The 57,671-nt window shown below is 38.7% G+C and carries 43 protein-coding genes (1 of these 43 running past the window's edge); 21 read left to right on the forward strand and 22 right to left on the reverse strand.

Translation table 11 applies throughout. From position 1 onward, the window contains the following. Window positions 1–42: 42 nt before the first annotated feature. From CWC11_RS05965 to CWC11_RS05975, 3 genes are all read right to left on the reverse strand, one after another. Window positions 43–1,641: an ABC-F family ATPase gene (locus CWC11_RS05965; protein WP_138681945.1), complete on the reverse strand. Its 1,599-nt coding sequence runs from the start codon at window positions 1,639–1,641 to the stop codon at window positions 43–45. A 248-nt stretch (window positions 1,642–1,889) separates the two neighbouring features. Then, on the reverse strand, window positions 1,890–2,624 hold the full coding sequence (locus CWC11_RS05970; RefSeq protein WP_138681946.1) for a substrate-binding periplasmic protein: 735 nt from the start codon (window positions 2,622–2,624) through the stop codon (window positions 1,890–1,892). Between the two features lie 20 nt (window positions 2,625–2,644). Continuing rightward, window positions 2,645–3,382, reverse strand: coding sequence for a substrate-binding periplasmic protein (locus tag CWC11_RS05975; RefSeq protein ID WP_138681947.1), 738 nt, complete (start codon window positions 3,380–3,382; stop codon window positions 2,645–2,647). 344 nt (window positions 3,383–3,726) lie between these two features. Between CWC11_RS05975 and dptF the strand changes: the two genes are divergently transcribed. From dptF to CWC11_RS06005, 6 genes are all read left to right on the forward strand, one after another. Then, window positions 3,727–5,319 carry a DNA phosphorothioation-dependent restriction protein DptF gene (gene dptF, locus CWC11_RS05980; protein WP_138681948.1) on the forward strand — a complete coding sequence of 531 codons (1,593 nt, stop codon included), beginning with the start codon at window positions 3,727–3,729 and terminating at the stop codon, window positions 5,317–5,319. 3 nt (window positions 5,320–5,322) lie between these two features. Continuing rightward, window positions 5,323–6,621: a DNA phosphorothioation-dependent restriction protein DptG gene (gene dptG / locus CWC11_RS05985; RefSeq protein ID WP_138681949.1), complete on the forward strand. Its 1,299-nt coding sequence runs from the start codon at window positions 5,323–5,325 to the stop codon at window positions 6,619–6,621. Next, entirely contained in the window at window positions 6,602–11,638 is a 5,037-nt protein-coding gene (gene dptH, locus CWC11_RS05990) for a DNA phosphorothioation-dependent restriction protein DptH (protein ID WP_138681950.1), read from the forward strand. Before dptG ends, dptH begins: the two co-directional genes overlap by 20 nt. A 9-nt stretch (window positions 11,639–11,647) precedes the next feature. Continuing rightward, the gene (locus CWC11_RS05995) at window positions 11,648–13,468 is read left to right on the forward strand and encodes a DUF262 domain-containing protein (protein ID WP_138681951.1); all 1,821 of its coding nucleotides are present in this window, start codon (window positions 11,648–11,650) and stop codon (window positions 13,466–13,468) included. A gap of 183 nt (window positions 13,469–13,651) precedes the next feature. Beyond that, complete coding sequence (locus CWC11_RS06000) at window positions 13,652–14,380, forward strand: hypothetical protein (RefSeq protein WP_138681952.1); 729 nt, start codon at window positions 13,652–13,654, stop codon at window positions 14,378–14,380. Further along, on the forward strand, window positions 14,373–15,650 hold the full coding sequence (locus CWC11_RS06005; protein WP_138681953.1) for a DGQHR domain-containing protein: 1,278 nt from the start codon (window positions 14,373–14,375) through the stop codon (window positions 15,648–15,650). Before CWC11_RS06000 ends, CWC11_RS06005 begins: the two co-directional genes overlap by 8 nt. Window positions 15,651–15,825: 175 nt before the next feature. Here the strand turns inward: CWC11_RS06005 and dndE are convergent, their stop codons facing one another. From dndE to CWC11_RS06030, 5 genes are all read right to left on the reverse strand, one after another. Next, complete coding sequence (gene dndE, locus CWC11_RS06010) at window positions 15,826–16,176, reverse strand: DNA sulfur modification protein DndE (RefSeq protein WP_138681954.1); 351 nt, start codon at window positions 16,174–16,176, stop codon at window positions 15,826–15,828. 1 nt (window position 16,177) lies between these two features. Further along, the gene (gene dndD, locus CWC11_RS06015; protein WP_138681955.1) at window positions 16,178–18,169 is read right to left on the reverse strand and encodes a DNA sulfur modification protein DndD; all 1,992 of its coding nucleotides are present in this window, start codon (window positions 18,167–18,169) and stop codon (window positions 16,178–16,180) included. Then, window positions 18,166–19,791 (reverse strand): DNA phosphorothioation system sulfurtransferase DndC, encoded by a 1,626-nt coding sequence (locus CWC11_RS06020; RefSeq protein WP_138681956.1) that lies wholly within the window; start codon window positions 19,789–19,791, stop codon window positions 18,166–18,168. The genes dndD and CWC11_RS06020 overlap by 4 nt, the downstream gene beginning before the upstream one ends. Further along, window positions 19,788–20,873 (reverse strand): DNA sulfur modification protein DndB, encoded by a 1,086-nt coding sequence (gene dndB / locus CWC11_RS06025; RefSeq protein WP_138681957.1) that lies wholly within the window; start codon window positions 20,871–20,873, stop codon window positions 19,788–19,790. Before dndB ends, CWC11_RS06020 begins: the two co-directional genes overlap by 4 nt. A gap of 126 nt (window positions 20,874–20,999) precedes the next feature. Then, window positions 21,000–23,057, reverse strand: coding sequence for a DNA phosphorothioation-associated putative methyltransferase (locus CWC11_RS06030; protein WP_138681958.1), 2,058 nt, complete (start codon window positions 23,055–23,057; stop codon window positions 21,000–21,002). A gap of 872 nt (window positions 23,058–23,929) precedes the next feature. Between CWC11_RS06030 and CWC11_RS06035 the strand changes: the two genes are divergently transcribed. The 3 genes from CWC11_RS06035 to CWC11_RS22795 all read left to right on the forward strand — a co-directional run bounded on the left by CWC11_RS06035 (window position 23,930) and on the right by CWC11_RS22795 (window position 26,382). Beyond that, window positions 23,930–24,805 (forward strand): nuclease-related domain-containing protein, encoded by an 876-nt coding sequence (locus tag CWC11_RS06035; RefSeq protein WP_138681959.1) that lies wholly within the window; start codon window positions 23,930–23,932, stop codon window positions 24,803–24,805. A gap of 187 nt (window positions 24,806–24,992) precedes the next feature. Further along, a complete protein-coding gene (locus tag CWC11_RS06040; protein ID WP_138681960.1) occupies window positions 24,993–25,910 on the forward strand; it encodes a histone deacetylase family protein in 918 nt (305 codons plus the stop codon). Window positions 25,911–26,211: 301 nt separating this feature from the next. Beyond that, window positions 26,212–26,382 carry a hypothetical protein gene (locus CWC11_RS22795; protein ID WP_171038399.1) on the forward strand — a complete coding sequence of 57 codons (171 nt, stop codon included), beginning with the start codon at window positions 26,212–26,214 and terminating at the stop codon, window positions 26,380–26,382. An 84-nt stretch (window positions 26,383–26,466) separates the two neighbouring features. On the opposite strand, the gene CWC11_RS06045 is transcribed toward CWC11_RS22795, so the two are convergent. Both CWC11_RS06045 and CWC11_RS06050 read right to left on the reverse strand, forming a co-directional pair. Beyond that, on the reverse strand, window positions 26,467–26,817 hold the full coding sequence (locus CWC11_RS06045) for a hypothetical protein (RefSeq protein ID WP_138681961.1): 351 nt from the start codon (window positions 26,815–26,817) through the stop codon (window positions 26,467–26,469). Beyond that, on the reverse strand, window positions 26,817–27,836 hold the full coding sequence (locus CWC11_RS06050; protein WP_138681962.1) for a hypothetical protein: 1,020 nt from the start codon (window positions 27,834–27,836) through the stop codon (window positions 26,817–26,819). The genes CWC11_RS06045 and CWC11_RS06050 overlap by 1 nt, the downstream gene beginning before the upstream one ends. A 442-nt stretch (window positions 27,837–28,278) precedes the next feature. Between CWC11_RS06050 and CWC11_RS06055 the strand changes: the two genes are divergently transcribed. The 4 genes from CWC11_RS06055 (at window position 28,279) to CWC11_RS06070 (ending at window position 33,341) form a co-directional block, all read left to right on the forward strand. Beyond that, complete coding sequence (locus tag CWC11_RS06055; RefSeq protein WP_138681963.1) at window positions 28,279–29,376, forward strand: Fic family protein; 1,098 nt, start codon at window positions 28,279–28,281, stop codon at window positions 29,374–29,376. 1,069 nt (window positions 29,377–30,445) lie between these two features. Further along, window positions 30,446–31,444 (forward strand): glycosyltransferase family 2 protein, encoded by a 999-nt coding sequence (locus CWC11_RS06060; RefSeq protein WP_138681964.1) that lies wholly within the window; start codon window positions 30,446–30,448, stop codon window positions 31,442–31,444. A gap of 284 nt (window positions 31,445–31,728) precedes the next feature. Beyond that, the gene (locus tag CWC11_RS06065) at window positions 31,729–32,205 is read left to right on the forward strand and encodes a hypothetical protein (RefSeq protein WP_138681965.1); all 477 of its coding nucleotides are present in this window, start codon (window positions 31,729–31,731) and stop codon (window positions 32,203–32,205) included. A 2-nt stretch (window positions 32,206–32,207) separates the two neighbouring features. Further along, entirely contained in the window at window positions 32,208–33,341 is a 1,134-nt protein-coding gene (locus tag CWC11_RS06070; protein ID WP_138681966.1) for a DUF1570 domain-containing protein, read from the forward strand. Window positions 33,342–33,495: 154 nt separating this feature from the next. On the opposite strand, the gene CWC11_RS06075 is transcribed toward CWC11_RS06070, so the two are convergent. After that, the gene (locus CWC11_RS06075) at window positions 33,496–35,238 is read right to left on the reverse strand and encodes a cell surface protein (RefSeq protein ID WP_138681967.1); all 1,743 of its coding nucleotides are present in this window, start codon (window positions 35,236–35,238) and stop codon (window positions 33,496–33,498) included. Between the two features lie 73 nt (window positions 35,239–35,311). Then, complete coding sequence (gene dgt, locus CWC11_RS06080; protein WP_138681968.1) at window positions 35,312–36,778, reverse strand: dGTPase; 1,467 nt, start codon at window positions 36,776–36,778, stop codon at window positions 35,312–35,314. A gap of 191 nt (window positions 36,779–36,969) precedes the next feature. Between dgt and CWC11_RS06085 the strand changes: the two genes are divergently transcribed. Further along, window positions 36,970–38,193, forward strand: a complete 1,224-nt coding sequence (locus CWC11_RS06085) for an alkaline phosphatase family protein (RefSeq protein ID WP_138681969.1) — start codon at window positions 36,970–36,972, stop codon at window positions 38,191–38,193. A 39-nt stretch (window positions 38,194–38,232) separates the two neighbouring features. Here CWC11_RS06085 and CWC11_RS06090 read toward each other — a convergent pair whose 3' ends face one another. From CWC11_RS06090 to CWC11_RS06115, 6 genes are all read right to left on the reverse strand, one after another. Then, entirely contained in the window at window positions 38,233–39,561 is a 1,329-nt protein-coding gene (locus CWC11_RS06090; protein WP_138681970.1) for a sensor histidine kinase, read from the reverse strand. Further along, the gene (locus tag CWC11_RS06095; RefSeq protein ID WP_138681971.1) at window positions 39,554–40,243 is read right to left on the reverse strand and encodes a response regulator transcription factor; all 690 of its coding nucleotides are present in this window, start codon (window positions 40,241–40,243) and stop codon (window positions 39,554–39,556) included. The genes CWC11_RS06090 and CWC11_RS06095 overlap by 8 nt, the downstream gene beginning before the upstream one ends. After that, window positions 40,243–40,776, reverse strand: a complete 534-nt coding sequence (locus CWC11_RS06100; protein ID WP_138681972.1) for a PepSY domain-containing protein — start codon at window positions 40,774–40,776, stop codon at window positions 40,243–40,245. Before CWC11_RS06100 ends, CWC11_RS06095 begins: the two co-directional genes overlap by 1 nt. A 148-nt stretch (window positions 40,777–40,924) precedes the next feature. Then, window positions 40,925–42,241 (reverse strand): DUF5666 domain-containing protein, encoded by a 1,317-nt coding sequence (locus CWC11_RS06105; RefSeq protein ID WP_138681973.1) that lies wholly within the window; start codon window positions 42,239–42,241, stop codon window positions 40,925–40,927. A 166-nt stretch (window positions 42,242–42,407) separates the two neighbouring features. Further along, complete coding sequence (locus CWC11_RS06110) at window positions 42,408–43,151, reverse strand: zinc-dependent metalloprotease family protein (protein ID WP_138681974.1); 744 nt, start codon at window positions 43,149–43,151, stop codon at window positions 42,408–42,410. A 29-nt stretch (window positions 43,152–43,180) separates the two neighbouring features. Next, window positions 43,181–43,894, reverse strand: a complete 714-nt coding sequence (locus CWC11_RS06115; protein ID WP_138681975.1) for a protease inhibitor BamI-like protein — start codon at window positions 43,892–43,894, stop codon at window positions 43,181–43,183. Window positions 43,895–44,271: 377 nt separating this feature from the next. Here CWC11_RS06115 and CWC11_RS06120 point away from each other — a divergent pair, with 377 nt between their 5' ends. Further along, window positions 44,272–45,429 (forward strand): benzoate/H(+) symporter BenE family transporter, encoded by a 1,158-nt coding sequence (locus CWC11_RS06120; RefSeq protein WP_138681998.1) that lies wholly within the window; start codon window positions 44,272–44,274, stop codon window positions 45,427–45,429. Window positions 45,430–45,876: 447 nt separating this feature from the next. Here CWC11_RS06120 and hemH read toward each other — a convergent pair whose 3' ends face one another. Together hemH and nosR are read right to left on the reverse strand one after the other, a co-directional pair. Further along, entirely contained in the window at window positions 45,877–46,896 is a 1,020-nt protein-coding gene (hemH, locus tag CWC11_RS06125) for a ferrochelatase (RefSeq protein WP_138681976.1), read from the reverse strand. A gap of 101 nt (window positions 46,897–46,997) precedes the next feature. Beyond that, the gene (gene nosR, locus CWC11_RS06130) at window positions 46,998–48,326 is read right to left on the reverse strand and encodes a response regulator c-di-GMP phosphodiesterase, NosR family (protein ID WP_138681977.1); all 1,329 of its coding nucleotides are present in this window, start codon (window positions 48,324–48,326) and stop codon (window positions 46,998–47,000) included. A 209-nt stretch (window positions 48,327–48,535) separates the two neighbouring features. Between nosR and CWC11_RS06135 the strand changes: the two genes are divergently transcribed. The 3 genes from CWC11_RS06135 to arfA all read left to right on the forward strand — a co-directional run bounded on the left by CWC11_RS06135 (window position 48,536) and on the right by arfA (window position 52,714). Then, complete coding sequence (locus tag CWC11_RS06135) at window positions 48,536–49,498, forward strand: sensor histidine kinase (protein WP_138681978.1); 963 nt, start codon at window positions 48,536–48,538, stop codon at window positions 49,496–49,498. A gap of 244 nt (window positions 49,499–49,742) precedes the next feature. Beyond that, window positions 49,743–52,283: a TonB-dependent receptor plug domain-containing protein gene (locus CWC11_RS06140; RefSeq protein WP_138681979.1), complete on the forward strand. Its 2,541-nt coding sequence runs from the start codon at window positions 49,743–49,745 to the stop codon at window positions 52,281–52,283. A gap of 230 nt (window positions 52,284–52,513) precedes the next feature. Further along, on the forward strand, window positions 52,514–52,714 hold the full coding sequence (gene arfA / locus CWC11_RS06145) for an alternative ribosome rescue factor ArfA (RefSeq protein ID WP_138681980.1): 201 nt from the start codon (window positions 52,514–52,516) through the stop codon (window positions 52,712–52,714). 29 nt (window positions 52,715–52,743) lie between these two features. Here arfA and CWC11_RS06150 read toward each other — a convergent pair whose 3' ends face one another. Together CWC11_RS06150 and CWC11_RS06155 are read right to left on the reverse strand one after the other, a co-directional pair. Then, window positions 52,744–53,307 (reverse strand): cytochrome b, encoded by a 564-nt coding sequence (locus tag CWC11_RS06150; RefSeq protein WP_138681981.1) that lies wholly within the window; start codon window positions 53,305–53,307, stop codon window positions 52,744–52,746. Between the two features lie 750 nt (window positions 53,308–54,057). Continuing rightward, window positions 54,058–55,026 (reverse strand): helix-turn-helix domain-containing protein, encoded by a 969-nt coding sequence (locus CWC11_RS06155; RefSeq protein WP_138681982.1) that lies wholly within the window; start codon window positions 55,024–55,026, stop codon window positions 54,058–54,060. A 219-nt stretch (window positions 55,027–55,245) separates the two neighbouring features. Here CWC11_RS06155 and CWC11_RS06160 point away from each other — a divergent pair, with 219 nt between their 5' ends. The 3 genes in view from CWC11_RS06160 to eat are tightly spaced (at most 20 nt apart) and all read left to right on the forward strand, a layout consistent with a single transcriptional unit that may run on beyond the window. Further along, window positions 55,246–56,649, forward strand: coding sequence for an ethanolamine ammonia-lyase subunit EutB (locus CWC11_RS06160; protein WP_138681983.1), 1,404 nt, complete (start codon window positions 55,246–55,248; stop codon window positions 56,647–56,649). After that, window positions 56,649–57,521, forward strand: a complete 873-nt coding sequence (eutC, locus tag CWC11_RS06165; protein ID WP_138681984.1) for an ethanolamine ammonia-lyase subunit EutC — start codon at window positions 56,649–56,651, stop codon at window positions 57,519–57,521. The genes CWC11_RS06160 and eutC overlap by 1 nt, the downstream gene beginning before the upstream one ends. 20 nt (window positions 57,522–57,541) lie before the next feature. Then, window positions 57,542–57,671: the 5' portion of an ethanolamine permease gene (eat, locus tag CWC11_RS06170; protein WP_138681985.1), read on the forward strand. The gene runs 1,274 nt beyond the window's last position; only the first 130 of its 1,404 coding nucleotides appear in the window; it begins with the start codon at window positions 57,542–57,544; its stop codon lies off the right edge, out of view.

Below are 57,671 nucleotides of genomic sequence, written 5' to 3' on the forward strand. Positions count from 1 at the left end.
TAAATTTAGCGCCGTTTTTTTTAAGCTATTAAAGGTGAAAGCTTACGCTTTTTTCTCTTCAACGCTTGCTAGGTATTCGTCAAACGTACCTTGAAAGTCAATTACTTGCTTATCTTTAATATCAATAATGCGTGTAGCAAGTGACGATACAAACTCTCGGTCGTGGCTTACAAAAATAAGCGTACCTTCAAAGTCTTTAAGTGCATTGTTTAATGCTTCAATGGCTTCCATATCCATGTGGTTTGTTGGCTCGTCCATTACAAGTACGTTTACGTCTTGCATCATTAACTTACCAAATAACAAACGGTTTTTTTCACCACCTGAACAGTTACGCGCTTTTTTGTTTGAATCGTCGGCAGTAAACAACAAACGGCCTAACATGCCACGAACCATTAAATCGTTATGCTTAGCTGTACGCCATTGCGACATCCAATCAAACAAAGTTAAATCGTTATCAAAATCTTTTGTGCTGTCTTGCGGGCAGTAACCAAAACTCGCATTTTCAGACCATTTAATTTCGCCTTCATTACTTTTAAGCTCGTTAACTAAACAGCGTAAAAAGGTTGTTTTACCCACACCGTTTTCGCCAATTACCGCAAGCTTAGCGCCTGCTTCTAGTAAAAAGTCGCCGCCGCTAAATAATGTTTCGCCATCAAAACCGTGGCCAAGCTTGTTAACTTCAAGCGCTTGACGGTACATTTTTTTGCCTTCGTCAAAACTAAGTGATGGGCTCATACGGCTCGATGCTTTAACTTCATCAAGCTTAATTTTATCCATTTTTTTAGCGCGCGAACTTGCTTGTTTAGCTTTTGACGCGTTAGCACCAAAACGGTTAACAAAGTCTTGAAGCTCGTCAATTTCGGCGCTCTTTTTAGCGTTTTCAGCTAAAAGCTGCTCACGTTGCAGGCCTGCCGCTTCTAAAAACTTCTCGTAGTTACCTGGGTAAATACGCAGCTCGCCGTAATCAATGTCGGCCATGTGTGTACATACTGAGTTTAAAAAGTGACGGTCATGGGAAATAATAATCATGGTACATTTACGTTTGTTTAGCTCATTAGCTAGCCACGTAATAGTATGAATATCCAAGTTATTGGTAGGCTCATCGAGTAGCAGTATGTCTGGATTTGCAAACAGCGCCTGTGCTAAAAGCACACGTAGTTTCCAACCTGGGGCAACATTTGCCATTAACCCGTAATGAAATTCTTTTTCTATGCCGGCTTCTAGCAAAATTTCTTCTGCGCGGCTTTCGGCCGTGTATCCATCCATTTCAGCAAATACACTTTCAAGGTCGGCTACTTTCATGCCGTCTTCTTCGCTCATTTCTGGCAATGAGTAAATGCGGTCACGTTCTTGTTTTACTTTCCAAAGCTCAACGTCGCCCATAATTACCGCGTCTACAACGCTGTATTGTTCAAACGCAAACTGGTCTTGGCTTAGGTTACCTACTTTTAGCCCCGGCGTAATCGACACATTACCCGCACTTGGAACAAGCGCACCGCTTAAAATTTTCATGAAAGTCGACTTGCCGCAGCCGTTAGCGCCAATTAAACCGTAACGGTTACCGTTACCAAATTTAGCTGAAATGTTTTCAAACAACGGCTCTGCGCCAAACTGCATCGTAATATTTGCGGTGGAGATCAAAAAGTTAGTCCTAGAATGAGTACTGACAGGGGCCAACTGTAGCAAAAACGCCACAAACAAGACCAAGCAATAGGGTAAATTAGCTGGCGAATTATACAGATCAGCCCGCTCGAATGAAAGGTAAAAGGCGGCTAATTTTTATAACTTAAATTTAAAAGGGGAAGGTATAAAACGCAGCTTAACGTGAGTAGCGGTTTAATAGTTACTAATGTACTCAATGTAGGTAGTTAGTGCAGCTTTTTATAAAATTAATAAATACTGTAAATTTGCTCGATAGCGGCTTTGTTTTTTTTAATAAACGAATTAATTACAGCAACCTCGGCAAGTGTGGTCGATTGTTTACTCATCATAAAATGTACTCCATTTATATTAATAGGGGGTGTACTTTTTACGGGCATAACCGTGTTGTAGTGCTTAGCAAAATATTGCGCAACAACAGAGTCGTCTATTACATAATCAACTCGCTTTTTATTAAGCATACCAAAGCGTTTATTTGCATCGCTAGTTAGCACTACTTGGGTAGCGTATTGTTTTTTTACTTTTTCAAACTCAGCGCCAAAAAAACTTCCTCTATTTACTGCAAGGCTATAATCACTATCAAAAAGAGATTCTAAGCTGGTTACATCCTTTGCGCCTCCATGCTTATAAAGCAGCATAATTTCTTTGCGGTACGCAGTAGTAAAGTGAGCATATTCAGCGCGTTTTTTAGTAAAGCTTGCTGCATAAGTAATATCTATATGGCCTGTTTTAAGCTCTTGCTGCACCCGCGAAAAGCTCGGAAAATAAACCCATTCAATACAAAAAGGCGAATCCTTAAAAATAGCATTAACTGTATCAACCTCTGTGCCTACAAACTCATCACCTTGCTTAATTAAATAAGGCGCCCAATTGGTTTCGTTGGTGCCCATTATTAATGTTTTAGTACACGCGAGTGCACTACATTGAGTAAATAAAAAAATAAACGCCATTAGTAAAGTTTTCATACAAGGTCCTTACAAACGTGTTACTCAAATAGCGCTTTAAGTGCGGCTTTATTTTGCAAAATAAGCTGGTTAATTACTTTAACGTCGTCAACCGAGAGAGTTTTTTTGCTAAGCATTAAGTGAATGTCGTCTGTGTTTATTGCATTAAAGTTTGGCACAACCGCCACATTATTAGCGCGCTTACTAAAATAAGCGCCTACAAGCTCATCTTCAATGGCAAAATCTATTAGTTGTTTGTTAAGCATTTCAAAGCGCTTGCTAGTTGCGCTGGTGTACTCTATTTGGCTTTTGTGTGTTGTTTTATATTGCTCAAACTCAGCGCCATAATAACTCCCAAAATTAGCACCAATAGTTAAACCTTGGTCAAAAATATCAGCCAAGTTTTTAACTGTATGCGTATTGTTTTTGTTTTGGTATACGCGCATTACCTCAGTGCGATAGCTATCGGTAAAGTGTACAAACTGTGCACGCTTATCGGTATAACTTGCCGCCCATCCCAAATCTATACGGCCATGCCTAAGTTCTGTAAAAGCACGTTTAGAATTTGGCAGCATTTTAACTTCAAAACAAAAAGGGGAGTCTTTAAAAATAATGTTTAACGCATCTACTTCACTACCTTGTAACTGGCCGTTCATACCCATTACATAAGGTGGCCAAAAGGCATCGTGTGAGGCAACGGTAAGCGTTCTTTCGCAGGCAAAAACACTCAAAGAGGTACTAAATAGCAAACACAGTAATACGGTTTTTATTTTATTCATTGCGCCTCAAAAAGAGTAATTTTTTGTTTGTTATTAAAACAGTATAAACCAGCTTTAATACTTTAGCGGCGTGGGTTTGTGTAAATGTGTAAATAGTTCGTTAGAAAATATTACTTTGAGGATAGTGCTGGGCAGCTAATTTAAAGTTACATATTTTATTAAAGTAGGTACGTATTAATGCTAATGGCGTAGTTTTTATTGGTTATATAACTAATAAGCCTATATTTTTTTTATTTGATCATGTAAATTGTTTCTAAATGAATACTAACTTAACAAAAAGTTAGTTTTAAACAGATAAACCAAGGAGCGGTTTTATAAAGCCGTTCTGTATTGGAAGTATTATTATGCGGTTGAAAGAAGCCCTCAGCGTCTTATCAAAGTCATCTCCTTATGCTGTATCTACAGAGCGCAGCACTATAAACCAAAATATTTTGGATGATGTAAAGTCATATTTGTATATTCAAATGCCTATCGAAACTGCAGTAAGCAAGGCTATTTCATCGTTTGGTGCGAACGATAAAAAAATCTTGTTTTTATGTGGCAGTAGTGGTGATGGAAAATCAGAGCTTTTAACAAAAGCTAAAGTTAATTTTGGCTCACGGATGAAATTCCATTTAGATGCTACTCACAGCTTTGACCCGCATGGCACAGCAATTCAAACATTAGATAAGGTATTTGATGAGTTTGAAGCTTCAGGCAGCCCGTTAGTTGTTGGCATAAACGCTGGTATGTTAGGTAATTATGCTGAAGAAGGTCAAAATCAATTAATACGTAGCAAAATTAGTGAATATCTTAAAAATAAAAATACTCAAGATGACACTGCTATTTTTATTAACTTTGAAGATTACCCAAAATTTGAAATAGGTGAAGATGGTTATGAATGTGATTTTGCAAAAAAACTATTACAAAGAATCACACAGCAAGAAAACAACATCATTCGCCAGCTTATTGAAAAAGAAAAGCTACAACAAAACGACACTTCAACTTTACGTTTAATCGCTAATTTTGAGTTGCTTAGTTTACCTTCTGTGCAAAAAGTGATTATTGATCTGCTATTCAAAGCGCGTTTAATGCGGGATCAATTTTTAACTGCGCGCGCATTACTCGATTTTGTTCATGAGCTTTTACTAGGTGATGGGTATCTATTTGATAACTTATTTGCCGGTGGAGATAACGAACTTGCAAATAAAATTGAGAATTTTGACCCCGCGCATCATCGTACCAAAGAAATCGACCGGTTTATTCTTGCTTTCGATCTAGGTTTGCCTGATGAAGAGTTTAATGTATTTATAAGCGCATTAAACCAATTAGGTATTACTAATATTGAAACTGGCGCTCAGTATCTGCGTTTATTTTACCTACTTAAATACGACGACTTTGCTAACAATTACCATAAAAGCTTTGCTGATGACTTTAATGAGTCACTAATCAAAAGTTATCTTACAGTCTATCAATTACATAAGTCTTACAATGGCGATAGCAATCAAAAAAATAACTTAAAAGAGTTTTATAGAGATACGCTAATTGCTGCTATTCGCACTTATATAAACCGTAACGCACCAAAACTGGGTAAAAAGTTCTTTTTACTGTCTGATTTTGGCAATTACCAAATTGCGGCGCCAGCAGATCTCACTATGGATTCTAAATCTATTTCGAACGCTACGACCAACAGTAGTGCATTTTTTAATGCGCATTTAAAGCTGCAAGATAAAAAGTTTAAGTTGCCAATTAATATTAACCTCTTGTCCCTACTGATTAATATAAACAATGGTTATCGACCTAATAAGCATGACAAAAACTCAGTAATACTGCTAGATGAGTTAGCCGCAGAGATCGTACAGCAAGCAAAGGCCGCCAAAGAAATAGTCATTACAGGTGTAGATGGTAAATATCATTTAGAACTTGATGATGAAGACATTATGGTTAGTGAGGGTTAATAAATGCCATTATTAGAACAATTAAACCCAAAAAATAATAGTGCTGCTAGTTATTTCCCTGTTTCAGCTAATAGCGCTAACAATAAGTATGACTGGGAAACGGTAGTTGGCTTTTTCATTAAGTCTCTACACAGTCTTAAACTTGAAAAAAACATTGAGTCGCTCGAAGACTTTAAAAAGCTTTGTAAAACGCATTTTACCAATAAGTTAGATGGCGAACCGTTTTGGCATGTTATCGAAAAAATGTATTTTGATAATGAGCAAGTATTAAATATAGCCCCAGAGATGCAAGCCTTAAAAGTGCTAAACCCAGATAAAAGTAACTCGGGTGATGAGCGGCTTACGTCATTATTTAATAGCTTAATGGGTGATGTTGAAGTCACTGATGCACCAAAAGCACAGCTTAATTTTTTAGAGCAAGAAGTGAAAAAGGTTTTTGACTCGCCACTTGTTACTAATAAAAATCAAAAAATACGCAAGCAACATAGTGCTTACCTGCCTTTTTTGTCAGCACAATTTCAGCAAGATCTTAAATTCTTAGTTAGCTATCCAGATCATTTTTTACAAAATATTAAGGCCTTTTTAAAGTTGTACGGCTTTTTGTATACGGCGCAATTGTCACTAAATATAAAAGGCTGGGCGCAAAAGCCTGAAGTAAAGCCTTGCTACTTTATTTTAGACAGTGAAAAAGCCAGTAAAGAGCGTACTAAATTGCAATTACACGGGCACAAGCAAGTTATTGAATCTAGTTACTCGTTGTTTCCATATTTAGCTCTAAATGAAAGCCTGCAAGATGTAAAAACAACGATAAATCCTCTATGGCAATTATTTGATGAGCTCACTGATAGTGATATCGACGCTTTAAATAATTATGCTGCCGAATTTCATACTGATAGAAGCCTAACTAGCCAACAATGCCTAGCGGCGACTCCAAGTGAAGCGATTAGTAATTTAGCCAAACTTTTTACTGAACAGTTTAAAAAAGGTGCTACGCGTGAAACTGCTTTTAACAACTTTGTAAAAGCCACTCGTGAAACCTTAATTAAGCCGTTTGAACAAAACCGCCGCCGAGCAGGATCTTTTTTAGTATTAAACCAAGACTACCTTCTGTTGCTCACAAATTTATGTATAGGTGAAAGTGAAAAGTTAAGGCTCCATGAACTATTAATTGAGTTTCAAAAGCGCGGTGTGTTTTTTGATAAAAGCAGTGAAGAGTGCTTAATCGATTTGTTTGAAAGAATGGGTAATGTAGAAAGAATGAGTGATAGCGGAGATGCAGTTTATGTCAAAAAAACTATATGAAGACTTTTTAGTTGAACACTTTTGCCAGTGGGCAACTAAAGGTTTTGAAGGTGAAAGCCGCTTTCAGTTTCGCTCGCCAGATAGTGATAATAGTTTAAAGCTTTATCAGGCAATGCTTAATAAAGCAGATACAAGCATTGAATTAAAAACTAATGACATAAACCAAACGCTGCCAGCTATTACTTTTGGTAATACTACTTTAATACCTGTTGTGCATAGCGAAAGCGCACAAGGGCTGAGTGAAAACTTTATCTCACATTTACGCGATTTAGTATCAGCGCAAGACGGCCTTTTAAAAGACTGCGCATTACTCGTTATCCACAACTCTTATTTAGATACACTCATTAATTCAGCACGTGACTTAGGTAAATCTGGTGAAGTATGGCATCCCTCAACAATAAAAAAATCACTCAGTGAGCTTATTTCGTCAATAAGCGGTACTGACAAAGTATCGCAGTGCCTGCTCGATCATCGCTTTAAGCTCATTATCGAAGACGGTGCAACCATGTTTGGTTTTACCGAACTTTATGATGCGTTAGAAGATGGCGTTATTCAATTTAGTGAATTAGGGCTTTTTAACGACAACACCATTGTAAGCTGGGACGATACAGACCAAATAGATAAACGTTTATCACAAAACCACCAGTTATACGGCAATATTAGCGAGATAGTTGAAAAGTACCCCCAAGAGCTTGTAGAAAAGCTGGGCGATTTAGAACTTAGCGAAAAGTTTGTAAATACTCATTTTGCAGATGGTCAAAATTGGGAAGAGCTCGATTTTGGCGCAATTATAAAAGAGCGCCGAGACAACAAAGAAAACCTACTGTCGTTTGAAAGTGAAATAGTCACAGATATAGACTTTATAGCACGCGAGAATAAAAAAGAGCGCCATTTAATCATTCAAATGCCCGCAGATAAAACTTACTTTAAAATTGAAGCGAGCTTTGTGGGCGCTAAAATTCAAAAAAATGAATTAAAACTACAGCACACTAAAGAACAAATTACTCTTGATGTAAATAACCGTTCTCACAAACGTAGCATTGCTGAAATTTCGGGAACGTTTAATAATCAACCGCTTTATTTTAGTGTTGATTTTAAACGCGAAAAACCGCAAGAGCGTTTTAAATACAGAGTTTTAGTTATTCCAAAGGGCGCTTTTTATCTTGATGATTTAGCCGATAGCTTTTTGCTCGTACCACGTAAGCAGCTTATAACTTTGCAAACAAATGCCGGGATTTTACAGATTGCTGAACAAGGAACTCCTGCAAAAGTTACGCAATCAAACCAAACTTTCCTGGTTGACCAAACACAGGTTGTCGATTTTGCACAGTTTGCCAATGAAACAGACAGCTTAACTTTTGCAGTTCAAAGTGGATCGCATGTACTTAATTTTGAAGTAGATGGCGCTGTTTCGTCAGATACATTAAGCCTACCACTAGTGCTTGATACCAACCTGTTCAACCGTCTATACAATGATAGTTTCAATGGTTTATACAATCGCGCGAAAGAAAAGGTCGTTATTGACGGGAAAGACTTAAACCCAACTGGTATGCGTAAAAACCTATTAAATTGGGAAGCAAAACTACAAGATGAGCGCATACTTGCAACACAAACTGCTGGTAGGCCAGAAGTTACATTAGAAAATCTTGAAAGCGTATTTCCAGATTTATATGCAGCTTACGAATCACTATTTGATTATCTAGATGAACGAAAAGCGCTTATAAGCACTTGCTCTTGGGGCGCTGACTTCTTGAACTTGGCAAATCAAGTGGTTGAAAGCTATTTAGCCCACATTGCTAAGTTAGAAACCAAATCATTATTATCACCGCAAGCAAACATGCTAGTGAATTTAGGGATTGCTGAGTTTGATGAGCAAGAATACATAACGCCGCTGCACCCGTTAACTCTCGCATACTTTTCCCAACTAGTTACTAGTGCGAGTGATGAAAACGACAATAGCTTTAATACGTTACCTAAAGCCACAATTAAGCGTTTAAATGCAGAAGGCTTATTACCTTTTGTATGGCATGCAACAGATGGCTTTGCATACAACCAAGCTGTGCCCGAGAACCGTATGTGGTGCAAACTAGTTTCTAATAAAAAAGCGGCGCTAGAATATGTACGACCGCTAGTTAGGCAAAAAACGAGTGAGTTTACTAAAGCGTTTGATGTCCTTTTTGATAAAGGCAGTAAAGAAACTGTTTATATTAATTCTATCAATAATGGTAACAACACCGCGCTATTTTTAGGCTTAGTTGATTACCTAAAAAAGAAATCTCCTGACGAAGCAAACCGCATTCACGTAAATATTTACGACAAAGCGCTGCAACGTACTTACTTTGATGATTTTGCAGATGCGCCAAGTTACGACGAACTAAAAGAGTTAGCAGAGCTTGGTAGTGAAAAAGACAAAGCCGATGCTATTGCCGACATGCTCAAAAACCGTATTACGTATAGTAAGTTTAAGCTCAATGCACAAGAGCCAACATTTAATTATGCACACATTAGTTTTGTACGGAACGATACAACAGTAGAGCCAGTACCAGTTGATGTGCTGACCGAAAAAACAGGCGTTGCCTGTCATGGTTTATTAGCAGGCGAAACTGCGTATCAAGAGCAAAACACCTACTTTACAACCTTTGGCCTAAATAAACTTGATGTTGATAGTACCGCAACTTTAAAATTGAGTAGTCAGTTTAACAGTTTAGCTAAAGCTGCGTGGTGCGGCCAAAAGTACGAAACTAGTAATGGATTAGGTTTAAAAGTGGCGGGGCAATTATCAGATCTACTTGATGGGGTATACGAAAACTCTGTATGGACGGTGATTATTGACCCTAAAGTAACACTAGAGTTTTTTAAAGGCCAAAAAGATGCGGTACTTATTCACTACTCAGACAACTTTTCTAACTCAGCAAATTACGATGCGATAACAGTTACAAAGCGCCGAGACTTATACGACCAAGTACTTTCTCAAGGTATTAAAGGCCTAATAGACGAATTTAATGCGTTTAATGGTGAATGGTTACTTAAAATGATCACCAGCAACGACAACGACCGCAAAGAGAAAAAAAGCATAATAGGTGCGTATAAATACGTAAACTGTTTACTGCATCAAAGTGATATTACATGGGTACCAATGAGTGTGGCCGAAATGCTACGTGTTGCGGGTAATATTGGCTTAAAGATGAGTGATAGCGACTTCTCGCGCTACTCACAAAATATAAAAAGTGGTGCTATATCTGACGACGTTTTATTTGTTGGCTTTAAAGGCAGCAACATGTACTTGCTACCGCTTGAGGTAAAAATTGGTAAAAAACGCACACATGGTAAAGGCATACAACAAGCTAAAGAGCTTAAGCGTTACTTAGTCGAAAACTTATTTGGCCGTGACGACTTAGCAGGGCATTTATATCGAGGCTTGTTTATTCGCCAAGTATTAATGCAAGTGGATAAGTTTGAATTATATAAAGTGTATGATAATGATTACTTTAACGAGCTACAGAATAATCGCGAGTGGTGGTTACAAGGTGATTACCAAGTTGCCGATTTAGCCGATTACCCGCAAGGCTTTATGATGGCGTTTTTTGAAAATTCAGATTTTGCCAAAGAAGAATACACACTTGAAGACGATATTCTGCAAATAATATTGCCAAGTGCTAACTTAAACCGTTTCATAAGTACGCCATTGCAAACACTACTTAGCAATATTCAAAGTAGTGAACTTTGTTACATACCAGAGCAATATATTCTTGAAGGCGAAGCGGTAAATAAAAGCAACGTATCACCAATAAAGCCCATTGAAAAAATAGACCCAGATAAACCAAAACCTGTTGATGAGGTACTACCTAAAGTTGCCGAAGACGCTGCGACAAGTATTGTGGCAAAGCCAACTTCAACAGATTCATTAAAAGTGCTTGTTGGCCATGTTATGCAAAATAACGAGCCTGTTTACTGGGAGCCAACCAACACAGCTAAATTTATGAATACTAACTCAGGTATTATCGGCACTATGGGCACGGGTAAAACTCAGTGTACTAAGTCAGTGGTAACGCAGCTTTACCGTAATCAGCATAATAATGTTGATGGCAAACCAATTGGCATACTTATTTTTGATTACAAGTCAGATTATGTAGACGATAAGTTTATAAATGCGACTAATGGCAAAAAGTTTAACTTACATAAATTGCCATATAACCCACTTAGTTTGTTTGGTGATACGCCCATGCTGCCAGTGCACACAGCACGTGGATTTTCAGAGACTATGGGCAAAGCGTTTAATTTAGGCACTAAGCAGCAGCTTAAGTTACGTAAATTAATTGGCGATGCTTACGACTTGGCAGGCATTCATAAAGCGAATAAGTCTACATGGAGTAAAGCTGCACCGACAATGGCAGATTTGTGGTCATTGTTTTTAGACAGCGAACCAGCGGAGGATTCACTATATGCAGCGCTTGAGAGTATCTGTGAGCTTGAGATATTTGAAGACGACACCAGCAAGTGCATATCGCTTTACGATCTCATTGATGGCATTACTGTAGTTGAATTGGCGGGTTACCCAGGAGAAATACAAAACCTAGTTGTGGCGCTTACACTCGATTTGTTTTACTCGCAAATGCAAAAACAAGGTAAGCCACAAGTGCAAGGCGACTTTAGACAGGTTACTAAACTGGTACTAGTTGATGAAGCCGATAACTTTATGTCGCAAAACTTCCCAAGCCTTCGCAAAATATTAAAAGAAGGTCGTGAATACGGTGTGGGTGTTATTTTATCAACCCAAGATATTACCCATTTCAAAACCAGTGAAAACGACTATTCAGCGTATATTTTAAGCTGGATTGTGCATCGCGTAGCGCAAATAAAAACCCAAGATATTAAAGGCATATTCAACAAAGATGATAAGTCAGAACAAGAACTCTTGATGAAAAATATCCGTGAGCTTGAAAAACATACCAGCCTTTATATTGATGGTGAAAAACAAATTAAACGCATTAAAGATAAAGCATTTTGGGAATTATAAGAGATTACTATGACAAAAGAAAAAAAGACGATAGACCCTAATTATATAGAAGTATCAAATTTATTTAACGGTTCTTGTGTATATCAAGTACCAAAGTATCAACGTGGATATGCTTGGGAAGCTACAGAAGTTGAAGAATTTTGCAGTGATCTTTTTGAGTGTTTAGATGCTTATGAGAATGATGATGAGTTAGAGCACTTCTTTGGTGGTGTCGTTTGTATTGAAGAAAAACCAAAAAACGCAAAACAAACTCATAAGTGTTTTTCTGTAGTGGATGGGCAGCAGCGAATATCTACGTTTATATTATTTATTTCTGTCATTAGAGACAACTTATTAGATATTCATAACGATATAGAAGAAAAGTATAAAAAAGGGGTCGGATCTTTAATTGAAACTTTTGAAAAAAAATATCTTTATTATTCTGAAAGTCGAAATTTAGAAGAAATAAGATATGAGAAGCTAAGAATGTCGATCAAAGATGAAGAGTTTTATCACAGCCTAGTTTACAGCAGGGAAATATTACCTCAAAAAACGGATTCTCATAAAAGGATACTAAAAGCTCAAAAGTTAATAAAATCTAAAGTCGATAGCAGAGTTGATAAGTTAGACTTTATTGAAACAGTAAAAGTTTTTGAAACAATTGATGCACTTCTTTCATCTAAATGTCATTTGTTAAAGATCACTACAAATAAAAACGAAGATGCATATAGGTTATTCCAAGTGTTAAATGACCGAGGTAGAGCTTTAAGCGCATGTGATTTACTTAGAGCTAGCTCTCTTAGCAAATTCGAGGCAAACGAAGACGTTAAGTTGCAGGATAAATCAGCTGTTATATGGGATGAAATAACAGAAGATAGGGAACGAGATGTTGAGAAATATTTTAGCTTTTATTATGTATCAAAGGCTGCTGATAAAATAAAGAAGTTAGATTTATTTTCTAAATTTAACAAACTATTCTTTGAAAGTTGTAATCCAGATGACATATATACAAGGCTTAAAAGTATTTCAGCGGACTTGGATACGATTAAACTCTTAGAAGATGGAGAGTGGCCATATGAGAGATCAAATTTATCTCAATGGCACCATCAAAGAGTAAAGTTTTTAGTTGTTAGATTGAAGCATACTGAGTGTATACCATTGTTGCTAGCTGCCACTCAGTTAAGTGAGACTAAGTTTTATGAGTTAGTAAGAGTACTTGAGAAATTCTTTTTTAGATTTAAAACTGTTCTCGGGAAAAGGTTTGATCCTGTTGTAAAGGTTTACCTAGAGGAGATAAAGAAGATTAATAAAAACCCTGAAACATATGGCGTTCAAAGTATAACCAAAGAGCTAAGAAGTATTTTAGAAATAAAAACTACTGATGAAGAATTTAAACATGCGGTATTACAGCTAGAGTTTTCAAAAAAAGAAAGTAAAGATGCTACCAATGGAAATAGAGTTATAAAATATTTATTGCTACAACTTGAAGAAAATTTTGACTGGTTACGTTCTGAAAATTCTTCAATTAAAAGTAGAGAAAATATGGTAGATAAAAGCCATGTTTATGATTTTCCTTTTGTATCTATTGAGCATATTTACTCGTCCACCTCTAAAGTAATTGATAAAGAAGTTGAGCTCAGAAAGCATAAATTAGAAAACTTAACTGTACTTGCAAGAGATACTAACTCTTTGGTGGGCAACAAAGCTTTTCACGACAAAAAGATACACTTTTCAGCAAGTCAATATAAATTAAATAAAGAGATTGCAAATTACCATACTTGGGATAACCACACATTAACTGAACGGAAAACCCAAATAGAGAACTCATTAGTTGAATTATTTAGGATCTAATGGGTAGTACTTGATGGGCTTGATTTAACAATATTGAGAGTTGTAAGCGATTATATTTCCGTAAAGCTTATTAAAAGTACTAAGCGTGAAATTCTAGCCGATTTGGTTTAAGTTAAGCCTAAAGAAAGGTAGTAAGCTAGTCAAATTTTTAAACTAAATGACTTATTTTCATAGGGGAAATAGTTGATATATTTTTATATTATTTTGCTATTTTTTAGTTTATTTGAAGCCATATATTTGTTTGGCGTTAATGAATGGATCAGGGTGTATGTGTTGATTGGGAGTGAATGGGGAATTGCATTTAAAGCTATCAAAAGTAGGACTGTTAAGATTCTTAAGAATATACGAATCTTATCTTATTTTTTAGTATCTATTGTCTTTTTAGGTGCTGCAGGTATTTGGTTCCCATGGTTGCAGGAGCAAACTAGCCTTAACAGTTACTTTCGCGGAGATAATTTATTTACATTTGCAATCGCTTTATTAGGTGGGCTACTTTGTAATAAAATTTATCATGCAGACTCAGTAATCAGAGATATTTTTTCTGAATTTACTCTAGAGTTAAGCCAGAATGATTCTGTTAAAAGTGCTGATATGAAAAATATTATTCTTAAGCGTAGGGAAAAGTACAAAGAGCAGATTGTACTATCAGCAGTAGGGCTTTTCTTAGGTTGTATTGCACTTATTTGTATCATTTATGCTTACTCATCAAGTCCAAATAAATCTAGCCTGGTTGGTTTTCTAGGGTTGCTGTTAGCTTTGGGGCTATACCTTTTTTCCACAGCAGATGAAATCGATGAAAACACTCAAGTTAGAGAAATAAATGGTGATGCAGACGAAGTGCTTGATAGGACCCTTTTTGGTAAAAAAGATAATATGGATGTCAAAAAAATATTAAGAGATAAGCATGAGTAATAAAGTTCAAGTTGAAAAGTTTTTTAATGCAATGTTAGTGCAACAACCACTAGCAGATTTTTTAGTTTTCAAAGCTAAAGCTAGAGAAATCCTAGATATTTGTCGTCCCGTGCGTTTACAAGATGGTAAAGAGTTAGCAAGTTATGGGGATATGGAAATTCTTGTATCTAAAGTTACAAGCGGTACTCAGAGAGAGAAAAATAAACAACAAATTAACCAAATTAAGGATTACATCACCAGTGGTGATGCTGCATTTCCTAATACAATTATTTTAGGAGCTAACCTTGATGCTAATGGCTATAGAATAGTTAATGAAGATAAAAATAAATGGACATTATCTGATGATAAACTCTATGTTCCTTTTGGAAGTTTTAAAGCTTCAATTATTGATGGACAACACAGAATCTTGGGATTTCAGAAGCTATTGGAAGAAGACTCTGACCATGAAGTATTGGACATGGAGCTTGTTTGCTCGCTGTATTTAGACTTACCTCTTACATATCATGCTCAGATTTTTACACACATAAACTCAACACCTAGAAGAGTAAATCGAAATTTAATATATCAGTTATATCAAATCGATATGGATGAAAAATCCCCAGAATGTTGGAGTGCAGAAGTACTTGCAGTCTACATGGCAAAGGCTTTGGATAGTGATGAATCTTCACCAATTCGAGATAGAGTTAAGCTTTCTGTAAAAGAAAAAGAGATTTTGAATGATTGGAATTTTACATTTGCCGCTCTCGTTGAGGGGATTTTACCGTTACTTTCAACTAATCCCATGAGAGATAAAAATACACTTTCTACGATTACTAGGGGAAAATCTAAAAATGACAAGATTGTATATGCAGAGCGTAACTCACTTGATGGTATTGAAGATATAGCTCCTTTTAGGAATTTGTATTTAAAACAGAAAGATAGCACTATATATAATGAAATATTGAAATTTATTAAAGTTATCAACAAGCATTTAATTCAACCCAAAGATACCGTTTTCAGAAAAAGTGTTGGATTATCTGCTTGTTTTATGGCTTATAAAGAATTATTGCTATTCAGTAAATGCAATAGCAGTGAAGTAATAGCTCAGTTAGACCGAAATCTATGTGACTTGAATCTTGACGAGATACCTGACATCGCAAGCACTAAGTTGCAAGGGATTTTAAAAAACACGATACTTTTTATTGTTGGGCCAAGCTTGGGGTATCCTACTAAATCAGTTAAATTTAATATAAAAGATAAAGGCTTATATCAAAAATTAACTAGAAATTAAATTTACACTGCGGTTGTTTTTGTTTTTGTTTTTATTCCAAACAAATTTGATTGTGCTGATTTGCTGCCTAAGCTATTTCATATACTTGGCAGCATTGGTTCATGAGTTATTAAACAAAACATTTAGTTACTGGCTACTTCTATATATTTGGACTTTCCAAGAGTACAACTTTAACTCATAAATCATTTACTAAGGATAATAGGCTTTTATGATTTCTAATCGCGGATACTCCGTCCTCAACATGCGCAGCCCATGCTGTTTGTAATTCTTTATCAGAATACTCAGGGTAGCGCTGCTTAAGTAATAGTTCAGTCACCATTTGGGTTTTACCCAACCACGTAAATTTATCGAGCTTAAGGTTACCAGAAAGCTTGTAGTCTTTTTCTTTATTGAACACAAACCCGCTTTCGATAGAACGAAAAAACGCGATACGGGCTGCTACGTTTGGTGTAACGCCTGTTTTGCCTTTTAAGGTTTGAAGTTGTTCTTCAACGGCTTTTTTAAGCCACATTGTTTGTGGGAGCATGTTATTTCGCCTCCTGTGCAAGCTCTGCCCAAAAGTAACCTTCTCGCAGGGTTGAACAATTAGTGTGTTGGTTAAATTCAATCTCGAACGCGTGAGATACTTTATGCTCAATGGCTTGGTAAAAGTCTTCGTCTACTTCGGTATCGGTTGAAAGTAGTATTACTTGTTCGCTGGCCTCTGGGAAGTAGTGTTTAATAAGCTTATCGCGATGTTTTGAATCTAAACGGCCAAGTGGTGTATCTACCACTACAGGGAGTACTTTACCCGATAGTTTGCCAAGTGCTTCTAAAATAGCGAAGGCAAATATTTGTTTTTCACCAGCCGACATAGATTTACGGTTAATAATAACGCCTTCGGCATCGACTAGGTTTACGTCAAAGCTGGTTGGGTCTATTTTAGCAGAGAGCTTTAAGTCTTCTTTACGGGCAAGCTTACGGTACGCTTTTACAAACAGATCTTCTAGCTGGGTTACACGCAGCTCTGTAAGGGCGTGTTTAAAGTCTTGCAATACATATTGGCTAAGCTCAACACGCTCAACTGCTTTATCGGCTGAGTGGTTGTTTTTAAGCTTGGCGTAGTCTTTTTCAAGACGTTTTGCGAGCTCTAGCTCTTTAGCTTTATGATCTTTAGCCTTAAGTAGTTCGCTTATATATTCTTTACTTGTTGTATCGCGTTGTTTTTCAAGTTCGCGCAGCGATGTATAAAGTTCGTGTAAGTCGGCAGCATCGGGCGCTCGTTCAATATTTATTGAAAGCGAACTGAGTTTATTTTGTGTTTCGCTAAGCGCTGTTGAAAGCTCTTTTATTAACGCTTGCGATTGCGAAGCCTCAGTTACTTGTGCGTTTATAAGCGCAAATTCAGAATCTGAAATATCAAGCTTTGGCTCGGCAAGGGCCGTTTGATTTACTAACTGGCCAAAGTAACTATTTACCGTTGCCATTATGTCGTTGCTTTGGGAATCAAATTTTTGGTTAAGTGCGCTTTCTAGGTTTGGTAACGCTTGCACGAGCTCGTTACCAAAGGCTTTGGCTTGCTTAATTTGTTGATCGCTGGTTAGCTGCTCAATTAAGTTTTGCATTGCCGTTGGCGCAAGCGCCATTGGTAAGCTGCCGCTTAGCTCTTGGCGTATTTTAGCCGTTAACTCTTTTTCAAGTTCTAATAACTCTGAGGCTTGTGCTTGCTCTTGATCTTTTGTTTTAGCCCATGCGCCACCTTGCGCTTGTATATCATGCTCTTTAGCGGCTATTTTCTTTTTAAGCTCAGTTAAGTATGCACCAATACTATCGGCTTTATCTCTTGTTGCATTTACTTGCTGAGTTATTTTATTTTTTTGCTCTTCTGCCACTTTTATTTTTTTAAGTGTATCTTTATCTGCGGTTTCTGCGCCTAGGCCTTTTAAGTAAATATCAAGGTCGTTGCTTAGGCGGTTTATAATGTCGATACCAAGCAGTTTTTGTACGGCCTCTTTTAAGTAAGAGCCGGTATCGTCTTCTGCAAGCTCTGCTATTTTTTCGCCATCAAAAAAGAATAAATCGCCGATACCAGGTGGGACTATTTCATGTAAAAACGCTTGTACTTGCTCTGAGTTTAATGAGGTATCTTGCTCGCCATTAATAGTGAGCGTTAACTTTTCATCGCCCTCAAGCCTCCACTTACGGGTTACTTCGTAAAGGTTATGTTTGCCCTGATGAGTATGTGAAAAACTAAGTGTTATGCTACCCTCGGCGTCTTGCTGGGCTTTGGTTGCGGTTTTGTTAGTTTGCTCGTTTAGGTAGCTTAAGTAATCTTTTTTTGTGATTACAGCACCCAACGCACGCTTTCCTAATAAGGCCAAGCGAATGGCGGTAAGAATAGAGGTTTTACCTGCACCGTTTAAGCCACCAAATAAAATAATAGGGCGTTCAAACATGCCTTCTTTACGAGGGTCTAAGTCTATAGTGGTTTGGCCGTTAAAAACTCGAAAATTATTTAGGGTCAGTTTTTTAAAAATCATTCTATGCCCTCAGCTTTGAGCAATGCAGTAATTTGTTTTAGGTCGTCTTCTAGCGCTTTTACTTCGTTACTTTGGCGCATTTGGCTCTGACGAATATCTAAATTTGAGGCAATAATAACTTCGGCGCTTTCCCAGTCCTGCTGAATTAAACGGCCAATACGATTAAAAATACCCGTACGACGGGCGAGGCCACTCATTTGGGTTTCAACGTCGATTAGCTTTTTAACCATCTGTGGCGATACGCCATGTTTAGGTGCTATATCGTTAAGCAGCTGCCCTTCGCTCAAGCTAAATTGGTTAGAGTCGTCTATTGTCCAGTCGAGTTTTACGCCAAGTGCATCAAATACAATGCCTGGTAATGTGTCGTCCCAATCTGGCTCGTTAGGATCGTTTAACCATTCGTGCCTTACTGCGTGTAATTCTTCAACGGTAATTAGCTCTACATCACGGCCTTGGTCGTTAAATTGCTTTTGTATATTAAGCAGTAAACGCATGGCATGCTGGCGATACTTTAATTTGTAAGGGCCTGTTGTGTAATCGTCTGTTAATACGCGCTCTTTGTCCTCTTTTAGGGTTTTAAACGCTAAACGGCCATCGCGACGAATGTGGTTACGGTATTTCTTTTTAAGTTTAGGCGATGTACTACGCGATAAAATATTGCGGTATTTAAGTAGTGGTGTCATCCACTGCTCGCCATTTTGAATGAGGCTTTCCATCGCGCGGTCACGTGTAACTACGGTGCATGTCCAACAACCAAAGCGAGAATTACCACACGATGGTGTGGTTTCATCTATAACCATAGGGCATTCGCCCTGACCAGATGAATCTTTGTATAAATTCCACAATATGAGGTTTTTGCCACCCCATGGGTTTTCCCATTCTAGGTCGTATTTATCAAACCATTTATTTTTAATGCCGTATGGTGTTTCTTCGGTTTTTAAGTGGCACAGGCGTAATATTTTCCACACATCGTCAACACTCCATGTATCAATTGGCGTGTAAATAAAGGCGTTGCTTAAGGTGGTATGTACGGCTAAGTCTGAACCATCAATTTTGTGCTTTTTAATTACTTGTGCACGCGATGCGCTTTCTTGTGAGCGAGAGCCAAGTACAACAATTACCTCATCGTATTCACTTACACGCTCTTTAATAAAAGTGCTTACAGGGTCGATTTTCATTCGCTCGGTACACCAGCGAAAGTTACGCGTTGGTGCAGGGTAGCCTTTACCAAGTAAATTAGCCCAAAACGTATTATTCGACTTTGGTACTACTTTATGTGAAGTAATTGGTAAGCCTTCGCGCTTTGCACCTTCTTCAATAAGCTTTAGTGATTTTTCAACGTGATCAACCACCATTGGTGTTTCTACTAAGGTGTCGGACGCAACTACAAAAACCGGCTTATGGCGGTCTTCTGGTTTTAAACCAAGTAATGCAAAGTAAATTAAGGTCATTACAGCTGAAGAGTCTTTACCGCCACTGTAGCCTAATACCCATGGGCGTTTATCAGCCATGTAGACTCGTTGGGTGTCGGCTACAAAGTTATGTAGTTGGCTACCTGCAAACGATTCGTTTTCGATAAATTCGATGTAGTCTTGTAGATCGTACTGGTTTAATAATTTCATGCGTTTAAGTATTCATTCTCTTTTTGTACATCTTCTTTCGAAAGAGGGAGGCCAATTTCACGTTTTATTTGCATGCTGGTAAGGAAAATATTGCTCATAGCTTTTGAAAGTCTGCCATGTTGCATTGCTCTATGAGTCCAAGCAGGGTTACTTTTAAGCCAGTTGATATTGGCAATTAACTTAAGCTTTTTTTGTTTTTCTGATTCGCTCAGAGTTAGTAAGCTTTTACCAACTAGCGCAAGTGCCTGAAGGCCAATACCATGTGCCGAAATATACTCTTGTCGAAATTCTGCAGCCGAAAGCTGTTTGTTTTGTACTTGTATCCATTCTGGCATATAAATATTTAGTGCTTCCCAGTACTTTGCAGCAATTTGCCTTTCGTCTTCATTAAAGCCTTCCTTAGTCCCTTTGCCAAGTAAAACGCGGTTTGCTTGTTTAATGCCACTAAGGGTAAACAGTTTACTACTTTTAACAGCAATTGTAGAGCGTTCAAATTCAGTAAATCCTGCAAAAGGTTTTGTATTTAAAGCTAAATAACGAGCAAGTTCAGATGCTTGATCGCGGTGATCGTACATGGTGCCCAGCGATGGGCTAGGGCGTACTGCGTATTTATTTAAATCGGCAAACATTTGTTGGCTGCGTTGCAGGCCTTCGTCTACAAAAAAGAGTACAGCGATGTTGTCTTGGCTTAGCTCGGGGCGCTCTTTTAAGGCTTCTTCAATTGCTGCACGACGGTGTTGCCCGTCATTAATTAATATTTGCGCATCCATAGGTACTTTTAAACTGCCAATGTTGCTATTTTTATCTACTTCGATAAAGTCGATTTCGGCCCCTATTGAGGCGGTTATAGCTGAAAATACATAATCGTGAGGTGACTCAACTAGGTAACGAGCCATTTCTGGTATGCGACCTTTATTGAGAGTACGTTGTGCTCTGAGCTCTACGGGGACTTCTTCTTCGTCATACATGAATATTTTAGGTATGAGCCTTAAAGGGCAGGTTGCTATATAAAAGGGTTTACCAGCCTGCTGGCCACGAACTGCGGGGAAGCTGTAGCAATAATTGCTTTCAAGGTTGCTCATAATTCAATCTCATCACGTAAGGTACGTAATATTATTACGTACCTTACGTGATAAATACAGTTTTTATTGTTTTATTTATCACAATGTAGCTGCATGAAAACCTAGTTCCTTGTTATGAATAGGATTTTATCTTTTATAAAATTTATTATTTTTTAATTCCACTCCCCAATAGTCAAACACCTTTTGTAATATGGGCCAGTTGGGCCACTCGGCTTTGGCTACGCCTTTGAGCATGTCAGCTAATTTTTTATCAAACCGTTGTTGGCTTTTGTATTCACTACTGCCTTTTTGTAAATAATCTATTTTGTTATAAAAGGGCTGATAGGGATAAATATCGCCGTAGTAAAAGTAGTCGATATCTTGCTCTAGCATTTTTACTTTTATGCGCTCAGTGAGCAGTGGCAACTTTTTATTAAAGTTATCGTATTTTAAAAAGGTAACCTTGCCTGAATGCATGTGTATTTTTACTAAATCTACGTCGTCTATATCGCCATACAATTGCACCGCACAGCCAATGTAAACACGCAGTATTGCGGGGAGTTGATTTAAATAGCGAGTGGGTAAAATGTATGAGTGGTTGTCGTGTAATTCACCGAGCTGAATCTCCTCGAAAGCTTGATAACAGGCATTACCAATATTTGCGGGCTCTGCAATTGAGAATAGCAACTGCTTTGCTTGCTCTAATGCTTGGTTGTAGTCACTAAAATGTACTTTTAAATCTCGCGTTAGCCTTGCTGGCATATGGCTTTTAGCTTGGCGTTTACCAAATAGGCTAAGTGCAAAATACACTAGTAAATCTTGCTTTCGCTTTAGTTGCGCTTGTTCAAACTCACTTGGTTCATAGTAATTTTGTAGTAAGCTAAATGCTTTATTGTGGCTGGCGAAATATTTGCGCAGTGTTGTGCTTTGCTCAAACTCATCGTTTGCGGGTAAGCGGCCAAAGTGTAGGCAGTGTTGCCAAAAATCATCAAGCAGTGTTTGGTGTTTTTCAAACAAGGTTTTTTGTTGGGCTTTGGGTAATGCTTTTGGTTGTGGCCTTTGGGTTATGTGTTGCCAATTATAGTTTTGGAATTGTAGCTCTAAGTGATGAGCTTCTTCTAATTCTGGGCATTTAAAAATAGCGATAATGCCTTGTCCAAATGCCATGGTTTTAACGTTTAGGGTTTGCTCAATGTAAGCTCTTATTTGAGCTTGGCTATAGTATTTTTGGAAGGTATTCCATTTAGTAATTACGCCATCTTTATATTGTTTAAAGTGTTCTTGTTTGGCCTCATTGGCGAGCATTACTGATACTAAAAGCAATTTTTTAGTGTGTTGGTAAGCAGCGGTTAAAGTGTCTTTTCGCTCTTGTTGCTCTTCAATTACATTAAGTACAAAGCCCAAATTAACAATATCACTCGTTTGTTTATTTCCGTTTGGCCTATGTACTGGATCCCATGCGTTAATGTTAAGACCATGGGCTTCTAGCTCTGTTGCGTCATCAGCTAGGCCGCATCCGTAATCTAGTATTGAGTAATCACCATTTAAGTAGCCATACTTTGCGAGCTTTTGAAAAGGTGCAGAAAGTCTATCGCGGTTTATTGCGGTTAAATGGCGCTGTATAGCTTGTGGTGCATGTTCAATTACTGGTTCTGGTAGCTCAGCTATTTTGTTTAGCCTGCCTTTTTCATTCAGTTCAAAGCCTTTGCGTTTAATTAAGTTTTTCCACTGTTTTTTAAAGCCAATGCTTTTGGTGTTCTGATACAGACCTATTTGCTCGCCTTCTTTTGTAATAGCTTTAAATAAAGCGTAATGGGGGTAATTAGGCAGTACAAAGGTTTCTTTACGATGCAAAATAGGAGGGTTATTTGAGTTACTGTAGTTTGTTGTTTTTATTGTTTGCTCGTCACCATCAATTGTATAGCTGGTGTGTAGTGCGGGGTATGCGTATTCATCAAAGTGAGGGTAGTTAAGTAACGTAAATTTTAGATCGCGTTTATAGAGTTTAATTAGGTTCCAAGGCTCATTTATGTTTAGTTTGCTTACGGTGCTTTGAATAAAACTTAGTAACTCAAGCGGTAGCGCTTCCTCTAATGAGCTTTTGTGTAAATAAATAGCTGTAGGTAGTGATTTACCATGTTTGAGCTTTTTCACTAGATCACGGTATTGAGTGAAGTTTAGCGTTGAAGGTAAGTTAGCAGCCATTAAAATTACTCAAGCAGTTAAGATAGTTCAATATACATAACGGTAATACCAACAACAAATTTAAAGGCCCCTGTTAAGACAATCCACCCCGTCATTTTGCCCGAAGAGACTCAATTGATGAGTAATTGATTGCATGGAAGCAAGCGAAGCCGTGACTTCGCCATGGACGGCAAATACACGGCGGTTACGTTCATATCGATTTAGGCTTTGAGGATATTGCAAAATACTCGGGGCGCCGTGGGGTTCCAAGGGGCGGAAGGCGTTATGCACCCCTTGGTTGTCATCGCCAACGCGATATTTGTAAATTATTTTAAAAGCTACGCTTTTCGCGCGAGCAAGCTGGGCGCCTACAGTAAATTTTAAGAACGCTGCTAAGAAAGTTCCCCCGTGATCACACCCGAAATCTAATTAATGGTGAGTAATTTACAGCATGGCGGAATTTTGTTCCCGACAAATTCCAAGTACCTAAATCCCTTTAGGCAATGCTGTTAAAAGCGTTGCTTGGCCATGGATGGCCTATCTACGCTGGTTACGTTTATATCATTAATTTAAATTGAAGGAATAGTGTGATCCTCGGGGCGCCGTGGGTGACGAATGACCAAAGCGCAGCTTGGGGAAGTGGAAGCATGGATGCGGACAGGAACCCGGCTTCAGGGATGAATTATTAGCAGCAGAGCTTGTTTGAAGGAGACCGCCCCTTGGTTGCCATCGCCAACGCGATATTTATAAATTATTTTAAAAGCTTCGCTTTTCGCGCGAGCAAGCTGAGCGCCTACAGGTGTTTAGGTGGGCTTCGTAGCGTGAGTTTGAATAATGCGACATGTACCTGTTTTTAATGTATAAAGTAAACATTGTGATTATAGGAACTCATCATGGATGATTTATTAAACCAAGGTTTAAGCCTTTTATTTGTTATTGGTAGTGTTTATTCATTACTAGGTGTTTTGTTTGTCAAAATATGGCTTCATCAGAAAAATGCAAAACTACCTGTTGATCGCAAAAAGCTTAAACGTGTTGCAACGCAAACATTAAATGAACAAGTTAATGATAAGATTGTTGATGTAATAGGGCTTGTCTTCTTATCTGCTTTAATAGTTACAATGCCTTTTGCTATTAAAGGCATTGCTGAAATGTTTGCCAGCGGCAAGTTTAATTACTTCTTAATTATTGCGATTGCACTGGGTTTAATCTATGTAGCACGAAAGCTTTGGGTTGAGTCAAATCACTTAATAAAGTTAAAACTTGGGCGCGACGCAGAACTAGCCGTTGCCTCTGAGCTTATAGAGTTACAGTCACACGGATACCAAGTATTTCATGATATACAAGCAGATGGTTTTAATATTGATCATTTGGTTGTTGGGCCAAATGGGATATTTGCTATTGAAACCAAAGGTAGGCATAAGCGAATAAAAGACGATACAAACTACAAAGTTAAATTTGAGAAAAATCGTTTAGTGTTCCCCTCTTGGTTTGAAAGTAAGCCGCTAGAGCAAGCTCAAAACCAAGCTAATTGGGTGAATAAATGGCTACAAGATGCGACGGGTTTTAACACCCAAGTTTTGCCTATTTTATGCTTTCCGGGTTGGTTTGTAGAGCTAAAGCAGCGACCGGTATTTCCAATTGTATCTCATAAACAAATAGTTAAAACAATCCTTTCAATGCGACAGGTTAACTTAGAACAAGAGCAGCAGCGTGCTATTTGCTATCAAGTTGTACAGCGTGCCTTAAACGATAGTAAAGCTATTTAAAAGCTACGCTTTTTGCGCGAACATGCTGAGCGCCTTGTATCTACGTTAAATTTAAAGACTATCCTAAAAAGTGATGTGCGGCTAAACTCCGAGCTTAAAATACTTTACTAGTGTTGTGAGGTAACTTATTACTACTTAGGGTTTTAAGCTGCGCTAAGGAACTTGCAGAAACGGAAAATGCATAGACATGAAAATTATTTATGAGCCCCGCTTTAATTATCAATTAGGATTACTAAAATACTTGCACCCTTTTGATGGTGAGAAATTGTCAAAAGTAATTACAGAACTTGATAGCTTGAATATTGAAATAATCCACCCAGTGGGGCCTGTTTCACCAGTCGTGATCAATGAATACCTCAACGAATTAATGAGAAAATTGGTTTTAAGTAAAACGCTTGTATTTAGGGCTTTGGAAGTTCCTAAAATTCCTTTTGTTAGCTTTGATTTTCTCGATAATAAAATTTTGTTACCTATGCGCTTAGCTGTTGCGGGAACTTTACTTGGGGCTGAAAATGCATTGGGCTCTGGCGATATTATGTGGAATTTATCAGGGGGCTTTCACCACGCTAGCAACGTTAATATGGAAGGCTTTTGTATTTATAATGATATTGGAATTAGCTATCAACAATTACGTAAGAATGGTCAGTTAAGTGAAACTGATAAAGTATTGATTATAGATGTTGATGCGCACCACGGTAACGGTAATGCCTATTCTTTCAAAGACAATGAAAATATCCATTTATTAGATGTATATAATGCAGATATTTATCCAACCTCTGATTTTACGCGTAACAGAGTCAATTTTCCTGTTCCATTGAAAAGTGGTGTTGAAGGCCATGAATATTTAGATAAGTTAAATCAAGCACTCAAGTTAGTAAAAGCTGATTATGCCCTAGCATTTCTTATTGCCGGAACAGATGTGTTGGCTATTGATAAATTAGGTGGTTTTAAACTTACCGTAGAAGATGTTGCTAAGCGTGAAAAAATCATACTATCTCACTTAAAAACGCTTGAAATCCCAACTGTGGTTACTGGTGGCGGCGGATATTCAAAACAAAGTGCCTCTGCCATAGCTGCTGCAATTAAGGCATGCTCAACACTATAAGCTCACCATAACTTCTTAAACGAAGCCAAGGCAGGATACACCCCCTCCTGTAATTTAAAAGCTGTGCTTTTCGCGCTAGTAAGCCTATGATAAATTTAAAGGCTGCAGGTAAGACTGTCCCCAGTGATCACCCCCGAATTTAATTAATGATGAGTAATTAACAGCATGGCGGAATTTTGTTCCCGACAAATTCCAAGTACCTAAATCCCTTTAGGCAATGCTGTTAAAAGCGTAGCTTGGCCATGGGTGAAAAACGCAGTTTTGAACGAGAGGGTATGGATACCCGAACTGGAGAGCGTACATGGATGTGAAAGTTGTGCCTATCTACGCTGGTTACGTTTATATCATTAATTTAAATTTAAGAGACAGTGTGATCCTCAAGGCGCTGTGGGTGACGAATGACCAAAGCGTAGCTTTGCAGCTTGAGGAAGTGGAAGCATGGGTGCTGACAGGAACCCGGCTTCAGGGATGAATTATTAACAGCAGAGTTTATTTAAAGGTTATCCGCCCCCTTGGTTGCCATCGCCAATGCGACATGTATAAATAACTTGTAGGCCTAGTAAAAAAAAGCCTCTAAAATCATCATAGAAAATAGGCTCAACAAAAAGCCTGTAGTAGAAACAAGGTGCAAGAAAGCTAAAAACTTGTCTATTGGTCTTGCATACTTTGCAACATGGCTGCCATCAAATAGTGGAGTTGGTTTTCGTGCCCTTTTAAAAAAAATAGCCATAGCGTAAAATGGTGCGCTTGCACCGATTCCTTTATCCCAGCTTGGGGAGCTAATTCCATCTAGTATCATTTTATTATCAATGTATTTAATTGAAACTCGCGGGAATAAAACAGCCATTATCATAAGATAAAAAAAGAAAAAGATAGTGCTGTATAATAGTATTTCTAATATGGGCATTAGAAAAGTTCTTTTGTTAGAGGTTGTCTATCATATAAATTCTCAGTAATCTTTTTTGCTTTTTCATTAACATATAAGCTAGCTCCAAAACCAACAAGTAAGCCTATTCCTACAGCTACGACCCAACCATAGGGAGTTAGCATTAAAATTGTTGATAAGGCTGTTGTTGTAGCTGTGGCAGTATAAATTCCCGCTAAAGTTGAAACTCCAAAACCAGCCATTTCAGCTGATATACTCCTATGCCAGTCATTACCATTTTTATAATCACTATAAACAGAAACTCCTCGAACAACAGCATCGAAAGCAATCATCCCGTAACCTAGCCAACGAGCATTATTTTCGAGTCGCTTAATTTTATTTAATTCAGCAGTACTACTTATATCAAGTTTAGTTGAGTGTCTGGCACTTTTGGCTATGTGAACACCACGCTTAGGGTTAGACCAAACTGTGCCTCTTCGATTTGCACGGTTAGTATTCATAAAACGTTGTAATTCAGCTTGATATTTAACTTGCAGCTCTTTAAATATAGCAAGCGCTTTTTGCTCTAAAGCGACCATGTGGTATTTAGGTATACCTGATTTATGTGCGGCTCGAATGTCTTTTAAAGATGCTTCATATTTACCCGCCAAAGCAACAAACTTTGAACTGCGAGCTTCTATTGATGTGGCACCTGAGCCAACAATAGCATGCGTGTTACTTTCTAAAAATGGTATCACTTGAGCTTGAAAATCAGAAATTGCAAGCAAGGTTTCACTCCCAAAATCACGTAACATACCTGCAATATTTCTTTTTGATTGAGCTGGTAGTAGCGAGAATTGTCTGAGTATATTTTTTTGTTCTGAGGTAGGGTTATCTGAAAATTGAGAGTACTCTTTGCGCCAGATATATGGTGTGCCAGAGGTGATTACATCACTTTTTATGTGATTATTATCTTTAGAAAATGTATTTTCCTTGTCTGTTTTACATTTTACTACTTCTGCAGTGACTGCATCCAAGCAGATTCTAATTTCTAGAGCCATGATCAGTATCCTTACTTTTGATTGTACAGAAAAGGCTAATGATTTTTAATTAAGTAGTCAATACAAAATTGCTTTTCATTTATTAAGAGTGAAGTAATTGTGGTTGCCAATATTATATGAAATTCAATAAGCTACCCTTTCTACGAGAAAAAGTAGGGCGCCTCCAGCCAATTTTAAGGCCGCTGCTAAGGGCGCTCCCTATTGGTTGCCATCGCCAACGCGATATAGGTAAACACAATTTAAAAGCTTTGCTTTTCGCCTACGATTACAAATCAAAGTGCGATGTAAAACAGTGTCTACGGATGTTTAAATTACATTTGCCTAAAATTCAAAAGCGGTGAAGCTCGTAAAACAATGAGGCAATTAACTCTAATATTCGCCTCATTGAATGAGGCAATTAAATCATATAGACTGAAGCTAACTAACTTAAGGGCTAAAGACTATGTGGATATGGCAACAACAAAATTGGCCAAACTTTACGTGGGATGATGCGGCGCTTGCTCCTTTGCTAAGAGAGCTTTCATATAACCTAGGTTTATTGGTGGGGCGTATGGGCGTGCAAAGTGCTCATCAAAAGCAGCAAGCTCTTGATACCTTACTAGCAAATATTATTCACTCCAGTGCGATTGAGGGCGAAAAGCTTAATGCATTTTCGGTTCGCTCTTCGCTTGCTAAAAAGCTCAATATTAACGAGAAGCCTTACCCAACAACTGTGCAAAGCGACAATCTTGCAGAGATTATGCTTGATGCAATAACGAACACAGATTCGCCGCTTGGTTTAGAACGGGTGCTTAACTGGCATCGTTTATTATTTGCCGATGAGCAAAGCTTGTTTACTAACATTGAGGGCGGGCAGTTGCGCGGCAGCGAGCCAATGCAGGTGGTGTCGGGGCGTTTAGATAAACCAGTATTACATTTTACAGCACCCCCTAAAAAGATAGTAAATAAAGAGCTGTCGCTATTTTTTGATTGGTTTAACAACACGCAAAACGATTCACAAATAGACCCTTTTATTCGTGCTGCTATCGCACACTTATGGTTTGTAACAATACATCCGCTTGAAGATGGTAACGGTCGAATAACACGGCTTATAACCGACCTGGCTTTAGCACAAAAGTATGCAGAGTCTATTCGGTTTTACGCTATGTCGGTGGCTATTTTAGACGACAGAAAAAGCTACTACGAAGTGCTAGAAGCCACGCAGCGTGGTGGGCTTTGTATAACACAGTGGATAAAATGGTTTTTATGTACGCTTAATAATGCGATACACCATACGCTTAATAATATTGAGCAAACAGTTTTTAAAACCAACTACTGGGTAAGTAAAGAACAAGCAAAACTAAGTGAGCAACAGGTAAAAGTAATTAATAAATTACTCGATGGCCAATTTGAGCACGGAATTAGCGCCAGTCAGTATCAAAAGGTGGCTAAAGTTAGCCGTGCGACTGCAACGCGCCATTTAGCCGATTTACAAACATTAGGTTTCATAACAAAAACGGCTGCGGGTGGGCGCAGTACACGTTACAAAGTTGCCCAATGAGGCAATTAAATGGCTATTTGACTCACTATATGAGGCGAATAGGTGTGTTTAAGTTGAATAAGTAATGTTGAATGCTTTAATTAAAGCGCAAGGTAAACTTTAGCCCACAATTTACAAGCTTCGCTTTTCGTGCGAGCAGGCTTTGCGGCAAAGGTGTAAACGATATTTTATATTTCATAGGTTAAGTATGTAAAACCGCGATGTAACCTCCTTCGTTTGATTTAAAACAGCAGTTTAATGTGAGTAAATTCCTACCTAAATTTTTTTGATGGTATATAAAAGCAAATAAATAAAGCATATCGATATTTATAGTAACTAATTTGTACCCATAAAGTAGTTTAATAGCGTGTGGTTTAATAAATATGCAGTTTTTACTTATGTGAAATTGAAATAGCTTAATAAGTTACTTGATAGACTATTCGATCTTGGTATTATTGTGGGTCTATATAAAAAAATTACTGTGTAAGCTGTTTTGTAGATTTACAAATAATGGGTAATTTACTCAAGCAGTGATAAAGAATAAAAAACACAGTGTTCAATAAGTAGTCACCTTGTCATTTTTAGAAGTGATTTACTTTAAGCTAAATTTTTTATCAATAGTATGAGTTAATAGCCTGGAAATACTTGGGCATTAGTGTCACATTGTTAAATAGGTACAAGCTCTAATTTAGGTTAGTAATTAAAATATTAATGATAAAGGGTTGGTTTTTAAATTTTTGTACTATTTAACTATCAGTAATAATAGTTGGCTATTTTTTAAATGCAAGTAAACCTTATGTGTATGAAATAATTTGTAATTTAATAATAGCAGTTTGTATTTTTAGTATTTAACACTGTTCGGCCTTTTAAAATAGCGGCTATTTAGGCAATATTCATTGATTTGGTAGTTAAATGTTAGTACTATTTTTAGTCAATAAATATTGTAAATATAAAACATTTTATATTGTTTTTAAAAATTATAATTTTAAAAGTTATTGTTAATAATTTTTATTTGGCCTTGTTCAAATAATCACGCAATTTTTTAATTGCTGTACACGGATGTTTTTAAGATGATTCATAGGAAATTTTTATGCATAATATTGGGGTAGTGATACCATTTTATCAAAGAGATAAAGGGATACTAATAAAATCTCTAATGTCTATACTTGAACAAAAATGCTCAAGTGAAATAAATTATTATGTTGTTATTGTTGACGACTGCTCCCCACTTGCATTGTCTGAAGAATTATCTCAACTACCTACCTTACCTAAAAATGTACATCTTATTAGTCTTTACCATAAAAACAATTCTGGCCCAGCGATCGCTAGGAATACAGCTCTAAGACACATTCAAGAAAAACTTAGCAGTGTGGTAGATTACGTTGCCTTTTTGGACTCTGATGATCAGTGGGGCGAGAAGCATTCTTCTTTAGCCCTAGAAGCATTTGATTTAGGTGCTAATTTTTATTTTGGAAATACGGACCGTGATGGTTTTTATGATTCAAATTGGAATACAGATATCCCTGAAATGGAACAAGACCTTAGTCGTTTTTCAATAGGTGACTCTCAGTTTATTATTGATTCGTCTGTTATTATTGAGTCTATGTATAATAAGTACTTATCGCAAACCTCCACTGTTATGTATAGGTTAAACAAGTTCCCTGATATTTTATTCTGTGACCAATTAAGGTTTGCAGGGGAAGATGAGTTAATGTGGTTGTTACTATGCGCAGGCGCAGATAAAGTAGCTTATTACCCTTGTGATGTTACCAAATGCGGTAAAGGGGTTAATATGTTCTTTTCCAACATTAGTTGGGAACTGGTCGGTTCTTGCAATATTATGGGAAGTAAAGCATTAGCAACCGCGATGATTTTAGAAAACATAGAGTTAAATACTAAACAAAGAAAAACTTTAAAGAAAACGTTTAACTCTCATTGTTATGTTTATTTTAAACTGATGATAAAGCATGCTTTTAAATTTCGTGAAATAGATTTCAAAAACACCATGCTGATAGTGAAATACTTACTAACTAAAGACCTTTCTAGTTTAAATAAGCACGAATGTGTTGAGGCTAAAATTTATAATTAAACTAAGTGTACCTAATTTGGTTTAAGTTTATTTAAATGTTAAAGTTAATAACACTTAACTATTTAAATTTAACTATAGGTTTTAGCTCATAAATAAATTATAAACGTAATTAAATTAAATTTAATTTGTTTATATTTAATTTTTTTTATAAACAAAAGTATTTAATTCTAAATTAAGGTCGTGAATAAGCTTTTATTTATAATAAGAGTATATCTTTTAAATTTAATATTTACCCCCCAATTAGTCCCCTTTTTAATTTCTGCTAATTTACACAGGCTTACCAAATGCTTAAATGGATTTTAATATTAGTGCTTAGCGTGTTTGCAACATTAACCCAAGGAGGCACGGCTTACTCACAATCTCAATGCGATAGTATTAAAAAGCAACGCGAAGCTATCCGTTCGCAATTTAGAAGTGGTTACAGTACAAAAGAAGGTGAACGCTTAACTGCGCGCGATAAAGCGCTATTTACCTTACTTGCTAATCACTGTAGTAAGCCTAAAAAGAGTAGTAGCGTTTCTTCAGTTGCTTCAACTCGAACATCTAACAACAATTGGTTACTTAACCAAAATGTATCTAATATGTCTTTACACAGCGATAGCTATAAAGATGCAGCTAAACTTGATGCTTGGTCTAAATTTTATAAACTGCCTAAACGTTGTCGTAAAAAAGGGATGGAGTCGGCTGATTTTGTGTGGTGTAGCGAATACAGAGGTAAACAAAAAGATTTATTTGAAGTCCAGTGGCAAGGGCGCCCATAACTATGTTTAACACAAAGTTACGCATAGTATTTATGTTTATTGTGTTGCTTATAGCATCGGCACTTATTGCTAATCATTTTACGGGGAGGGTGTTTAATTATCACGACCCTGTGGGTGAGGTTAAACGAATTTATAATGGTTTAACGCAAACGATTGTTACTAAACCACAAGTTATAAAACGTTTAGATAATCAAAGCACTATAACTTTACAAAGTAAGCCAGTTGCTATGGATAATCATTCGCCACAAGGCGACATTACGCGCTGCGTGGATGTATCGTTAGGAAAAGTTAAATACAAACGAACTGGTGATATATTTACATGGACCGATAGTGACGGCGTACCTCATTTTAGTGATAAAAAACCTGACTTTGCAGTAGCCACTTATAACACTGGCTTTATTGAGCCATTAGATTATTTTGATCTTACATTAAATACGCCTAATTTACCTTCGTCGTTTAACCAGGCATTACACATTAAACTTAATACGGTATTTAAAGTATATGGCCAGGTTATTGGTGTGCACGCGCTTAAAAAAGTAAAACTCAATTTAACAGTATTACCTACTCGCGATGCTTACGAAGCGGCAATAAAGCAACGAGGCGCTAACCCTACCAATACTGCGGGTATGTACTTTCATGCAAGTAATTCTGCCTTTATTAATTATGAAAATGACCATGCTGCAATGCGAACTGCAATACATGAGGCTGTGCATGCTATTAATAAAGCGGTATTAGGTTATACGCCTAGGTGGCTTAATGAAGGATTAGCTGAATACTTTGAACTAACAAAAAACCATATGCAAACAGGTATTGTTGAACCTAATAGTTCATGGGTAAAAAACAGCAAAATTTCCAAAAGTGTATTCACATTTAACTCGCTAATTACTTTGGATAAATCTTGGAGTAAAAGTGATACTAGCAAGTTATATGCAAGCAGTTGGGCTGCTATTTATTTTTTGATGGACTCGCATTCAGGCAAAATTTTGCTTAAAAACATGATGCTTGCTGAGCAAGAGTTACCTTGTAATAAGCTATCTAAAAAACAATTGAGTACTTTGCTGAATGAGCAGTATCCTGATATTGATAGTCAATATTCAAAGTGGTTAAAAACCTCTTTTAAAACACATAACTTTTAGCGTGAATGGCAATTTAAAAGCTTCGCTTTTCGCGCGAGTAGGCTTTACGCCTACGCTGTATGTTGCAGGCTCTGGTATTTAATTACAGACCTCAAGAAAGCTCTCGTTAAAACCCCGAGAATATTTATAAGCGCAGTAAACCAAAGAGTAAATATTACTCTTTGGTTTTCATGTTTTTAGCACGTTCTTCTGCGTCTATCAGTGCTTGTGATTTAGGGGCGCGTTTTTTCTCTTCTATTTTGGGCTTTTCGCTTGAGTTTGGATCCCAGCTTTCATCAAGTGATAGGTTTGCGAATGGATTGCTGCTATCTGCCTTTTTAGGCTCTGGTGCTGGCTCTGTTTTTGAAGGAGCTGGTTCTGGCTCATCGATTGGTGGCGCAATGTTTTTAGGTTTAGTTTCAGGTTCAACTTTAACTGCTGCTTTTTTAGGTGCTGTTTTTTTACCTGGAAGTGGTGCGCTTGGGTCAAATGTACGTACTTCCGGCTCTTTAAAGTCGTGCTCGGTGGCAAGCGATGTAGCCTCATTGTTTGCTGTTTTATTTGGTGTATGTAAGTCGGCAACAGGCTCGCTGGGGGTCATTGGCTCTGGCGTGTTTTGTGTTTGCTCTACTATATTGTGCTCAGTTTCTGTGTGGGTAGGCTCTGTAACTTGAGTGCCGTGATTACGTTTTCTTTTTACTGGTTTTGCGTCAGGATCAAACTCACGTACTTGTGGTTCGCTAAATTCATCGGCGCTTTTTATTCGCTCTAACGTGGTTTTGGCTGCGGCTTCAAACTCGGCGGTATTAGGCTCTGGTTTTTGTTTAGCATCGCTAAAAGTAGCGCTGGGTTCATCAGTTGCCTGAGCGCTTTGAAGCGCGATAGCAACGGGTTGTTCAGTGGTTTTAATGGCTTCATTGCTTATTAGTTGCTCATTTGGCTGCTGAGCCACGTCCTGAGTTTCGCTTTGTGTATTTGGTAAATTAGCCTGCTCAGCTTTTACTTCTTCAAGTGCTGGTTTATTTGGCTCTGTGCTTTGGGTTGAAGGTGCTTTATGTTGTTTTTTAATAAGCGCAGCTGCAGTCGTACTTTCGGTATTTACTTGCTCAGCGGCAGGCTCTCGTTGTTTAGTCTTTTTAGCTGCGCTTTGCTCACTTTTAGCATTTTTAACTAAATCGGCTGCGCCCATAACTGGCTCGGTTTTTTGTTGCTTAGCGCGGCGTATACGCACTAATACCATTGCGCCAATTAGCATCACAATAACAATAATTAAGGTAGGTAATAGCAGCGAGCTTGAGCTTTGGTTTGCCGGTGGTGGTGTAACTATTGGTGCTGGTTTGCTTGGTACTTTTATAGGCGCCGTGTTTTCAGGTGCTGTGTTTACCGGCTCTACTTTTGGTTGTTTAACTGGCAGTACGGCAGGGGTTTGGCTTTCATCTGTATTGTTATTAATTGTGTTTTGCGCTGCGCTTTGCTCATTTTCGGTTTGTGTTTGTGGCTGATCATTAGCTGTATTTACATCGATGGTTATTACATCGTTTGTGTTTAGCTGCTCATTTATTTGCTGTTTTTGCTCGTCTGTTAAATTAAGTGTTTCTTCGTTTATGTTATTAGCAGGTGCGACGGTAGGCTCAACTACAGGTGCGGGCTCTACAATTACAGGCTGTGGCTGAGTAACTATAGGTGTTGGCTCTGGCTCTATTATTTGCGGCTTAGGCTGGGTTTGAACTTGTTTTGGCTTATTACAATTATTTTTGTAGTCGCGCGCGGCTTTTCGATATTGTCGGCTGGCTTTATTATTGCTGTTTTGCTGCATCTCTTGTTTTATTAAAATGCACATAGCCTCGTTGTAAGCAGCGCTTTGTGCGCTATAAAAAAGGGCAAAACATAGAGTAAGTCTAACTAATTTTATGATCATAAAGTAACAGCGCTTAAATATTAATAGTTTGATTTTAAGCGCAAAATTAAAAATTATCTAGGGGGTGCGCGACTTAGTCGATCACCATTAGGCTGCGGTATTCATCATATGCAAATTGATCGGTCATGCCGCTTATGTAATCTTGAATTAACCTACAGCGATAATAAAACTCGTACGCTGCAAAGTGGTCAGGCTCTTCTTGCATGGCATCTATTGCATGTTGGTAACTGTTTAGGTGTTTTTTAGAGAGCTTTTTAACTAAACGCGACTCTATTAACAAGCGTGAGTCGCCATTAAGTGCTCGCCTAAAATCGTCGCTTGTTAATTGCAGCAAAGGTTTATAACAATCAAGCAGGCCGTTAATTATTCTATAGCCTTGTAGCTCTAGTTTTTCTACCTCTTTATTAGAAAAAACATGCTCAAGCGCTACTTGTTTAAGCGTTTTAGTTACGGCGTGTAAGTGGCTTCTGTCTTCTAAAAGGGCTTGGTTAAAGTCGCCATGGTAGATAGGCTCTATATGTTCAATAAAGCGTTTTGCCGCATGATTCACCAGCGGGTGGAGCAGTGCTACGCGCAGATATATAAAAAATTCGCTATTAAAGTTATACGGCTGAGCCTGTGCGCGATCGAGAGCGTAATCTACCGCTTTATCTACAAAAGACAGATGCTCAGCATCGTCTATGGTTAGGTTTATAAGCGTTTTTTTATATTGGCTTTTAAGTGCTTGGCACAATAGCTCGGTGCTTATTATGTCTTTTTCTACCGCGTCTTCTATGTCGGCTAGGCAATACGAAATATCGTCGGCGGCTTCCATTATATAACTTGCAGGGTGGCGGCAATACGGCTCAATGGTTAGCTCGTTTTGAAGCGCTTCTACAAACGCTTTTTCGCTGTAGTAGTAACCTACTTTTTTCATTAAGTAGTTTTTGTTTTGCGGTATGTCTTTTACATCAAGCCCTGCTGGGCGAGTGTATTTTAAAATACCCGCGCTTTGGCTGTAGGTTAAATTAAGGGTTTGCAGCGAATGAATTATGCGTATGCCTTGTGCGTTACCTTCAAAATTACAAATATCGAGTGCAAGGTGTTTAAAAATAACGCCTATGCCGGTGTTTGGCTCTTTACAGCGCGTTGGTGTAACACTTGCTAAATTATTATTAAACCAGTGATTTATTGCAGCTTCGCCAAAATGCCCAAACGGTGGATTGCCTATATCGTGCATTAGGCAGGCCATTTCTACTAGGCTTTCGAGCGGGCGCTCTAGCCCTTTTAAGCCAAACTCGGTTTGTTGCTCAAAGCTTAAATTAGCAAAAATGCGCTGCACTATAAAACGGCCCACTTGTTGTACTTCGAGTGAGTGAGTTAACCGCGAGCGCACCGCTGCGTTTCGCTCTAGCGGAAAAACCTGGGTTTTTTGCTGCAACCGACGAATAGCTGCACTGTTAATTATACGACCGCGATCGCTTTCCATCGCCATTTGTAAATTTGCAGTCGTGCGATACATGCGCGCTGGGGTTATTTTTTTACTAAAGTCGATAGTCATCGGAGTCCTTGCTTAGTGGTGACGACTGGCAAAGTAAATGCGCGTTGTCATTCGTTTTTAATACTTGCTTGTTAATATATACATCTAGACGTGTTAGGTACAGGTGCTTGTATCATTTAAGGCCCGGCAATTGTATTATAAAGCTATATTTTTCAGTATTTAACGCATTTTAATGTAGGCGAGTATTTGTAATGAAGTATGTATTTGTAAAGGCGATGATGTTGGCTCTTTTAGTGTTAACCAGCCAAGCGGCATATGCGGCAAAAGAGCAAACAGTGGTGCTGGTATCAATAGATGGCCTGCGTTGGGATTACATAGAAAAACACGGCGCGCCTAATTTAAAAGCAATGGGTGAGCGCGGTGTAAGGGCTAAAAAGCTTATTCCGGTTTACCCAACTAAAACGTTTCCTAATCATATTTCTATAATTACGGGTTTGTTGCCTGTTAACCATGGCATTGTAGATAATAACTTTTGTGATAAAGCCCGCAAAAACGAGTGTTACAGTATGGGTAAAGGCATGCGCGATAGCACGTGGGTAAGTGGTATTCCACTTTGGAATTTAGCAAAAATGCAGGGGCTAAAATCGGCGACTTATTTTTGGCCTGAGTCGGATGCGCGCTTTAATGGCATGACGCCCGACTATTACTTTCATTACTCTAAATACAGCGAATACCAAGGCCGTGTTGATCAAATAATACAGTGGCTAAGCTTACCTAAAGCACAGCGCCCACGTTTTGTAGCGAGTTATTTTTCGCTTGTTGATAGCATGGGGCATGAGTTTGGGCCCGACGCACCGCAAACTCGCGATGCGGTAAAGCAATTAGACGATTTAATGGGCCAATTACAAACCCGACTAAGCAAGTTAGAGCAAGACGTTAATTTAGTTATTGTGTCGGACCACGGTATGGCGCAGGTAAACCCTGAGCAAAGTATTGATATTTCAACGTTGCCAAAAGACGATAACTTTTTAGTTAAAAACACCGGCCCTCGCTTATTAATTTATACGCAGCCAGATGCTAAAAATGCAGATGTTGAAGGCTACAAAGCACGTTTACAAAAGGCGTCAAACGGTCGTTATACAGTATTAAGTGACGAGCAGTTAGCTGGGTATCATTATAATAAGGGCACTCGGGTGGGCGATATTGTAGTGCAAACTACAGCACCGGCGGTATTTATCAATTCAGATAAAGCAATGTATTTAGGCACGCACGGCTATGCCTATACCGATGATATGGCGGCATCATTTGTAGCGGTTGGCCCTGCATTTAAGCAAGGTGTAACGCTTGAAAAAGTAAGTAACCTTGATATTTACCCGGTACTTGCAAAAGTAATGGGGCTTAAGCTTTTAAATAAAGTAGATGGCGACGGTAAAACGTTAATGCCGGCTATTAAACAACAAATAGTAGTACATTAATTAGCTGCGCACTTTTAGGCTTTTAACTTGCTAAATTTGTTAATGACTAATAGTGCTGCTAAATCCGTTTTCATCACTTTGTAGGGTAAGCGTAAAGTGGTGGCGATCACATATAGCTTTTACAGTGGCAAGGCCTAATCCAAAGCCATCTTTTTGCCTTGCTAGGTCGCTTCTGTAAAAGCGTTTGGTTAGCTGCGTTAATTGCTGCTTATTAACACCTTTCCCATTATCGCTAATTTTTATACTGCTTTTAGAAAGCGTTATTGTAATTTTAGCGCCGTTACCTGCATATTTTATGGCGTTTTGTAGCAAGTTATAACACGCTTGAAACAACAAGTTTTTGTCGCCTTCAAAAATAAGATCGTGGTTTTTATGCAGTATTATATGCTGCTGGTTTTGCTCTGCTGTGGGTTCAAGAATATCTATTATGTCGCTAATAAGAGTTAAGGCATTAACTGGCTCTAACTTTAGCGGAAATTGTCCATGTTCTAAACGTGTTAGCTTTAACATGGCATCAAAGGTGTGTAATACGCTTTCTAGCTGTTCTATTGCTATGCCTAGACTTGGTTGTTTAATGGCTTCGCTTTCTAAATGTAGGCGCAAGCGGGTAAGCGGTGTTTTTAAATCGTGAGCAATGTTGTCGGTTATGCCTTGTACAAGGGCAAAGTTTTCTTCAATACTTTGTAGCATGGTATTAATGTGTTTAGCCAAAGTAACAAACTCATCGCCTTTTTGCTTATGTACTACTCGCGCCGATAAATCGCCTTTTTGTACTTGCTCTGCCACGTTATTAAAATAATTTACGCGGCGTAAATGTCGTCTAGCAAATATATAACCAAATACACATGTGAGCATTAAACTAAGTAAACATGCCCATGTCGCAATGGTTTTAAACTCTGTAATTAAGCGGCTTAAATGCTCAGTTGCTGTAGCAATAACTACGTTGCCGTGTTGTGTGTTTACAATGCCTGTGGTTAGTAAGCGTATTTGGCCGCGCTGCGTATCGAGTACCGGAAACTCAACGGTTTTGGGCAATTTGGGTATATCGTTTGGAAAAAAGCTCAACCCTTGGCTTTGTGTTTTGTCGTTTTGCCAAAATATTAAAATATCGCCTTCGTTTCTAAAAACATTAAGTTGCTTAAAAAACGAAGCTTTATCAAATTTGTTTGCCAGCCCTTCTATACGTACTTGCTCGGCGTTTAATCGCCTTTCTACTTGGCGTGTTTGCTCACCAAGTAATAACTGGTAAATAAGTACAATAGATAAAACCAGTACCACAGAGGTAATAGTCGCAAAGGCGAGCGTTAAGCGCCAAACCGAGCTTACCCGTGGGTTAAATTGCCACCATAATGAGCGCTTACTATTCATTGGCGTGCGCTTTTTGTAAGCGGTAGCCTACACCTCGTATAGTTTCAATGTGTACATGGGCGTTATGTTGTAAAAGTTTTTTACGAAGCCTAGCAATGTGTACATCAATTACGTTGGTGCCAGGGTCAAAATGGTACTCCCACACTGATTCAAACAATAAGGTACGAGTAACTAATTTACTTTGATGCTCTAGCAAAAAGTGCAATAACTTAAATTCTTTTGGTTGTAAGTTTAGTGCTTGCCCGTTTACTTGTGCTTTATAGTGGCGAAAATCTAGGCTTACGTTTTCAAACTCTACGGTGGTTGTTTTTTGCGCTGATTGCGAAGGGCGTTTTATAAGCTTTTCTACTCTTATTGCAAGCTCCGAAAACGCAAACGGCTTGGTAAGGTAATCATCCCCACCGGCTTTTAAACCAGCGACTCTTTCGTCTACTTTATCAAGTGCTGAAAGTATAAGTACGGGAGTGTTTTTACCTGTTGCTCTAAGTGCAGCAAGCACTTGTAATCCATCAAGTTTGGGCAGCATACGATCAAGTATTATTATGTCGTGTTCTTCGCAGGTAGCCATAAGCAATGCTTGTTGGCCGTCGGCTGCGGTATCTACGGTGTAGCCTTGTTCGTTAAATGCTTTATACAAAAAATCTCTATTTTGTTTGTCATCTTCGACTAAAAGCAGCTTCATTAATTACCCCAACGCAGCAAAGGTAAGTTTTTACCTGTGGCTAAATCAATGGCTTTTTTGTGCCTGCCTTTTTCTGTAATAAAGGTAGCAACTAGGTAGGTTATGCCAATATCTTGCTCTAATTGCGACTCTAATAAGTAATACGGTGGCGCTGGGCTTATTGATTTTACAAGTTGATGCATGCGGTAGTTTTTTTGCTTCATTAATTTGGCTGCGGCTACTTCGTCTTCTTCGTCAAGTTCTGGCTGCTCGTATTCTTGTTCAATTACTTTACCGTGCGCGTTAACGATTAACTCAATAAAGCGTTTATTTTTCTCATCAAATAAGGTTACTTCGTAAAGTGTAATGCCTTTTTCAAACTCAAGTTCAAATTCTACAATCACACCCTGGTTGGCGTACTGAGTTTCTATTTTAGCTAAAATACTCTGAGCCGATGGCTCTTTAGCTGTATTGAGCTTATCAAATATGGCTGAGTTATTAGCTTGGCAAAATGCGCTAACAAAAAGGGCTGCGCTTAATAAAATATATTTCATAAATAGGCTCTTGTGGCTTGAACGTTATTTTACGCGTTAGCTTATCAAATAAAGGTAAGTCTATGTTTAAATTTAATAGGGCATGTTACCGCTGTAAGTAAACAGGCCCTTTGCTAAACTAAGTTAAGCTAAACGTAACGTACAATATTTAATCGTCTAGTACACAGGATCTTACTTGGTTTGTGTTTACCCACTGGCACTCAAGCTCTACGTATTGGTCTGTAAATTGCGATAGGGTGCTATCTTCACTTACATAGCCCCAGAGTGTAGCTTGGCTGTTTTCATTTAGTGTCACGTTACCTTTTAAATCTAGCGTGCTGGTGTTGTCCTCAATTTCAACTTCACTAACAAGTGCTTGCTCGCTGTTGTAGGTGCCTTCAAGCTCTAACCATTGCCCGTTTAAAGTTAGTGCAGTTAAGCCATCTTCGTAACGAGTTTGATTAGTAAGCGTAAAGTTATTGCCATTTATAGTGGCGGTGTTGTCGCTAACCGACACTTGCCCTGATACTGAAAACGTATAATTTGTAACTGTTGGCTCGGTGTTATTACTCTCAAACTCAATATTTGTGGCTAACAATTGGTTGTTATTTTGTTGCCACTGAGCGTCTACTTCAACACGTTGGCCGGTAATTAAATTAGTGGCTGTGCCATCTTCAAATTGAGTTTGATTATTAATAGCAACTTGCCATTTAGAGTTGATAGTTATTAGTGTTTCATCGTTATTTACAAAGGTGATGATGCCTTCAAGCTCGGCTTGTGTATCGTTGTTAAAGTCTATACTTTGTTCGGCATCTACTTCTGTAGCTATAACATGCCCTTCATTTAAAGTACCTTCTACTTCTACAAGCTGACCATTACTAAGTGCGCCGTCTACTTCGGCTTGTTGGTAGTTAATTACTAAATTGCCTAAATTAAACGTGCCTGACTGAGTATTTAAATTACTTATATTACCTAGTAACTCAAGTTCTTCTTGTGGGTTATTAATAGCAGCTTGATAAGTAACATTAATGCTATTAGTTGAGTCGCTGTATCCGCTTACTTCAAGTAATTCACCTTGTGTAATATTTGCGTTTTGTACGTTATTTAAGGTGGTGCCTGCAATACTTAGGGTATCGCCATTAATAAATACAGGGCCTTTTAATAGTGGATCGTATTCTATTTCTGTTGCTTGTGTGCCGTTGGTTTCTACTTCAACGTACATACCTACTTTTATGTCTGAAAGGCTGGCGTTGTTGCCATCTAATTCTACCTCGGCAGAGCTTGCGGGCACTGTGTGGCTGTTTATGGTAATTGCGTTACTTGTGACTTCAGATACTTGGCCAATAATTACGCTTGGAAAATTGCTAACATCTGACACTGCATCTGATTCACTGCTAGATGAGCTGCTGCCACATGCACACAACGCAAGTGAAATGGCAGATAAAGAAATGAGATTAACAGTATTTTTAATTGGGGAATTTTTCATAGCTTACTCCTAGTTATTAATATGGAGTAAGTGTACCTATTACCAAATATTGTAAAGGTGGACGCAACATTAAATTTTGTTAATGATTTAAAGTAAAAAAGAGCGCAAATGCGCCCTAAAGGGAATAACAAACTAAGCAGGTTGTATACAGCCTGCTTTAAATCACTTACTTAAAGTTAGCAATACTTGTTTTTGTGTCGGTAACAGTACGAATTGCATATGCTTGGTTAGTTACACCAAAAGCTAAGCCGTTTACTGTCCAATTAGGGTTAGAGAAGTAATCGTATTGCGTTGCACTACCGTAAACATGCGGGTAAGCCATTATACTCGCAAATTCGTTTTGAACGCCGTGGCCCATACCATCAACATATACGCCGCCCGATGTATCGCCTTGCTTACGTGAATGCGCTAGGCCTTGGTTATGACCAAGTTCGTGTACAAACGTAGTTGCGCCACAATCAATAGCGGTAATAGAGTACATACGGTCGCTCATTGAGCTGTATAAATTACCGTTAGTGCCTTGGCCAACCCATGCTAAACCACAAGAAATTAAACCATTGCCAGCACTTTGGCCTGTGCCAAGTACGGCTATCATATCGGCTTTCCAATCGGTGCGTAAGCCATCAACATAGGTGCTGTCGGTAACAGCGTCGAGCCACTCACTAGATGGAGTTATGGCGTAATCGCCTAGGTTTTGTGTGCCCGCTAAGTTAAGTGTAATGTCTACACCATTTTGGCTATAAACTTGGTTGCTAAAAGCAATTAGCTGGTTAATTTTGGTTGTAATATTACTTGTAGCAGCCGCCGATTGATCGGTATATAAAATACCAATATTAATCGTTTCTGCTTGAGCAACACTTGCTGCACATAACGATGCAGCTATTACGCTTGCTGAGATTACTTTTTTCATTGTTGTATTTCCTTACTTTTGTAGTGGTTTTAATTTGTTAAGTTTTCATCTTTTTTAGGTGCAAATACATCAACTCCTTTTTGTGTATTTGGCGAAAGCGAACTTGTGTCGTGTTCAATATGGCTTTTGTATAAATCGCGCTTAGCGGCTATCCAGCCATATTTACCTTTACTTTCAAAAACGTAATTACCATTAGGGGTCGTAAATTGCCCGTATACAGCGTCTTTACCTACGGTTAAAACGGTATTGTGCATGTGCCCATCTATACCTGTTACTTGGCCAAAAATACTTTTATCGCCATTGCTGGCTTCACTCACGCTTGTAATTTCTGCTGTGTAGGTTTCTGCAGATTGCGGAATCGCTAAATCAAAGTTATCACCCATTTTTAGTGCTTTTAGTGTTGGTAAATCAAACTCTATATAGGCTTCGTTGTTTAAATCGGTTGGTAGAACTTTGGCATTTTTAAGTATTGCTTTTGCATCATCCGACAGCTTATTTATGGCATCAAAGTGCTCGGGTATTGAGGTTTTTGCAGGCTCAATATTTTTAACTGTTATTGGATCTTTGCTCATATCAATTGGTTGAGGTGCTTTTTGATTCGTCGCAAATTTAGAGTTCACAGGCACTACGTCAATAGCAATTGGGGCGATAGGTTTTGCTGCTTTTTTGGGAGTATTTAAAAATGAATAAATAGCATATGCCGATAAAGGAATGGCAATAATTAAGGCAACATAACGTTTCATTTGTTTCTCTTATGGGGTTTAAGGTTAATTTGTTGTTATGTTTTATAGTATAAAATAGTTTAGATCAAGCTTATAAATGTAATCATAAAGTGGTAAGAGGTGTTTTTGTAACTCATTGTAAAAAAGATCTTTACCTATATTGGGACTGCTAAATGTAAATTTATGTATTGGTTTCTTACAATGTTTATGCACCCTGCAGGGCTGTTTTTAGGTACTTAATTTGTTTTTATAATTACAATTATGAGTGCGCTTTTTAAGCGTTAAAAAAAGTTTAACTATGCGTGAAAATTTTTCATTGGCCATAGCGTAATAGCCAATTGCAAAGCACTAACATGCAAAGTATGTTGTTTGCTGTAAAAATGAAGTATGAGGGATTTATGAAGGTATCTGATCAGTTGCTTAACCGAATTACAGCAGGGCTTGTAGCTGTAATTATTGGTTTTTCGAGTTCAATTGCACTGATTTATCAGGTAGTAATTACTTTAGGGGGCACGCCGGAGTTAGTTGCCAGTTGGATTTTAATGCTGGGTTTAGTAATGGGTATAACCTCTATTGGGTTATCGTATTATTACAAGGTGCCGGTTTTAATTGCGTGGTCTACAACTGGAGCAGCACTGCTTATATCTAGTGCGCAGGGATATACTTTAGGTGAGGCCATTGGCGCGTTTATGCTCAGCGCGTTGCTGGTTTTTTTGTCGGGTATTACTGGTTGGTTTGAAAAAATAATGAACCGTATACCTAGCGAGCTGGCCTGTGCGATGCTGGCAGGCGTACTGGTTACTTTTGGTATTGATGTGTTTAATTTTATGAACGACATGCCTCTAGTAATTGGCTTAATGGTGCTTATGTACTTTATTGGCAAACGTTTTTTTGCATGCTTTGCAATGTTAAGCGTAGTTATTGTAGGTGTAGTGCTTGCTTGGCAAATAGGGCATATAGATACCAGCGCACTGCATTGGAAAATAAGCGAATTTGCTTATATTGAACCCGTTTTTCATCTTCAAGCTTGTATTAGTATTGGCCTACCGCTTTATATAGTAACCATGACATCGCAAAACTTACCCGGCATAGCGGTATTAAAAGCGCATAAATATAAAGCGCCAATTTCGGCATCTTTAAACGTTACAGGTTTTGTAAATTTACTAACCGCCCCATTTGGTGCTTATTCAATTAATTTAGCCGCGATAACCGCTGCAATTTGCATGAGCGATGAAGCCGACAAAAACCACGATAAACGTTATTGGGCAAGTATTGCTGCCGGTGTATTTTATATTTTAATGGCGCTGAGCGCCGCTACGCTAGTTGGGCTAGTAGCTAGTTTACCTCAAGCTCTAATTTTAGCTTTAGCGGGTATTGCATTATTTGGCACCATTGCCAATAGTTTACAACAAGCACTTAATGGCAGTGAATATACAGAAGCCGCCATAGTCACGTTTTTGGTTACTGCATCTGATTTAACCATGCTGTCGGTTGGCTCCGCCTTTTGGGGAATTATTGCAGGCGTTTGTACGGTAATGATCACCCGAAAAGATTAGATGATTTAGTTTCGGTGCTATGTATTTCTTGGGCGTATTTATTAAGTGAAATAGTTTGAGTTGCTTGTATTCATGTTATGAAAAACTACGAGCTGCGCTCGTCACGCCAGCAAGCTGCGCGTCCAAAAGCATGAGCTAACCGCGTAGCAGCGAGTTTACCTCGTGCTTGTATTACATTCTTTCGCGGCATAAAGACTCTGCTACTCATGAATTACACCACAGAGGACACAGAGGCGCTTCGCGCTACACAGAGAAAATACAGGTATAGGTTAATGGCTTCTCCTGTTCTCCTCCTTTACTTCTCTATGGTTAATTTGGCCTGTAGACGTGTAGTCTGATCGCGCAAAATATTAGCTATGATATTTAATAAAAGCTTATCTTTAAAATTAAAAAAGCGGTGTTAAATTTAACACCGCTTTTATAGCCGAACTATGTATCACTCATGCTTTAAAGCATAGGTTTGATCACATCAAATATGGCATCAATATGATCGTCTCTGTCGTTTAAAGCGGCTATGTAGCGGTATTTTTCGCCGCCGGCATTTTCGAATATTTCACGGTTTTCTTCTTCTAGCTCTTCAAGTGTTTCTAGGCAGTCGGCACTAAAAGCTGGGCTTATAATAGCTACATCGGTGATGTTTTCATCTGGTAAGGCTGCAAGTGTTGCATCTGTGTAGGGTTTTAACCATTCAGCTTTACCAAAGCGGCTTTGAAAAGTACTTATAACTTTGTCTTTATCTATGCCTAGCTTTTCAACAACTAAACGTGTGGTTTGCAAACATAAGCAGTGGTAAGGGTCGCCTCTGTCTAAAAACAGTTTAGGCATGCCGTGGTACGAAAAAACCAGCTTTTGTGGCATACCGTTTTTTTCTAAATCTTCACTTATGCTATTAGCAAGCGACTCGATATAACGGGTATTTTTGTGATAACCATTTACAAAGTGCAGCTCTGGCACCCAGCGCCATTTGCGCAGTACATTAGACACCGCGTCAAATGTTGAACCCGTTGTTGGGCTTGAATACTGAGGATACATTGGCAAAATGATAATACGCGTTAAGCCTTTATCGCGTAACTCCTCAAGCCCTGCCTCTATAGAAGGATTACCGTAGCGCATAGCCATAACCACTTCGGTGTTTGCATAACCTTGCTCTTTTAATAAGGTGTTTAACTTAAGACTTTGCTGGCGAGTTATGTGGGTAAGCGGCGAGCCGTTTTCGGTCCATATACTTTCGTATAATTTTGCAGAACGCTTAGGGCGTATGCGCAAAATTATGCCATGTAAAATAACCATCCATACTAGGCGAGGAATTTCTACAATACGAGGGTCAGATAAAAACTCACGTAAATATGTACGTAGTGCTGCAGGCGTTGGCGCATCGGGGCTGCCTAAGTTAGTAAGTAAAATCCCCGTTTTTTGATTAAAACGCCCGTCGTGGGGATTGTCAGTAACAGCAGAAAATCGCGACACGGTGTGCTCCTTCAAGCAAAGTTAGTTAAATAAGCAAAATTTTAGGTTATGCAATGTATACTTAGCCACATTGTAACGAAAAAAACTGCGGTTTAGATCAATCATTTAGCGCTTTTAACCATTATTCTAAATGGTGCTGGTTTTTTAGCTTCGAGCTGTTGTAGTTTTTCAATTGATTTTGGGCTAAACACATGTCCTTTAGGGAGTAACATTATGCCTGTATGGTTATGCAGTGCGTGGCCTAGCACCATGTTCTCTTTAAGCTCACTTGCTTTACAAATTTGTATAGAACCTGCGCTACTTAATTTTTCGTTTAATTTTGCATGGCTAGCTTCAAGTGCACGTACAATTTTTGGGTGATAAAATGAGCCACTGTAAAGTTTTACGCTTTCAAGAGCCTGTTCGTGGCGCTGCTTGTCGTCACTTATATTGCATTGCTCAAACGCATCCCAATAATCGCGCGCCACACCTAACACCATAGCACCTATTGGAATATCGTTTCCGGCAAGGCCTTTGGGTAATCCGTTTCCGTTAAAGCGCTCAAACTGATGGTAAATAGCATCCGATACATCGTGTAAATGTATAGCAGGCATAAGCATTAGCTGTGCTGTACTTGGATGGGTGTAAAATGTTTTACGTTGTTGCTCAGTTAAAGAGTTTACTGGTTTTTTGTAGAGCTCGGGATCCATTGCGAGTAAGCCTATTTGCGCTAAATAGCCTGCCATGGGGGCAAGGTCGATACTTTTTTGTGATAGGTTTAAATAAAGCGCTATTTGCGTGCAGGTATTGGCAATATTTTGTGCTTTATTGCCATCTAAGTAAGGGTTCGCATTAATAAAATTATAAAGTAGCTCTACGGTTGCTTTATGCTCGTGTTTTTCTCGCTCGTTGGCCGCCTCTAGTTGTTTTAGCACTTTTTTAATTTGTAGCGTTCGCTTTTCTACGTTTTGCTCTAATGTGTTATTTAGCTCTAGTAACTCTTGGTTTTGTGCTTTAACTTGCTGCTCTAGCTTTTTATTTTGTTTTTTTAGGGCAAACTTTTCAAGGCTGTCTTTAATACTACGAAGTAGTAAATCGTTCTGCCATGGCTTTTGAATATACCCATTTATTTGCCCTTGGTTTACTGCTGCAAGCGTGGTTTCTATGTCGGCATAGCCAGTTAAAAGTATACGTTGGGTGTCGGGGGCAATAGCGCGTGCTTTTTCTAAAAACTCAGCGCCATTCATCTCTGGCATGCGCATATCACTAATAATTAAACCAAACTCATGGTTTTTAAAAAGCGAAAGCGCGGTTTGTGGGTTATCACACACTATAACTGATAGATCATTTACTTTAAGTAAGCGTGTTAATGAACGCAGTACAATTTCGTCATCATCAATGCAAAGCACATCAACGTGGTTAATAGGTGTATTGGGTGTTGTTTGTGTCATGGTTCACCTTGAAATTACGACTGGTTAAATAATAGCTTAAAAATAATGTTAGAGCGTATTTATCTCTAAATAGAAATTGTGTTTTTAATATTCCTATTTTGATGGCTTATTACCTGCAAATTATTGATTACTCCCATAATCTAGTTGCAAATTTACAAACTGGCGACTAAACGTTAGGTATAAGCGTTATATTTAAATGGACAAGATGAATGAAAGGATCAGGTAGCGATTTTGAGCTCGCCTTCTTAAATGAGCAAAAGCTTCGCTTAGCAGCAGAACAACTTCTAAAAGATAAAAGCGATGTACTCGTTGCTATAAATAATGAACTGCAAAAAAAAGTGGCCGATTTAGAGCGTCAGCAAGCATTGTTTGTACAAACAGAAAAAATGGCCACACTAGGCACCCTGAGTGCAGGCATTGCCCATGAAATAAATAATCCACTCGCCTATGCAACAAGCAATATGGAAAGTATTCAGCATGCAATTCCTTTATTGGTTACTCTTTTAAAGCTTAACGAGCAATACCTTAATACCGAAATTAAAGAAACACACTTTAAACACGAGCTCGATATACTTAATTTACAATACCCTTATGCATGGCTTTATAACAATTTACCAGGGCAAGTAAATGATAGTGTAGAGGGGCTTAAGCGCATTAAACAAATTGTGCATAATCTATTAGATTTTGCCCACCCAACCTTTCAACAAGACGAGCAATTAACCGATATAACTGTAGCTGCAAATAACGCGTTAAAATTGCTTAGTAATAAACTTAAGTTATGTGAAATAAAAACGCGTTTTGAATCTTTACCACTCATTTGGTGCAATTTGTCGTCAATTAATCAAATTTTTGTCAACTTACTAATGAATGCTTGGCAAGCTTGTGAATACAATTTAGAAAAAGGCTGCATAATTGAGGTGAATTTGTACGAAGCCGATTCTAATATTTGCATTGAAATAAAAGACAACGGCTGTGGCATGAGCGAGCACACAATAGAGCATATTTTTGACCCTTTTTACACAACTAAAGAAGTAGGGAAAGGGACGGGCATGGGTATGACACTTGTATACGCTATGATGCGCGATCACGGAGGGAAAATAGAAATTAACAGCGTATTAGAGACAGGTACGACCATACGATGCCTATTTCCTTTAAAAACATCATTAGATTAATAAAACCACAGTGTAAGTAATGTGTTAACTACAATGGTTATTGAAAAGTAATGCCTTATTAGTGTGTATATTAACCAGTTTAACGTGGTTTTATTCGCTCTTTAGAATTATTTGCATACTTACACCAAAAAATTAGTTTTTTTCATTTCTTTTTGTTTGTATATGTTGCTAGGATGTTTGCACTAAGCGACGGATAACACCGCTTTAACAAATTCAACAGAACACACAAAACAGGGTCGTCACTATGTCAACATACCGTTTAAATACATTGGCTGCTGCCGTTGCGTTTGCAGTTAGCGCACCAAGCATTGTAAGTGCACAAGAAGCGCCTGTTCAGGCACAGCAAAACATAGAACAAATATCTGTATTAGGGTCGCGCGTTTCTAACCGTACCTCAACTGAGTCTTCGTCACCTATAGATTTAATAGACGCAGATGATTTAAATAAAGGCGGATTCACAGAGTTAGGGCAAAGCCTGCAAGCAACAGCGCCTTCGTTTAACTTTTCGCGTACACAGGTATCTGATGGCTCTGATTTATTTAGACCTGCCACGCTTCGTGGTTTACAGCCTGATCAAACGTTAGTTTTAGTAAATGGTAAACGTCGTCATAATCAATCTATTTTTGGTCTTAACGGCACTGTAGGTGCGGGTGCTGCCGGTACCGATATGAACGCGATTCCGCTTACTGCACTTAAAGGTGTAGAAGTATTACGTGATGGCGCAGCAGCGCAGTACGGCTCAGATGCAATTGCGGGCGTAATTAACTTATCACTTAATAATTCAACGGGTGTAACCACTGGTTACGTTCAGTACGGTGGCACCAGTGAAGGTGACGGCGATACGCTTTCTGCAGGTTTGAATCGTGGTTTTGATTTAGGCAACGAAGGCGGTTTTATTAACTTATCACTTGAATACCGCGATGCTGATGGTACAAACAGAGCTGAGCGTGATACCGGTGGTTCGTTAAATGTGGAACCAGGCACGCTAAGCGAAGACGTACGTTGGAGCCAAGGTAATTCAGAAAGTGAATTTACTTCCTTATTTTACAATATGGCATTACCAATGGGGGAAGGCGAGCTTTACTCGTTTGGTGGCTACTCTGAGCGCACAGCGCTAGGTAATGGTTTTTACCGTAACTTTAACGAAGCGTCTAAAAACGTAACGCAAGTTTACAGCGATGGTTTTTTACCGCGTATTTATAACGAAGCACAAGATATATCTCTAGCAGTAGGCTTTAAAGGCGATATTAATCCAGATTGGGGCTACGATGTGTCGGCTGTGTATGGTGAAAACGAGTATGATTTTACTTCTCGTAACACGATTAATGCCTCTTATGCCGCTGAATATGTATTTAATAACCCAGATGCAAGCGATGCCGACATAGCAGCAAATGCAGGCCCTAGTGGCGGTTATTCAGGTGGCTTTAGGTTTGATCAAACTACGGTTAATTTAGATGTAAACGGTATTGTAGATATTGGTAGAAGTGAGCCTTTATATGTAACTATTGGTGCAGAATACCGTAAAGAAAACTACGAGATAGTACCAGGCGATGAAGCTTCTTACGCATGTGGCCTTGCAAATACCGATGCTTCGTACCCATCGGTTAACGATCCTGATCAATTTGCAGAATGTGGTTTTCAGGCATATAACGGCCTGCGCCCAGAGGCAACCAATGAGAGCGATCGCAACAGTTACGCGTTTTATGTAGACGTAGAAACTATGATCACTGACGCATGGAACGTAAGTGGTGCGCTGCGCTACGAGGATTTTTCAGATGCGGGTGACGATTTAATTGGTAAATTAGCCACACGTTACGAATTTAATGATGACTTTGCTGTACGTGGTGCGGTATCGACTGGCTTTAGAGCACCTTCGCTTCAACAAAGTGGTTATACAGCATTTACAACTAACCTAGGTTCTGACGGAACACTTACGCAGTCGTTCACTGCAAATACGGGGACTGCTTTTCCTAGTGCATTAGGGGTTGATAGCCTAGAGCTTGAAACATCAACTAACTACAGCGCAGGTTTTGTTTACGATGTAACAAACGAGCTTTCGTTAACGGTTGATTTTTATCGCGTAGAAATTAAAGACCGTATTACCCTTGGTAGTTTACTTTCTGCAGATGATGTTGCCTTTAGCGATGAAGCCGTAGCTGCTTTACAAGCAACAGGCGCAGTGCAAGCTAACTACTTTTCAAACTCTGTAGACTCAACTACGCAAGGTGTTGATATTATTGCATCTTACCGTACAGAGGTTGAAGGCGGAAACTTTGGTGTAACCTTTGCTGGTAACTTAAACGACACTAAAATTGATAACGTAAATGCCGAAGAGGGCATTCCTGAGTCGGTTGCGTTTGATGATTTACAACGTAGCTTTTTTACTGATGGGCAGCCGAGTGAACGTGCAACACTAACGTTTGATTACGAGCGTGATGCTTACACATCAACACTTCGTTTTAACTACTTTGGCGAAACAGACGTTAAGTACTTTGGTAACGACCATATCTCTTTACCAGGTGAGCTTTCGCCAACGGGTTCGTTTAAACCAACAAGCACGGTTGAATCAGCAGTATTAGTGGATTTAAACGTTAGCTACCAAATTAACGAAATATTTAATTTATCAGTGGGCGCCGACAACGTATTTGATGAAACACCAGATGAATTAGGTGACGACGAAGTACTTAATTTTATCACCAATGGTGCGTTTAAATACCCTGTACGCGCATTGCCTTATGGCTTTGATGGGCGCACTTACTATGCAAAAGTAAGCTTTGAATTTTAATTAAAGCTAAAAACTATTTAACCTGAACTCTGGTTAAGAGATATACCAACTTATTTTATTATTCAGAGTTCAGGTTACTCACTAAGCGCAGTTATTTACTGCGCTTTTTTATGTTTATTTATTATGGAAAAAGAGCGTTGTGAAATGATAAAAATACTTGCAAGGTTGAAAATTAGGCATACAATCGCCATTTCTTAAAATAGAAACCCACAGTCAAAATAGGAAATAAAATGGCTAAAAAATCGAGAAAAAAATCCGCAAATAATAGTGCGGTAGACACCGGCCGAGGGGTTATTAATCATAATGCGCTTGCGGCTTTAGCAACCTCTAAAGTGTTTAAACCACAAGTAGTAAAAGCTAAAAAAGGGAAAGGCTCGTTTAAACGCGGTAGCAAACACGTAGGACGAGAGTCTTATTTAATCGCGGCTTAAATAGCACCGATCAAATAAGACTTTTTAAATTACTTTTTGCCCAGCATGCGGGTAAGTGTGTTGTCTTTATCTATAACGTGATGTTTTATAGCGCCCACTATATGTAAGCCTAGCGCAACTAATAGCGCATTAGCTGTTATTCCGTGAACGGTTTTACCTAAATCTGACCAGCTTTCGCTAAATGGCATGCTTCTTTGTGGGTTTTCTGGGTTAGGATTATGCGGAATAATTTCTAGCCCAAACAAGTCTACGCCATGCCCGCCCATACCTGAGGTTATTAATCCTGAAATTGGCATTAATAACATGCTAATTATCAATACGTAATGAATAACTTTAGCGAGTATCATTTCATATTGTGGATGAGTATTAGTGTGTTTTGGCCAGCCATTTATAATGCGCCACGTTACCCTTAATAAAGCAAAAGCAAAGAGTAATACCCCAAACGATTTATGCCAGCTCATAAGAAAAAACGCCTCAAAGTTTTCCATGTAAAGCCTTGAGCCTAATAACCCAATAATAAGTACCGCTACAATCCAATGTAGGCTGATTGTGGTTTTGCTCAGCGTGATAGGTGTATCTTTTATAAGTTTCATACAGTCTATTCCTAACGTTAATACTTAAAAAGCTTTTAATATGTAGTTATACAATTGAACAAACTACATTAATGCAGTTAGCTTAAATTATAGAGGGTTAAAGTAGGGTTAACGAAACAGGCGTAAACAAAATAATTTACCCGGTGTTAATTTGGCCGGTAAGCGTAGAGCTTGCTCACGCGAGGTGCATAGCACCTAATTTATTAAGTGATGTATTCGACAGTGCGAAGCGCTTCTTAACCCCTTTGTAAATAAGTTGGCTTTATTACGAGCTATCGCTCGTCACGCCAGCAAGCTGCGCGTCTACAGGTAATTTAACTGCTGTGTTAATGTTAGCGGTAGGCGTAGAGCTTGCTCACGCGAGATGCGCAGCATCTAATTACTTAAGTGATGTATTCGATAAAGCGAAGCACTTAAAAACCTCTTTGTGTTTTTTTGATCTTTAATACAAAAATGCACAAAGAGAAGAGAGTGAGGAGTAAATGAGCAGCCAAAGTAAATTGGTATAAGTTATTTGTATATCACCACCGAGTACACCGAGGCGCTTCGCGCTACACAGAGAAAACACGCGTAACGTTTAGTCACTTCTCTAGGTATTCTCCTTCGCTTCTCGGTGGTGAAACAATCACTTTATACTTCGGTTAAAGCGTTGCTTTTAAACGCCAGCAAGCTGCGCGTCTACAGAAAATTTAAACGTTATGTTAATTTTGGTGGTAGGCGTAGAGCTTGCTCACGCGAGATGCGTAGCATCTAATAATCTAAGCCACCTTCTTTTAAATTATTTGCTATGGTTTGTGATGGGTTTTCGCCAAATAACTGAGTGTAGTCTTTGGTAAATTGCCCTGCATGCCAAAATCCCCAATTGGCTGCTATGACTGAAATAGGTTTGGTTTGACCGACCAATTTAAGTTCACGCCTGACATTATTAAGGCGGGTTAAGCGCAAAAACCTAAGCGGATTAATACCTAATATACTTTCAAAGCTGTACTGCAAAGTACGTCTACTAACAAAAGTAAGCTCGCAAAGCTCAGTTATAGTAATTGTTTTTTGTGGGTTGGCTGCCACGTACTCTTTAACTTTATCGACCACCGCTTTACGGTGTTTATAACTTGGGGCAATGTTTTGCTGCGGGTTATCGGCTTGCAATAAGTGTAGTGCTAGCATGCTAAGCATATCTTGCTGAGACTCTGGCCTAAGCCCAAAGCCTTTATTTACCACCATACTGTTAATAATTTGCCTTGCCGTTTGCAGTGAGGAGTCACTTACCGACAAACGAGCAGATTGTGCTGATGATAGGTTTTTAATTGTTACGCCTTGTAATTGCGCCATGTACTCAATTGAATGCCAATCAATAACCAAACCGTAAATATCAAATTGCTCTGGCGTAATTAGTTCAAAGTCGCTGTTACTTGTGCGACACATAAATTGATTGCTCGCTACATCAAGGCCATTAATTTTACTTTGTTGTGACTGGCTCGGTATTCCAAGCCAAATAGAGTTAGGCGCTATGTTGCATTGCTGGCGAAGTGAGCGCTCGGTGTATTCTTTAAAAGCATGAATATCGCTGTAATTAACACCTTCTATACAGCCAAAAAAGCTGCCATCGCTTACTTGGTCGTACTTTTGTTGCCACTGAGTGAGGTTATGCGCTTGCTCGTCAATATCGTGCGTATATACCTTGCTCTTTTGTGGTGCGTTGTTGCTGCCTTGCTGCGCCATATAGGTGATGCTCTTTTAAAGTAAATATATTTTTAGTTTAAGTTAGTGCCAAATAAAGGCAGCAACTTACTGAAATAAAATAATAAAACGTGATTTGCCAAAATTCGATAGTCACTTGGTACAAATTAAGCTCCCTTGTGACTATTCAAAATTGATTTATAGCTTATATAAGGCAAGACCTATACCAAGGTTTGTAATATTAGTTATGCGGAGTAAATCATGGGGCATGCGTACAGTTATACGTTAGGAACATATACTTATCAATTCAAGAGTTTAGCGCAGTTAATGGCTAAGGCTACGCCTCAGCGCTCGGGTGATAGGTTAGCGGGAGTGATTGCACAATCGGCGCAAGAACGTGCTGTAGCACAAATGACATTGGCCGAAGTACCGCTTAAAACATTTTTGAATGAAGTACTTATTCCCTACGAACAAGACGAAATTACACGCTTAATAATTGATGAGCACGATACAAACGCATTTTCGCTTATATCGCACTTAACCGTGGGAGATTTTAGAAACTGGCTATTAAGTGATTATGCCACCCCTGCGGTTCTTGCAAGTGTAAGGCAAGCTATTACACCAGAAATGGCCGCTGCGGTGAGCAAAATAATGCGTAATCAGGATCTTATTTTAGTTGCTAAAAAATGCCACGTAAAAAGTGCATTTAGAAATACCATAGGTCTGCCAGGGCATTTATCTACGCGTTTGCAACCAAACCACCCAACTGATGACATAAATGGTATAGCCGCATGTATGCTCGATGGGCTTTTATACGGCAATGGCGATGCGGTTATAGGAATTAACCCTGCCACCGATAACGTAGCTCAAGCCATTAAGCTTATGACGCTAATGGATGATGTTATTCAAAAATACGAAATTCCGACACAAAGCTGCGTGCTTACCCATGTAACTAACACCATAGAGTGCATAGAAGCAGGCGCACCGGTTGATTTAGTTTTTCAGTCTATTGGCGGTACAGAGGCTACAAATTCAAGCTTTGGTTTTAATTTAAATACGTTAGCAGAGGCGCAAGATGCTGCGCTTAGCTTAAAGCGAGGCACGGTTGGCAATAATGTAATGTATTTTGAAACCGGGCAAGGCAGCTCGCTTTCGGCAAATGCGCACCATGGGCTTGATCAACAAACTTGTGAGGCACGTGCTTATGCAGTAGCGCGTAAGTTTAACCCTTTATTAGTTAATACCGTTGTAGGCTTTATTGGTCCTGAGTACTTATTTGATGGCAAAGAAATTACCCGCGCAGGCCTTGAAGATCACTTTTGCGCCAAGCTTTTGGGCATACCTATGGGTTGTGATGTGTGTTACACCAACCACGCCGAGGCCGACCAAAACGATATGGATAACTTACTCACCTTACTAGGTGTGGCGGGTTGCTCGTTTGTTATGGGAATTCCAGGTTCGGACGACATAATGCTTAACTACCAAACGACCTCATTTCATGATGCGCTTTATGTGCGCCGGGTTTTAGGCTCTCGCCCAGCCCCCGAGTTTGAAGCATGGCTAAGTAAGATGAAAATTATGGAAAATACCGCCGAGTCTATTTTATCAAGCACCTTACCAAGCGCATTTGCTAAGCCTTTAAAAGCTGTGCAAGGAGGGATGTGATGAAAGCTGTTGAGCCTATAAAAACAAGCCATCATATAAATAACGGTAAAGTGGTTGAAAACCCATGGAGCGATTTACGCCGCTTTACCGATGCCCGAATTGGCCTTGGCCGAGCGGGTATAAGTTTACCTACAGCTGAAATGCTAGCGTTTCAGTTATCGCATGCTCAGGCGCGCGATGCGGTTAACTTCCCGTTAGATATTAACGAAATGACAAAAACACTCAATGCTATTGATGCGCTTAGCGGTGTAGATAAACCTTTGAGTGTGCAAAGTGAGGCTGTGGATCGGGTTACCTATTTGCAGCGCCCCGATTTAGGCCGAAAGCTAAATGAAGCGGGGCGTACAACGCTTTTAAACACTATGCAAAGTAGGCAAAACAGTACTCAGGCGCAGTACGATTTAGCCATTGTAGTGGTCGATGGGCTTTCGTCTTTAGCGGTACACAAAAATGCTGCGCCGTTTATTAGCGAGCTGCTTAGCCAATTACATAGCAATTCAATGCCTTATAAATTAGCGCCTATAACGCTTGTAGAGCAAGGTCGCGTAGCGATTGGTGATGACATTGGCGAGCTGTTAAACGCACAAGTTGTAATGGTACTCATTGGTGAGCGCCCCGGGCTTAGTTCGCCCGACAGCCTGGGACTTTATTTAACGTGGGAGCCAAAAACGGGGCTTAACGATGCGTGCCGTAATTGTATTTCTAATATTCGCCCTGCAGGGCTTAGTTACTCTGAAGCAGCTCGAAGAGCTGTGTATTTGCTGCAAGAGGCTAAAAAACTCCGGCTTACAGGGGTTAATTTAAAAGACAGAACACAAGACGATGTAATTGAGCACCAGGTTCAAACAACTAATTTTTTAATCGCGGAATAAAACTATAAAAAGAGGTCAAAATGTCTAATAACAATAAAGAGTATCTTGCACAAAGGCAGTTAAAAGGTGGCACCGCTGGCTGGCTATTACTTGCTGGTTTAGGCGTGTCGTATGTAATATCGGGAGATTTTGCTGGTTGGAACTTTGGTA

Origin of the sequence: Pseudoalteromonas sp. S3178 (assembly GCF_005886985.1) — a bacterium.
In the GTDB taxonomy this organism is placed as follows: Bacteria; Pseudomonadota; Gammaproteobacteria; order Enterobacterales; family Alteromonadaceae; genus Pseudoalteromonas; species Pseudoalteromonas carrageenovora.

Coding starts and splice junctions, on each gene's coding strand:
- CWC11_RS05970 (WP_138681946.1), bottom strand. CDS start 2,624: ATGAAAACTTTACTAATGGCGTTTATTTTTTTATTTACTCAATGTAGT.
- CWC11_RS05975 (WP_138681947.1), bottom strand. CDS start 3,382: ATGAATAAAATAAAAACCGTATTACTGTGTTTGCTATTTAGTACCTCT.
- dptF (WP_138681948.1), top strand. CDS start 3,727: ATGCGGTTGAAAGAAGCCCTCAGCGTCTTATCAAAGTCATCTCCTTAT.
- dptG (WP_138681949.1), top strand. CDS start 5,323: ATGCCATTATTAGAACAATTAAACCCAAAAAATAATAGTGCTGCTAGT.
- dptH (WP_138681950.1), top strand. CDS start 6,602: ATGTCAAAAAAACTATATGAAGACTTTTTAGTTGAACACTTTTGCCAG.
- CWC11_RS05995 (WP_138681951.1), top strand. CDS start 11,648: ATGACAAAAGAAAAAAAGACGATAGACCCTAATTATATAGAAGTATCA.
- CWC11_RS06005 (WP_138681953.1), top strand. CDS start 14,373: ATGAGTAATAAAGTTCAAGTTGAAAAGTTTTTTAATGCAATGTTAGTG.
- dndE (WP_138681954.1), bottom strand. CDS start 16,176: ATGCTCCCACAAACAATGTGGCTTAAAAAAGCCGTTGAAGAACAACTT.
- dndD (WP_138681955.1), bottom strand. CDS start 18,169: ATGATTTTTAAAAAACTGACCCTAAATAATTTTCGAGTTTTTAACGGC.
- CWC11_RS06020 (WP_138681956.1), bottom strand. CDS start 19,791: ATGAAATTATTAAACCAGTACGATCTACAAGACTACATCGAATTTATC.
- dndB (WP_138681957.1), bottom strand. CDS start 20,873: ATGAGCAACCTTGAAAGCAATTATTGCTACAGCTTCCCCGCAGTTCGT.
- CWC11_RS06030 (WP_138681958.1), bottom strand. CDS start 23,057: ATGGCTGCTAACTTACCTTCAACGCTAAACTTCACTCAATACCGTGAT.
- CWC11_RS06035 (WP_138681959.1), top strand. CDS start 23,930: ATGGATGATTTATTAAACCAAGGTTTAAGCCTTTTATTTGTTATTGGT.
- CWC11_RS06040 (WP_138681960.1), top strand. CDS start 24,993: ATGAAAATTATTTATGAGCCCCGCTTTAATTATCAATTAGGATTACTA.
- CWC11_RS22795 (WP_171038399.1), top strand. CDS start 26,212: ATGGATGTGAAAGTTGTGCCTATCTACGCTGGTTACGTTTATATCATT.
- CWC11_RS06045 (WP_138681961.1), bottom strand. CDS start 26,817: ATGCCCATATTAGAAATACTATTATACAGCACTATCTTTTTCTTTTTT.
- CWC11_RS06050 (WP_138681962.1), bottom strand. CDS start 27,836: ATGGCTCTAGAAATTAGAATCTGCTTGGATGCAGTCACTGCAGAAGTA.
- CWC11_RS06055 (WP_138681963.1), top strand. CDS start 28,279: ATGTGGATATGGCAACAACAAAATTGGCCAAACTTTACGTGGGATGAT.
- CWC11_RS06060 (WP_138681964.1), top strand. CDS start 30,446: ATGCATAATATTGGGGTAGTGATACCATTTTATCAAAGAGATAAAGGG.
- CWC11_RS06065 (WP_138681965.1), top strand. CDS start 31,729: ATGCTTAAATGGATTTTAATATTAGTGCTTAGCGTGTTTGCAACATTA.
- CWC11_RS06070 (WP_138681966.1), top strand. CDS start 32,208: ATGTTTAACACAAAGTTACGCATAGTATTTATGTTTATTGTGTTGCTT.
- CWC11_RS06075 (WP_138681967.1), bottom strand. CDS start 35,238: ATGATCATAAAATTAGTTAGACTTACTCTATGTTTTGCCCTTTTTTAT.
- dgt (WP_138681968.1), bottom strand. CDS start 36,778: ATGACTATCGACTTTAGTAAAAAAATAACCCCAGCGCGCATGTATCGC.
- CWC11_RS06085 (WP_138681969.1), top strand. CDS start 36,970: ATGAAGTATGTATTTGTAAAGGCGATGATGTTGGCTCTTTTAGTGTTA.
- CWC11_RS06090 (WP_138681970.1), bottom strand. CDS start 39,561: ATGAATAGTAAGCGCTCATTATGGTGGCAATTTAACCCACGGGTAAGC.
- CWC11_RS06095 (WP_138681971.1), bottom strand. CDS start 40,243: ATGAAGCTGCTTTTAGTCGAAGATGACAAACAAAATAGAGATTTTTTG.
- CWC11_RS06100 (WP_138681972.1), bottom strand. CDS start 40,776: ATGAAATATATTTTATTAAGCGCAGCCCTTTTTGTTAGCGCATTTTGC.
- CWC11_RS06105 (WP_138681973.1), bottom strand. CDS start 42,241: ATGAAAAATTCCCCAATTAAAAATACTGTTAATCTCATTTCTTTATCT.
- CWC11_RS06110 (WP_138681974.1), bottom strand. CDS start 43,151: ATGAAAAAAGTAATCTCAGCAAGCGTAATAGCTGCATCGTTATGTGCA.
- CWC11_RS06115 (WP_138681975.1), bottom strand. CDS start 43,894: ATGAAACGTTATGTTGCCTTAATTATTGCCATTCCTTTATCGGCATAT.
- CWC11_RS06120 (WP_138681998.1), top strand. CDS start 44,272: ATGAAGGTATCTGATCAGTTGCTTAACCGAATTACAGCAGGGCTTGTA.
- nosR (WP_138681977.1), bottom strand. CDS start 48,326: ATGACACAAACAACACCCAATACACCTATTAACCACGTTGATGTGCTT.
- CWC11_RS06135 (WP_138681978.1), top strand. CDS start 48,536: ATGAAAGGATCAGGTAGCGATTTTGAGCTCGCCTTCTTAAATGAGCAA.
- CWC11_RS06140 (WP_138681979.1), top strand. CDS start 49,743: ATGTCAACATACCGTTTAAATACATTGGCTGCTGCCGTTGCGTTTGCA.
- arfA (WP_138681980.1), top strand. CDS start 52,514: ATGGCTAAAAAATCGAGAAAAAAATCCGCAAATAATAGTGCGGTAGAC.
- CWC11_RS06150 (WP_138681981.1), bottom strand. CDS start 53,307: ATGAAACTTATAAAAGATACACCTATCACGCTGAGCAAAACCACAATC.
- CWC11_RS06155 (WP_138681982.1), bottom strand. CDS start 55,026: ATGGCGCAGCAAGGCAGCAACAACGCACCACAAAAGAGCAAGGTATAT.
- CWC11_RS06160 (WP_138681983.1), top strand. CDS start 55,246: ATGGGGCATGCGTACAGTTATACGTTAGGAACATATACTTATCAATTC.
- eutC (WP_138681984.1), top strand. CDS start 56,649: ATGAAAGCTGTTGAGCCTATAAAAACAAGCCATCATATAAATAACGGT.